The following is a 54,689-nucleotide window of genomic DNA, read 5'->3' on the forward strand; positions in this document are numbered from 1 at the left end:
CTTATTACGACATAAATGGGCACGACGCCCGTACCGGACGCATCTGGCCGCCAATAAATAAAGTCCTGCAGCTGCTGCGTATTTCCCACACGCGGTGACAGGGTGATATTACCCACCGGTTTCACATCCGTGCCAGTGTGCACCGGTGTGTTCGGAACCGGCCCCCGATTGCCCGTATCCGAAGGTTTTGCGGATTCCGGAACAGGATTTATCAGGATAGTTCGCGGCGGTGTGCCCAGCATTGCCGGAAGTCTGATGATATCCAGCCCGCTCACCGCATCGCGCACCGCATTTAGCACTGGCACCGCGGCGGGTACATTATCCCCGGTTTTCAGCAGCTCCAGTACCATTTCACCGTTGCGTTCAATCAGCGCGCCCCGTACCGGCAGNGGCACCGCGGCGGGTACATTATCCCCGGTTTTCAGCAGCTCCAGTACCATTTCACCGTTGCGTTCAATCAGCGCGCCCCGTACCGGCAGATTGATACTCGCTGAGCCTGGATTGATTTTTCTCTGACCGGCCAGTAGCCTGGCATTTAGCGCAAACATTGCTTCCGTGTCCCGTCCCGGAACACGGTCGCTGCCTTTTCCTGCCTGGGATGAGAACAGTAAAACTGAAGCGGCAGCTGCCATCGGCCCCAGGCTACTGGCGGTCAGCAATGCTACAGCGCGGCTGACTGCTGAGGTCAGCATGCCGCCAATCTCTCCGGCAAGCGTCATCACGCCCTCTCCGGCCACCGAAAGAAGCATACTCCACTGCCCGCTGCTCAGCAGCATCGCCCCCGGAGCACTCAGCATCAGCGCAGCGGTATCAGCCTGCTCCTGCGTGTAGGCAGGCGCCGGAAGCTGCCCCGTCAGCAAAGTCACGGCCACTTTCTGCTCGGCCTTTGTGCAAAAACATATTGCCACGCCATACTCGTCGCCCCTGTCCATCACCCATGTCCAACCGAGTGCGTTAAGGTTCTTCAGATAGCAGGCTTTTGTTTGTGATTTGAACTGGAACTTGCCGTCGCCGAGGTCGGTGACGAGGGGTTCAGCTGGGTGATTTTCGGGACCCGTGGTGATGACTTTTCCAGAGGCATCGTAAGGTACACCATCTTTGTAATAGGCAGGAATTATTGACATTTTTCATCCTTTTTGTGGTATCCGGTGGCCTACACTCAGAGCATCAGGTGTACTGACCAGATAGTTCCTTTGATTTATACTGAATATAAAAGGGTCTTCCTCGATCATGGTGGCTTAGGATAAAGCGTTTTTTATAGTTCTTAATATGCCAGGATGCTATAAGGTGTTGCCTTGATAGCCGAATTTTGATTTAAAACAATACTCCCAACCTCAACCTGATTGAAAAGGTAAAATATTATGCCAGCATGTTCTGGACTTTCTTCTTGTCTTTCCAGCCCCCAATACCCGAGAGAATGTAAAGACACATATACTAGCGTTAAGCAGCAAAGAATCGGCGATTATGATGTTTCTCATTCCAGCCAGAAAGATATCCGTCCTGCTAACAGAAGCAAGGAAAATACCAGCAAAAGAGTTAGTATTTGCGCGTTCTCTTTTAAGAGAGCTGGGTATAACAAAAAATCCTTATCAAGATCCCACTGTGAAATCAAATAATTGTGGCATGCCTTATTTCCCAGTAATGTAGTAAAATATCCATATATCATAATTCCATATTTAGCCTGCCGTAATGAAATATTTCAGCCACCTCGAAGCGTTCTCTGTTTCGATATCCGCGCGCCTTTATCCTGAGCAGCCCTATTTTACTGTTCAGGAACTCCGCATTACCATTCGATACCCGGTTTTTCATTGCATTCAGGATGCCGTAAAGGCGCTTTGTCACCAGGTGGGCAACTTTAACCTCTCAGTCCGGCGTCCGAGCGGTTTTGATGGATGCGGGCTGCACTGATACAGGCCATATTCATGTCCATCGACAGCGTTTTTATATCATCCAGTTGATGATCTCTCAGAGCACGCATCAAGGTGACGCCATTTACGACGTTGGTGATCATGTACGGGGCAGGGTTTACCACAGGTTGGACAGGTAAGTGGAGTGTGCTCAGCAATGCCGACAATCAGCGTCACTGAGCCAGATTTTTCAATCAAGAGAAAAAGATTTTACCTGTCACGCGGCTGACAGATTAAGGATATGGGCATAGAGGGACTTATCGTCCATGGCAGGCTCCTCAGAAAATCAAGACTGCCATCATAATGCCCTTAGCCTGCACAACAGGGGAATACCCATCTAAAAACAGTAAATTGGGATGCCATCTTTCGTCCTCCGGTCAGTCAAATGAGATTTTATTACGCTGGGCGTCAGGCCCGGCATACAGAAAGAAGAATCCTGATGGGCCGATCCCGGCGATTCAGGGGGGGGATTATGAGCGGCTGACTCAGCGAAAAGGCTATGCCAAATGGGGACGTAACGGCACGCCTTAACGTGAGGCCGGCTACGGTGGGGCAATGCCGCTCATTTCACAGGCCAGCGCGCCGGTCCGCTTCAACGCATAGGTGTAGCGCTCATCAAATGGGTAACAGCAGGAGAGACGCAGCGCACTGTTGCAGCGATCGCTAAGTGTATAGAGCGCGCCGGGGGTCAGGCATATTTTCTCCTGTAGAAGCCGGTGAAACAGCTGCACGCTATCGACGTTATCCGGCAGCTCAACCCAGAAGACAAAGCCGCCGCTGGGCAGCGTTGCCCGCGTTCCCTGGGGAAAGTGCCGGGCGATGATGCTCCGAGCCTCATCAAGCTGTGCGGCATAGCGGCGGCGCAGCGTGCGCAGATGGTGGTCGTAGCCACCTGATTCCAGAAAATGGCCCAGCGTTTCTGAAAGCAGGCGCGATTCCGTCAGGGAAGAGACCGATTTCAGCCGGGCCAGCTTTCCGGTAAAGCGTCCTGCGGCAATCCATCCAACGTGGAAATCGGGTGCAACCGTTTTAGTGAAGCTGGTGCAGTAGAGAACCCACCCCTCCCGATCGAAGGCTTTTACCGCGGGTGATAGCGGCCAGCAGAATTGCAGTTCGCCGTAAAGGCCGTCCTCAATCAGCGGCACCTGATAGCGGTTGACCATCTCCGCCAGACGCTTTTTCTCCTCCAGTTTCATGCTGCATCCCAGCGGGTTTTGCACGGTTGGCATGGCGACGATAGCCTGAATGCGCCGCTCCTGGAGTAGCAGCTCCAGTGCATCCAGCGACAGGCCGAACTGGGGGTCAGTGGGGATCTCGATGACCCTCAGACCCAGGCTGGCCAGCAGGGGAAAGAGATAAAAATAGGTGGGGGTTTCAATGCCCACGCAGTCGCCGGGCTGAGTGACCGTTCGTAATGCCAGCTGGAGGGCTTCCATGCAGCCATGCGTCAGCGTGATATCTTCCAGGGTAAGGCGGATACCCAGATCCATCGATCGGCGTGCCACTTCGCGCCTCAGGCGCTCGCTTCCGGGCGGCAGCGCGTAGCGCCCAATCAGCGACGGTTCGCGACGTAGCAGCGAGGCCATGATGCGGCTGATTTTTGCCGTAGGAAAAAAATCGCTGTTTTGCGGGCAGGCGAGCGAGATGTTGGTGTAGTCCGGATGGTTCTGCGCGGCAAAAACGGCATCAATCAGATCCAGTTTCTCACTGCTGGGAGAGCGCACCTGTGCCTGGCGGTCACCCGAGGATTTTACTGAGGGTAGTACGCTACGGACGTAATAGCCTGACTGAGGACGCGCTTCGATAAGTCCGCGATCCTCCAGAATCCGGTAGGCAGCCAATACGGTATTGACGCTGAGCTGGTGATTGCTGGCACAGCGGCGAATAGCGGGCAGACGGCTGCCAGGGGGATAGGTGCCAACGTGGATCGCTTCCGCCAGCGTCTGCGCCAGCTGCTGATACAGCGTACTTTCCTGCATATCAATAATGGACACAGTTAACGCTCCCTTAAGGGGGTACAGATGGGATAATTTGCAGATTGTACTCATTACAATAGTGTAATTGTGAGTCTGTTACCATTAGCGTGCCGCTTTTACTATGGTCATCTCATTCATCTGTCGGATAGCCACTATGCTCGATCCCTCCTTTTTCAGCTATGTTACCGTGATGTCGATTACCCCAGGCCCTAATAACCTTCTGCTCGCCACCTCCGGCGTCAATTTTGGCATACGACGTACCCTGCCGATGATGCTGGGCATTATGGTCGGATGCGCAATCCAGACGGTGATCACCGGGCTGCTGCTGGAGGGACTCCTTCAGTGGATGGGAACTGTCAGAATGCCACTGACGCTGATGGGGTGTGCCTACCTGTTCTGGCTGTCATGGAAGATATTTCGCGCAGGTGTTCCTGAACTGCACGAAAAGGCCCGTCCGATGACGCTACTGGGCGGCGCGCTTTTTCAGGCGGTCAACCCCAAAGCCTGGCTGATGGCGACGAACGTCGCCCTGATGTATACCGCCAACAGCGGCATACTGGCGGTGATGATTGGGTTTATGGCGCTGAATCTACCCTGTATTCTGGTGTGGGCCGCGCTGGGCGACAGGCTGGGGAAACACTTACAGGTGGCGTGGAAGCTGCGGTTATTCAATACCATTATGGGGCTGTCGCTGGTGATCACCACGCTGTGGATGCTGACAGAAGTTATTCATCCCTGAGCATCAGCAGGGGCGGCACATTCGCCGCCCCTGTTATTAATCGGGCGCGCCGTCCTTATCTTCGTGCGAAGGCCACTTCCAGTTGTGCACCTCCGGGATATCCTCGCCATACTCCCTTACCCAGGCATGGTGTGCCGCGAGTTTTTCCTGTAGCGCATCCAGTACGCTCCCCGCTTCTTCCTGCAATCCTGGCACGCGCAGAATGGCGTTTTGCGCCAGATGATAGCGATCCAGCTCGTTTAACACCGTCATATCGAAAGGCGTGGTGGTGGTGCCTTCCTCGTTAAAGCCGTGAACATGAATATTACGATGATTATTTCGTTGCCAGGTCAGGCGGTGGATCAGCGCCGGATAACCGTGGAAGGCGAAAATCACCGGCTTATCTGCGGTGAAGATAGTCTCCCACTCCTGCTCATCCAGCCCGTGCGGATGCTGCTCTTTCGTCTGCATCGCCAGCAGATCCACGACATTCACCACTCTGACGCGCAGGCCGGGAAGGTACTGGCGCAGCAAATCTACGGCGGCAAGCGTTTCGAGGGTGGGAACGTCACCTGCGCAGGCCATCACGACGTCGGCAGGCTCGTCCACCGTTTCATTACCGGCCCAGGGCCAGATACCCATGCCTTTTTCACAGTGTCTGATGGCCTGATCCATGGTCAGCCACTGCGGCTCAGGCTGCTTTCCGGCAACGATCACGTTGATCCTGTCCCAGGTGCGCAGACAGTGATCCCCCACCCACAGCAGCGTATTGGCATCCGGCGGCAGATAGATGCGGGCGATATCGGCCTTCTTATTGGCAACATGGTCCATAAAGCCCGGATCCTGATGGCTATAGCCATTGTGGTCCTGACGCCAGACATGGGATGAGAGCAGATAGTTGAGCGAGGAGATCGGTTTGCGCCAGGGCAGCTTACGGGAAACTTTTAGCCATTTCGCATGCTGATTAAACATTGAGTCGATAATGTGAATAAAGGCTTCGTAGCAGTTAAACAGGCCGTGCCTGCCCGTCAGCAAATAGCCTTCAAGCCAGCCCTGACACTGGTGTTCACTGAGGATTTCCATGACTCGTCCATCCTGCGCCAGCTGTTCGTCCCAGGGAAGGATCGCCTCCATCCAGCTGCGATTGGTCACATCAAACACCTTACCCAGCCGGTTAGAGGCCGTCTCATCCGGGCCAAACAGGCGGAAATTGTCCGGGTTGCGGGTAAAAATCTCGCTCAGGTAGCTGGCCAGCACCGCCGTTGACTGCGCCAGCGTCTCGCCCGGCCTGTTAACCTCCACCGCATACTGACGGATATCAGGCACCTCCAACAGGTTGCGCAGTCGTCCACCGTTGGCATAAGGGGTGGAACCCATACGTTTATCTCCGGTTGGTGCCAGCGCCTGTAACTCCGGCATCAACCGGCCCGCGTCGTCGAACAGCTCATCAGGATGATAGCCTGCCATCCACTGCTGGAGGATCTCCCGGTGCGCCTCATTTTCCCGACATTCTGCCACCGGCACCTGGTGCGCACGCCAGAACCCCTCTACTTTTTTGCCGTCCACGGTTTTTGGCCCGGTCCAGCCTTTTGGGCTGCGCAAAATAATCATCGGCCAGCGGGGGACGCGCTTCTGTGCTTCACCGCGGCGTGCCGCCTGCTGAATATGCTGAATGCGGTCGAAGGCTTTATCCAACACGTCGGCCATCTGACGATGCATCAGCTGGGGATCATCGCCGACCACAAACAGAGGTTCATATCCGTAACCGTTGAAAAGCTGTTCCAAATCGCCGTCGTCGGTGCGGCCCAGAATTGTGGGGTTGGCGATTTTATACCCGTTGAGATGCAGAATGGGTAATACAGCCCCGTCACGTACGGGATTAAGAAATTTCGTGCCGTGCCAGCTGGCGGCGAGCGGCCCGGTTTCCGCCTCGCCGTCGCCGATAACGCAGGGGACAATCAGATTGGGATTGTCGAAGGCGGCACCAAAAGCATGAACCAGTGAATAACCCAGTTCGCCCCCTTCATGAATCGATCCCGGCGTTTCAGGCGCAGCATGGCTGGGAATACCGCCGGGGAACGAAAACTGCCGGAATAGCTTACGCATACCTTCAGCATCCTGGCTGATATCAGGGTAAATTTCGCTGTAGCTCCCCTCCAGCCAGGTGTTCGCTACCATGCCGGGGCCACCGTGTCCCGGGCCGCAGATGTAGAGCAGATCGGTATCCCGCTGGCGGATAATTCGGTTCAGGTGAGCGTAAATGAAATTCAGGCCGGGGGTGGTTCCCCAGTGGCCCAGCAGGCGAGACTTAATATGACCTGCCTCCAGGGGCTGCCGCAACAGCGGGTTGTCCAGCAGATAGATCTGCCCGACCGACAGGTAGTTAGCGGCGCGCCAGTAGCGATCCAAAAGCGTTAAATCAGGGTCTGAGACTGGCGGGTGTAAAGGCGTATCCATTAATGTCCTCCTCATTAGCGCATCAGATCAAAGCATAGACGCCTGAGTCGGGCATGCAGAGAAAGGGCGCGGGGACGGGAGCGTAACGACATAAACAGGTCGGGTGTGGCAGATAAGAGGGGGATTATGCTGCCCGGCGGGCACATGTTGCCACCGGGCGTTTCGGGGAATTACTTACCCATTGCCGTCGAGCCGGCCTGCTGCGCTTCATCGTTGGCCGCCACGGGTGGCGTATAGGCCAGTTGAAGAAGCCGGCTGGTTTCTGCCAGCACCTTCTCCGTTGCAGCGACGTTACCGTTCAGGCTCTGCCCGAGGGACGGGATCATCGTTTTCAGCGTCGACTGCCATGCCGGGGTAGCCATCTTTTCTGCGAAGACCTTTTTCATCAGCTCCAGCATAATATGCGCCGCCGTTGAAGCGCCCGGCGATGCACCCAGCAGGGCAGAAATCGTGCCATCCTGCGAAGTCACCACCTCGGTACCCAGTTTAAGTACGCCGCCTTTACCCGCCTCTTTTTTGATGATTTGCACGCGCTGCCCCGCTTTTACGCGACGCCAGTCCTCTTTTTTCGCCTGCGGTAAATAGGCCTTTAGCGCCCGATGGCGATCGTCATCGGTCAGCATCACCTGGCCTACCAGGTATTTTACCAGGTTGAAGTTATTCAGCCCAACCTGCGCCATCGGTAAAACGTTCGATGAGGTCATTGAACCAAACATATCCCACAGCGAACCCTGCTTCAGATACCGCGTAGAAAATGAGGCGAAGGGGCCAAATAGCAGAACCTGCTTACCGTCCAGCGTCCGGGTATCCAGATGCGGCACGGACATCGGCGGCGCACCCACCTCGGCTTTACCATAAACTTTGGCCAGGTGGCGGTTCACCACCTCCTGATTATCGGTGACGAGGAATTCACCGCCCACCGGAAAGCCCGCATAATCTTTCGCTTCCGGAATGCCGGAGGCCTGTAGCAGCGTCAGCGCCGCCCCGCCCGCCCCGATAAAGATGTACCTGGCGCGAAGGGTTTGTTTACGCCCGCTGTTTTTCAGATCGGACAGGGTAACACGCCACATTCCGTCCCGGTCGCGCTTGATATCACGCACCTCATGATGATTTTGCAGGCTGAATCCGGCGCTTTTCTTTAGCGAGGCAATCAGCTGGCGCGTGATTTCACCGAAGTTAACGTCGGTCCCCATCTCGCTGCGGGTCGCGGCAACGCGCTGATGCGCATCACGCCCTTCCATAATTAACGGGATCCATCTCTTGATCTGCTCAGGGTTTTCCGAGTATTCCATATCGCGAAACAGCGTATTTTTCTGCAGCGCGGCATAGCGTTTTTTCAGAAAGTTAACGTGTTCCTCCCCCCAAACGAAGCTCATATGAGGCACGCTGGTGATAAAGCTGCGGGGATGACTCAGCACGCCCTGCTGAACCTGATAAGCCCAGAACTGTCGGGAGATCTGAAATGCCTCGTTGATCTCAACCGCCTTCCCGATAGCCACCGTACCGTCACTGTTCATCGGGGTGTAGTTCATCTCAGCCAGCGCAGCATGTCCCGTGCCCGCATTATTCCAGCCATTTGAACTCTCTTCCGCGACGTCATCCAGGCGCTCGACCATGCCGATGCGCCAGTTTGGCTCAAGCTGCTGGAGGTAGGTGCCCAGCGTCGCGCTCATAATGCCGCCGCCAATCATTAATACATCGACGTCGCCCCTATTTTTCTCATCAGAGGTCGCATTTGACTTGCCTGGGGCAGTGTGACAAATGGACTGGCGTTGTGCTGATTTCCGCATGATGCGACATCTCCATATGCTGAATTTTCAACATGTTATGCAGGTAATACAGGGCTGTTTCCCGGTTCAGTCTGGTCATCTGGCTGGATCCGGGGGGACGTCTTATAAAACCCACATGAATAAAATGGATTATTTAACAAGCAGTTAATGCTCTGGAAATATACCATTGTTACGAGGGAATTAAAAAATTGTTTAAAGATTAAAAGTGATAATGAAAATTCAAACAAAATTAGTAACATTTATGGGCGTTGAGATTGTGGGCCTTGTGGACCGCCAGCAGGCGCCCAGGGGAGTGCGGATAACGCATCGGGAAACCAGGGTAACCCTGGGGATCAGAAGAGGGATGTGCGGCTAAAGCATGAAAAAAGGCTGAACAGGGAGACAAAATTGGGGGTCAGAAAATCAGGCACCCTGCTCCGTGGCCGGAGCAGGGGACGTTTATCAGGCGTTTTTCGCCGCTGCCGCTGCTTTCACAATGGCCGCAAAGGCATCTGCCTTCAGCGATGCGCCGCCAACCAGCGCGCCGTCAATATCCGGCTGGGCAAACAGCTCGGCCGCATTTTTATCATTTACGGAGCCGCCGTACTGGAGGATGACCTGGGCCGCTACAGCATGGTTTTCTTTCGCGATATGATCGCGGATAAATTTGTGTACTGCCTGAGCCTGCGCAGGCGTAGCAGATTTGCCCGTACCGATGGCCCAGACTGGCTCGTAGGCAATGACCACGCCGTTGAACGCTTCAGCACCCTGGGTTTTTAACACCGCGTCAATCTGACGTGCGCACACTTCTTCGGTTTTGCCTGCTTCATTTTCGGCTTCGGTTTCGCCGATACATAATACCGGGATCAGACCTGCCGCTTTCAGTAAGGCGAACTTCTTCGCGATAAGCTCATCGCTCTCTTTATGGTAGGTACGACGCTCAGAGTGACCGATGATAATGTACTGTGCACCGACGTCTTTCAGCATGTCCGCGGAGACTTCACCCGTGAAAGCACCGGAAAGGTTAACGTCCACGTTCTGCGCGCCGAGCACAATCTGGCTGCCAGAAAGGGCGTGTTTAGCCTGATCCAGATACATCACCGGCGGGGCGATAGCGACACCGCAACCGTCAACGCTGCTCAGCTCGTTTCGCAGGCCTGCAATCAGCTCTTTAACCACTGTTTTGCTGCCGTTCAGTTTCCAGTTACCCATAACTAATGGATGTCGCATCATATCCTCCGCGTCGCGAAATACGTTAAATTACCCTGCCGGAGCAGCGTTGTCTGCCAGACAGTATAGAGATGAAAACTATGAAAGGCTTTGCTTTTCGTCATCTTTGCCCGCGTCAGTTGGGGGTCATGGCCAGTTTTATTGGCTCGATAGCAAAGGTCAGCCCCTTATCACCGTTATCCGCAATGACATAGCGTAATGCCCCTTCGCTCTGTTCAAAGTAGCGCGATCCTTTACCCCTGTTTAGCAGGTCATCCAGACGTTTCAGGCTCAGCGCTTCGGTCAGCGTGGGCTCAAAAAAGCGCGCCAGGGCGGCCATATAAGCGCGGGCTTTATCACGTGCCGCCTTCTCATCAGGGCCAGGCACCGGCAGCCAGGTAATTTGCAGGGTTTTGACCTTACCCGTGCCCTGTTCAATGGCGGTAGAACTATAGAGATTTTCATTGATCTTGCTGGCGGCACGGGTCAAATTACTTTTGTCCCCGCGATTGTCGATTGCCCGATACTCCGGGATCGTTAATGCTGGATTAATCGCATTATACTTTTCCCGAAACTGGCCGATAGTAAAATCAAATGTTGGCGCCCCCGCCATAAGATAGGGAGCAGTCGGCATATGCTCGGTACGATCCTGTGGCACAGGATCAGCCCAAAGCGGAGGCGCCGCCAGCGTAACGAGAAGTGTAATGCTCGTGATGAGCGCTTTATTCATGTTGTCCATCCTGAACCTTTCATTCAGACAAGATTAGAACGGACAATGGTCGGCAAAGTCAAAGCCTGACGCTGTTCCAGGGGATTAAAAATGACCTTACAAGCGTGGTGTTTCTCCTGGCGGGGAAGGCTGGGAAGGCGGGACTTCTGGATCTGGCTGGCGCTCTGGCTGGCGATGATGGTGCTACTGTTTACCCTGACGGCCCGGAACTGGTTAAGTTCGCAAACCGCTGCCTTTTGTCTGGTATGCCTGCTGTGGCCGACCAGCGCGGTGGTGGTTAAGCGTCTGCATGACCGCAATAAGCCGGGATACTGGGGACTGTTGCTGATCCTGGCCTGGATGCTGCTGGCCGGAAACTGGGAATCACTGCCCGCCAGCGGGCAGTGGGTGCTGAGCCGCTTTATTCCGACGCTGATCCTGGTGACCATGACGCTGGAGCTGGGGGGCTTTCGCGGCAGCGCTGGCGCAAACCGCTTCGGAAAAGCGGCGCTGCCGGTTAACTACAGAGGACGCCGTACGGCCAATTACCAGTAGTGTTCGCTGGTAATATGGCCAGGCTTGCGCTTCAGATGCTTGCGCATATCCCGGCTATCTTTCAGCAGCTGCTGAGTGTCACGTACCATTTGCGGGTTACCGCACAGCATAATATGGCTGCTTTCAGCATCCATCTGAATGCCGACGGCGGCCTCAAGCTCGCCGTTATTAATCAGCGCCGGTACGCGACCCGTAAGCGAACCCGCTACCGCTTCGCGGCTGACCACGGTCTGTATCTGTAGCTGGCCGCTGTAGCGTTGCTGAAGCTGCTGCATCAGCGGGAGATAGCTCAGGTCCTGCGCATAGCGCACGGCATGAACCAGGACGATATTTTTAAATCGTTCCAGGCCCTGGCCTTCCTGCAATATTGACAGATAGGGGCCAAGGGCGGTTCCCGTCGCCAGCATCCACAGCGTCTCGCAGGGCGGGATCTCATCCACCACAAAGAAACCCGCTGACTCTTTGGTGATCATCACCTCCTGACCCGGCTCAAGCGCGTGCAGACGAGGACTGAGTTTGCCCTCAGGCACCGTTACCAGATAAAACTCCAGGTTTTTATCGCTGGGTGCATTCACAAAGGAATAGGCGCGCTGTACGCGTTCGCCGTCAATTTCCAGCGCCAGTTTGGCAAACTGACCGGCGATAAAGGGGTCGATGGGGGCGGTCACGGTGATACTGAATAAGCTATCTGTCCAGTCAGTCACCTTTTCGATACTGGCGTTTACCCATTCGGCCATAAAACAGCTCCTTAGTCGGTGTGGGGCACATTAGCCCTTTAGCCAATATCTTCGCTACTGAGCGGCCATTTTTCCAGTGGCAACGGCTGGCAAAGCTCATATCGACAAATCGAGAGGTGGCGCAAAGGGCAATAACGTACAGTTTATTTTACACTTCCGCGCGGATTCACTGACAGCCGCCGTCCAGCCATTTGCGCCACTCCGCTCGCTTTATTATGAAATCCTGATATTTTCCACGCCAATACCTTCTTAATCCTGATGAATACCCTTTTTACACTGGGTTATTCCGATAATCGTCCTGACTAAAATGAAAAAAATTGAAAACAGACAGCTGCTGATCATGCTGATTGCGCTGGTTGCCGTCGGTCAGATGGCACAAACAATTTATGTCCCCGCGATGGTCAACATTGCGGAGGCGTTTAATGTGCGTGACGGCGCGGTGCAGCGCGTCATGGCGGGCTATCTGATGACCTATGGCGGATCGCAGCTGCTGTACGGGCCGCTTTCTGACAAAATTGGTCGCCGTCCGGTGATTCTGGCAGGTCTGTGCATTTTTATTATGGGTACGCTGGTGGCGCTGACGGCAGCAAACCTGACAATGCTGATAGCAGGCAGCGCCATTCAGGGAATGGGGACCGGCGTGGCGGGCGTGATGGCCAGAACGATGCCGCGCGATCTCTACGCCGGCAGTGCGCTACGTTATGCTAACAGCCTGCTGAATATGGGCATTCTGGTCAGTCCGCTGGTCGCGCCCGTGATTGGAGCAGTACTGACTCACTGGCTGGGCTGGCATGCCTGTTTTGCGTTTCTGCTGCTGCTTTGTATCGCTGTGGGCTTCGCGATGCTGCGCTGGCTACCGGAAACGCGCCCGCTGCCGGTTGAAACGCGCAGGCTCTTTTCACGCTATCGTCCCTTGCTGGCTGACGGCACCTTTATCCGCTATCTGATCATGCTTATGGGCGCGCTGGGTGGGATAGCCGTGTTCGAGGCCAGCTGTGGCGTACTGATGGGCGGGGTGCTGGGGCTGAATACGCTGATGGTCAGCCTGCTGTTCATTGTGCCTTTGCCCGCGGCATTTTTTGGCGCATGGTTTGCAGGCCGTGACAACCGCCCCTTTACCCAGCTGATGTGGTGGGCGGTTAACAGCTGTCTGCTTGCCGGTGCGATGATGTGGATCCCCGCCTGGTTCGGCATTATGACTATCTGGACGCTGGTGGTGCCCGCCGCGCTGTTTTTCTTTGGTGCGGGTATGCTCTTTCCGCTGGCGACAACCGGAGCCATGGAGCCCTGGCCCTATATGGCCGGGACGGCAGGTGCGCTACTGGGAGGATTGCAGAATCTGGGATCGGGACTGACCGCGTGGCTGTCAGCCCTGCTGCCGCAGAACGGCCAGTTTAGCCTGGGCATGCTAATGTTCGCCATGGCGCTGCTGATCCTGCTGTGCTGGCTCCCGCTCTCCAGGAGGCCAGAAGGTCAGGCCGTAGCGCAATGATGGTTCAGGGGCGGGCAGATGTCCGCCCCTGGCAAGCGGCGAGGGGGCTAAAGGATGTACGGATGCAGGCTCTCATCTTTTCGATCCAGATAGTGAATCGACTGGATGCGCCGGATGGTACGGGATTTGCCGCGCACCAGCAGCGTTTCGCTGGTTGCCATATTCCCCTGACGGGTAATGCCTTTCAGCAGGTCACCGCTGGTGATACCGGTTGCGGAGAAGATCACGTTATCATTACGCGCCATCTCAGCCAGCTGTAGCACCCTGCCAGCCTCAATGCCCATATCGCGACAGCGCGCCAGTTCCTGCTCACCTATCCGACGGTTTTCCGGCGTGTCACCCTTGACGGTGTGGCGGGGCAGTAGCCGCGCCTGCATGTCCCCATCCATCGCGCGGATCACCGCAGCGGAAACGACGCCTTCCGGTGCGCCGCCGATACCGTACAGCACGTCAACTTCGCTATCGGGCAGGCAGGTAAGAATGGACGCGGCAACATCGCCGTCGGGAATGGAGAATACGCGAACCCCAAGCTCTTGCAGAGAGGCAATCACCGCGTCGTGGCGTGGCTTAGCCAGAATCGTCACGGTCAGCGCGCTGAGCGGTTTACCCAGCGCCTGCGCTACACGATTAAGGTTCTCTGCCAGCGGCGCGTTAAGGTCTATTACGCCTTTTGCACCCGGCCCGACGATCAGCTTTTCCATATACATATCGGGCGCGTTAAGGAAGGTGCCTTTATCCCCGACGGCCAGCACTGCCAGCGCATTGGCCTGGCCCATTGCCGTCATGCGGGTGCCTTCGATAGGATCGACGGCGATATCGACGGCATCGCCGTGACCGGTGCCCACCTTCTCGCCGATATAAAGCATCGGGGCTTCATCAATCTCCCCCTCGCCAATCACGATTTCACCCGCAATCTTCACCTTATTGAGCATGATACGCATCGCATGAACTGCTGCGCCATCGGCCGCATTTTTGTCACCGCGTCCCAGCCATTTATAGCCTGCCAGCGCGGCTGCTTCGGTTACGCGTGAAAATTCTATGGCGAGTTCTCGTTTCATGATTTGCCCCGGGAAGAAAAAGAGGCGAAAAGTTTATCACAGGCGGGGGAAAGGCGGGAAATACCCGCGATTGCAGTCATCGCGGGCAGCAGAGGCGGGCTGGGGGTTATGAATCGTCCTGGTCTTCCCACGCCTGGGCGCGGGCAACGGCTTTTTTCCAGCCTGCGTAGCGATAGTTACGCTCGGAGGTTTCAATACCGGGGCGGAACTCGCGCTCAATAACCGACTTGGCGCGAACCTCGTCCAGATCCTTCCAGAAGCCGACCGCCAGCCCAGCCAGATAGGCCGATCCCAGCGCGGTGACTTCCCGCACTTCAGGCCGCTCAACGCGTGCGCCAAGGATATCGGACTGGAACTGCATCAGGAAGTTGTTCGCCACGGCACCGCCGTCCACCCGCAGGGACTGCAGGCGAGTATTGGCATCCTGCTGCATCGCTTCCAGTACGTCACGCGTCTGGTAAGCGATAGATTCCAGCGTGGCGCGAATAATGTGGTTGGCATTCGCCCCACGGGTCAGGCCGAAAATCGCGCCGCGGGCATAGGGGTCCCAGTAGGGCGCGCCTAAACCGGTAAAGGCCGGCACCATATAGACGCCGTTGCTGTCTTTTACCTTAGTGGCAAAGTATTCCGAGTCGGTTGCGTCGCCAATGAGTTTCATCTCATCGCGCAGCCACTGAATGGAGGCACCGCCGATAAACACGGCCCCTTCGAGCGCGTAGTTCACCTCGCCACGTGGACCGCAGGCGATGGTCGTCAGCAGGCCATGGGTGGAGGTAACCGCTTCGGTACCGGTATTCATCAGCATAAAGCAGCCGGTGCCATAGGTGTTTTTAGCCATTCCCGGCTGTACGCAAAGCTGACCGTAGAGCGCGGCCTGCTGGTCACCGGCGATACCGGCGATAGGAATACGTGTCCCGCCTTTACCACCGATATTGGTCTGGCCATAAACCTCCGAGGATGATTTCACCTCAGGCAGCATTTCACGGGGGATATCCAGGATGTCCAGCATGCGCTGGTCCCATTCCAGCTTATGAATATCGAACATCATGGTACGTGAAGCGTTAGTGTAGTCGGTGATATGCACCCGTCCCTGCGTCATTTTCCATACCAGCCAGGCATCGACGTTACCAAACAGCAACTCGCCGCGCTTCGCCCGCTCACGCGAACCCTCTACGTGATCGAGGATCCACTTAACCTTGGTTCCCGAGAAGTAGGGGTTAATCACCAGACCGGTGGTGTGCTGGATGTACTCTTCCAGCCCCTCTCTTTTTAGCTTTGCACAATAGTCCGCGGTGCGGGGATCCTGCCAGACAATAGCATTGTAAATTGGCTTGCCGGTCTCTTTATCCCAGACAATAGCCGTTTCACGCTGGTTAGTGATGCCGATAGCGGCAATTTCATCGGAGCGAATATCGGCATGAGCCAGCACTTCAACCAGCGTTGAGCTTTGTGACGCCCAGATATCCATCGGGTCGTGTTCAACCCAGCCCGGTTTGGGGTATATCTGCTGAAACTCGCGCTGGGATACCGCCACAATATTGGCATCGTGATCGAGAATAACGGCGCGGGAGCTGGTGGTCCCCTGGTCGAGGGCGACAATATATTTTTTATCAGTGGTCATAATTCATTCCTGATGTGTAAAGGGTTAACAACTTACGCTTTACGCTGCTCAGCACGCGCTATCGGCTTATCTTGTTTTTTTTCCACCGCCTTCCCAGGCAGGTTACAGGCGATCAACGAGCGATAGCCAAATGCACCGATAATGGCACCCACAATCGGACCGAAAATCGGCACAAGGAAGTAGGGAATATCGCGGCCGCCGGTAAAGGCAACGTTACCCCAGCCGGCCAGCCAGGCAAAGAGCTTAGGTCCGAAATCACGAGCCGGGTTCAGGGCGAAGCCGGTCAGTGGGCCCATCGCACCGCCTATCACCGCAATCAGCAGACCAATCAGTAAAGGCGCCATCGGGCCGCGAGGCAGGCCGTTGCCATCGTCGGTCAGCGCCATAATCAGCGCCATCATCACGGCGGTAATCACGGCTTCAACAAGGAAAGCCTGGCCAACGCTGATATGCGGGTTTGGATAGGTGGAAAAGATGCCTGCGAGGTCGAGGCTGGCAACCGTGCCGCGCACCATATGGTGCGTTTGCTCAAAGTCCAGGAACAGGTTGTAATAAAGGCCGTAGACCAGCGCCGCTGAGCAAAAGGCGCCAGCGATTTGCGCAAGAATGTAGGGTGCAACCTTACGACGGTCAAAGTTGGCAAACAGACAGAGGGCGATAGTGACCGCCGGATTAAGGTGCGCACCGGAGATCGCGGCGCTCAGGTAGACCGCCATGGCAACGGCGATACCCCAGATGATACTGATTTCCCACTGGCCGAAACTGGCACCGGCAAGCTTCATGGCGGCGACACAGCCTGCACCAAAGAAAATAATGGTGGCCACACCAAGAAATTCTGCGATGCACTGTCCTTTGAGCGTGCTTGTTGAATGACTCATAATGGTATTTCCTGAAGGCGAGGTTAAATGTTGTACAGCTCTATTTTGCTCATTCCCTGAGGCACCCAAATCTAATGTAGGGCTGATGTAAATTTATCGTTAACGCGCATAAACGAGAAATAGCGAAATCAAAACTTGTGCTCCAGGTCAAAAAAATGAGCGTTTTCGCGTGTTCCTGCTTTCCCTGCGCACTATTGCAATAGCGATATTCTGTTTTTTTTTCGCAATTTGTTAACGAGCGTCTTACTTTAAACGTCGCTTATGTTGTTAACGCCAGGTATAGACTGAAAATTGTTACATACTTCGCCCTGCGCGGGTTCGCTGCTGGACTTGACGGACCTGTCTACTTACAATCAGAACAACGTTGTTATCCGCGGGAATTCTGGCTTAACCATATGAGCTGCGGCTGGCAACTTCAACGCCCTGCGATTAGGAGAGGTCATTTACAATGTCATTTGAAGTGTTCGAGAAACTGGAAGCGAAAGTACAGCAGGCGATTGATACTATCACCCTGCTGCAAATGGAAATTGAAGAGTTAAAAGATCAGAATAACAACCTGAATCAGCAGGTTCAGCAGGCAGCTGGCAACAGCGACTCGCTGGTACGGGAAAATCAGCACCTTAAGGAAGAGCAGCTGGTCTGGCAGGAGCGTCTGCGCGCCCTGCTTGGCAAAATGGAAGAAGTCTGAGGTTACGGCCTGAAAAAGAGAAGGGTGCCACAGGCACCCTTTTTGCTGTCCGGGGTATGTCAGAACCCGAAAGGGTCACTCGATATCGAGCGGGTCTTCGGAGAGGATGATACCGGTGTTGTCGGCATAAAGATGATCGCCCGAGAAGAAGGTGACACCACCGAAATTGACGCGGATGTCGCTTTCACCGATACCTTCGCCAGCCGCACCTACCGGGATGGCGGCAATAGCCTGAATGCCGATATCCAGCTCTTCAAGGTCATCTACCTGACGAACTGAACCGTAGACCACGATGCCTTCCCATTCATTCTGTAGGGCCAGGCGCGCCAGCGCGGCGTCTACCAGGGCACGGCGCACCGAGCCGCCACCGTCTACCAGCAATACGCGACCCCGGCCATTTTCCTCGAGCAAATCATAGAGTAGCCCGTTGTCTTCGAAACATTTTACCGTGATGATTTGCCCGCCAAACGAGGAGCGACCCCCGAAGTTGGAGAAAAGCGGTTCAACGACGTTCACATCTTCATGATAGATGTCGCAGAGTTCAGAAGTATCATATTTCATAAGGGTTTCGTCTGTTTGCCACAGGGAGCGTAAGTATATCGCTTTCTCACCGCCATTGGCAAAATCATCAGTGGATAAAAATTGCGCCAGGTCAGGCACATCGCAGTTAATTCAGGGCCAGGCCCAGCGAGAAAAGCACGTTAATCAACAGGGACATTTTCACCGTTTTTTCAAGCTGAGGCCTCATGGCGAGGGCCGACGTCTGGGTCATAATTGCCCGCGCCTGCCTGAACAGTAGCGGTGCGGCGAGCAGAAAGAGCCATGCGGCCGCACCGGGCGCGCAAATAATATTGAACAGCGCGAAGCACAGCAGGGCACCAGCCAGCAGAACGGCATGATAGCGGCGAGCGTTAATGGCGCCCAGCCGTACCGCAAGGGTAAATTTTCCCTGCTGACGGTCAGTGTCGATATCGCGCATATTATTGACGTTAAGCACCGCGACCGCCAGCAGGCCACAGGCCGTAGCGGGCAGAAACAGTACGCTGTGAAAGCTGTGTGCCTGTAGGTAATAGCTGCCGATAACACCCAGCCAGCCGAAAAAAATCAGCACGGAGGCATCGCCAAGCCCCAGATAGCCATAGGGTTTTTTACCCACCGTATAGGCAATAGCCGCGACGATGGCGAGCGCGCCCAGCACGATAAACCCCAGAATATCGCTCACCGACTGGCAGGATGTCACGACCAGCGCGACCCCTGCAATAATGGTCATACCCACCGTTATCGCCAGCGCCCTGCGCATCTGCCGTGGGGTTATCACACCTTTTTGCATACCGCGCAGCGGCCCAATGCGCTCTGGCGTGTCGCTGCCCTTCACGGCATCGCCATAGTCGTTCGCCAGATTAGAGAGTATCTGTAGCAGCGCGGTGGTGAGGAGGGCAAGGCAGGCAATCAACAGATTAAACTGCCCGTGCCACCATGCCAGGGCTGAACCGGTGATGATCGAGGCGCACGCCAGCGGTAACGTTCGTAAACGCAGGCTCTCCAGCCATGCATGCGCGTGATTGTAGCCAGGAGCCGGATGAATATTTTCCGTCATAGGAGGAAACCTCTGCTGGGCAGAACGGTACGAGTCGTTAGTGTGGTCAGTTTACCGTCAGCCAGCCGCGCGGGACTTAATCCTTATCAAGGATATCGCCTGTCTTGCCCTTATTTCTGCGCTTTTCCCTGGTGTATCGGCCAGTATCAGCCATAAAAAAAGGAGGCCGGAGCCTCCCTCTGTTTGCTATCAACCCTTCTCAGAGAATAAAGCGGCTGAGATCTTCATCGGCCACCAGCTCATCCAGGTGCTTGCCAACGTAGTCGGCATCAATGGTAAAGGATTGTCCGTTCAGGTCGCTTGCCTCAAAGGAGATATCCTCCATCAGACGTTCCAGCACGGTATGCAGACGGCGTGCGCCGATGTTTTCGGCGGTTTCGTTAACCTGCCAGGCCGCGGCAGCAATACGGCTGATCCCGTCGTCGGTGAAGTGAATATCCACACCTTCGGTATTCATCAGTGCCTTATATTGCACCGTCACGGAGGCGCTCGGCTCGGTGAGGATCCGCTCAAAATCGTGGGTGGTCAGCGCCTGTAGCTCAACGCGAATCGGCAGACGACCCTGAAGTTCAGGGATCAGATCCGACGGGCTGGCTACCTGGAAAGCACCCGACGCGATAAAGAGGATATGATCGGTTTTCACCATGCCGTGCTTCGTCGAGACGGTACAGCCTTCGACCAGCGGCAGCAGATCGCGCTGAACTCCTTCGCGTGAGACGTCCGGGCCGGAGCTTTCTCCGCGCTTACAGACCTTGTCGATCTCATCAATAAATACGATGCCATGCTGCTCAACGGCGTCAATCGCTTCCTGCTTCAGCTCTTCCGGATTGACCAGCTTCGCGGCTTCTTCTTCCACCAGCAGCTTCATGGCGTCTTTGATTTTCAGCTTACGCGGCTTCTGCTTCTGACCGCCGATATTCTGGAACATCGACTGTAGCTGGCTGGTCATCTCCTCCATGCCTGGAGGGGCCATAATTTCCACGCCCGCCGAAGAGGCCGCCAGATCAATTTCTATTTCTTTGTCGTCAAGCTCGCCTTCGCGCAGTTTTTTACGGAAAGACTGGCGTGCGGCAGAGGGTTCAGCGGCCGATTCAGACTGCCCCCAGTTATTCTTCGCCGGAGGGATCAGCACGTCGAGGATGCGCTCTTCCGCCATCTCCTCCGCGCGATAGCGATTTTTCTCAATCGACTGAGATCGCACCATCTTGATCGCAGAATCGGTCAGATCGCGGATAATCGAGTCAACCTCTTTACCCACATAGCCCACTTCGGTGAATTTGGTCGCTTCGACCTTGATGAAAGGCGCATTAGCCAGCTTAGCAAGACGACGGGCAATTTCCGTTTTCCCGACGCCAGTCGGGCCAATCATCAGGATATTTTTGGGCGTGACTTCATGACGCAGCTCTTCGTTAAGCTGCATACGGCGCCAGCGATTACGCAGGGCGATGGCGACAGCGCGTTTAGCGTCGTCCTGGCCAATGATAAATCTGTTCAGTTCGCTGACGATTTCGCGTGGGGTCATTTCAGACATAGTTGGGGGGTCCTTACGCTTTAGACGCTAATTCTTCGATGGTGTGATTGTGGTTGGTATAGATGCAGATATCCCCTGCAATACCCAGCGCTTTTTCAACGATATCGCGCGCACCGATGTCGGTGTTTTCTAACAGGGCGCGAGCCGCCGCCTGCGCATAAGGACCGCCGGAACCAATCGCAATCAAATCGTTTTCGGGCTGAATGACGTCGCCGTTACCCGTAATAATCAGCGAGGCATTCTCGTCAGCCACGGCCAGAAGCGCTTCCAGCTTGCGCAGCATTCTGTCGGTACGCCAGTCTTTGGCCAGTTCCACGGCCGCCTTCACCAGATGACCCTGATGCAGTTCAAGTTTGCGTTCAAAGAGTTCAAACAGGGTAAAGGCGTCTGCGGTACCGCCAGCAAAACCGGCAATGACTTTATCATTATAAAGACGGCGCACTTTTTTGACGTTGCCTTTCATAACAGTGTTGCCGAGAGTAGCCTGGCCATCACCGCCAATCACTACCTGGCCGTTGCGTCGTACACTTACAATTGTTGTCACGGGCAGACCCCTTGTTGCAGTAAAAGATCACCCCGCAGCTCAACTGCGGGGCATTGATGCAATCAGATATGGGGTGGCTTTAAGCGCTTTCAACCCCCCAGAGCGAGAGGGATACAATTTGTATGGCCTGAACTGCGGAGGCTTTTCAGCGTACTGTCAGCACCTGAACGGCTGTTATAAGGGCCAATAACCACGCGATTCCAACCGCCGCCGGTGGTAATGCGACTCTCGAAACCTTCAAAAGCGAGCTGCGCGCGGATAGACTCGGCCTGATCGCTGCCTTTAAACGATCCGCACTGTACCATCCAGCGCTGAGTTTTCGCTTTCTCAACCTCTTTCGGCTTAGTTTCTGCCTTTGGCTGCTGCGCCGTCTGAACCGGGGCCTGATGGGTCGGCTCGTGGCTTACTGGCGCGGCGGGCTGGGTATGATGCGGGGCAGACTGCGGTAACATATGCGTCTGCTGCTGCTGAACCTGCTGCTGAGTGTGAGGCTGCTGCTGGGCGCGGATCTGTTGCTGCTGTTGGATCTGCGACTGCTGCGTTCTTATCTGCTGCTGTGCGCGAGCCTGCTGTTGCTGAATTTGCTGCTCCTGCTGCATTCGCGACTGCTGCTGCAACTGCGTCTGCTGCCGCTGTAGCGTTTGCTGGCGCTGTGCAGGCGTCTGTTCATTCCATGGTACTTCATTCAGCTGCGTGGGCTGCTGGCGCATATCGGCCTGCATCTGCTCCAGTAGCTGACGCTGCTCATCGGTTAGCTGAGTCTGAGAGTGGACTTCGCCCCCTGCGGTAGGCTCGGTAGGCGTGGGAACGCTCATCTGGCGATTCTCCAGCTCCTTGATATAGCGCCAGCGCTCCTCGGGCTTGGGCGGCAGGCCATTACCCACGGCTTTACGGTCGGGAATAATGGGCGTTTCATCTTTTTTATGATGGGCGATAAACCAGAGCCCGCCAGCAAAAGTCACCAGTACCGCGACGGCAAGTCCGACCATTATCTTCGATACGCCTGAACCACCACTACGCTTTTTACTACTACGGCTGTTACGGCTGTTGGTCTTCTTGCGACGCGTCCCTGTCGAACGCCCGCGGCCTACATAATCTTTTTGTGCCACTATCGTTCCACTAATTTTCAATAAAAGGTGTGGTCGGGCGAAGTCGTTGCAGGTGCGCCCGGCTATCAGCCCGTCATGTTACTTAAGGGCCGCAAGTTTGACCAGCGTCGATACTGTTTTGAGCCTGCCGATCGCTGATTAAAGGCGGATAAAGTGTTTTTTCCAGATTATTCTTTCTCCCTTAACGAGGGAGCGGTACTACCCCGTATTTTTAACTCAAAATCCAGCAGCCTGGAGCCGCTGTTAACGGGCTTACCCTTTAGCTGGGCAAGAAGCAGATTCATGGCTTCACGGCCAATGTTAAAGCGCGGCTGTGCGACCGTTGTGAGCTGTGGGTCGCTGTAGCGGGACAGTTCGATATCATCAAAACCAATTAGCGAGATCTCCTGAGGCACGCGCAGCCCCATGATTTTTGCCTCGGACATGGCACCCAGCGCCATAATGTCGCTGTGGCAAAATATCGCGTCAGGGCGCCTGGGCAGTGCCATCAAATATTTCATTGCCCGGCTGCCTGCATCGAAGGTGAAATCACCCGGAACAATATAGTGGGGATCAACAGCAATGTCGTTACGCTTTAGCGCCTGAATATAGCCCTGTAACCGATACTGGCACAGCGGCATATCCTGAGGCCCGGTAATACAGGCAATGCGGCTGTGCCCCAGCTTCAGCAGATGGCTGACCGCTTCAAAGGCGGCCGTCAGGTTATCAATGTGTACGGTAGGCAGTTCCCGCGCGGGCGCAAACTCGTTGGCCATCACCATCGGCGGCAGGTTAGGCTGTTCCTCCACGCTGATATCAAAGGGAAGCTGGGAACCCAGCAGCACCATCCCGTCAATCTGACGGGTTAGCATCAGGTTAAGAAAGGATTTCTCCTGTTGGCTTTGATGCGCACAGTCGCCGATCAGCACCAGATAGCCCTGGGCGGCTGCCACCACTTCCACGCCGCGAATGATTTCGCTGAAAAAGGGGTCACAGATATCCGGCACGATAACCAGAATGGTGTGGGATTCACTGCGCTTACTGCTGCGGGCCATAGTATGAGGGGAGTAGCCCGTGGCGACCACCGCCTCTTCAACCTTCAGGCGCGTGGCGGCAGAGACTTTTTCAGGGTTCATCAGGGCGCGCGAAACCGTCGCCGTGGATACGCCAGCTTTTTCAGCGACATCCTTCATCGTCGCCCCCGCTGCCTCTTTCGTGTGTTCCAACGCTATTCTCCTTGCCCGAGTCGGCCTGTCGCGGGTCGCACCGACCTGTAAGGTATATTAATGAGTCCCTCTGACCCTTGCCACATTTCTAACAGATGTTAGCGGGCGTCGTTACTTAATTTGCATAAAAAATGTGACTTGTATGGCTTTTTTCGAGCCTGCTCGCAAAGCAGACGAAAAGCAGCCTGTATTTCAACCTTCCGTTGGATCAATATCCAGCGTCCATTTGACTTTACGCGCCTGGGGTAGCGTGCCGATCAGGGGGAGCGTGCTCTTTATCAACCGCTGCAGGAGCCCCCGGGAAGGGTGTTGCAGCAGAAGCTGCCAGCGATAGCGCCCGCCACGTTTGGGTTGCAGCGCCGGTACCGGACCCATCACCCAGAACGCCTCATCTTTTAACGGACTGGCTTCCAGAAGATTACGTAGCTGCTGTAAAAATAGCGCGGACTGCTGGTTATCATGATCGTCTGACCGAAACAGCGCATGGCTGGTAAACGGCGGCAGGAAGACGGTTTTGCGTTCAGTCAGGGCGCGAAGCGCAAAGGCATCGTAGCCCTCATGCAGAAGCGTTTGCAGTAAAGGGTGCTCGGGGTGGTGAGTCTGTAAAACGACCTCTCCCTGCTTGCCCGCTCGCCCGGCGCGTCCGGCCACCTGGGTGTAAAGCTGCGCGAAACGCTCGGCAGAGCGAAAATCTGCTGAGAACAGTGCCCCATCCACGTCCAGCAGCGAAACCAGCGTGACGTCGGGGAAGTGGTGGCCTTTCGCCAGCATCTGTGTGCCGACCAGAATACGGGCGCCGCCGCGATGAACGTCGGCGAGGTGCTGTTCCAGTGCGCCTTTTCGGCTGGTGGTGTCGCGATCGATACGGGACAACGGCACGCCGGGAAAACGAGCGGTGAGGTTATGCTCAAGCTGCTCTGTACCCAGCCCCACGGGAACCAACTGCGTTGAACCGCACTGTGGACACTGATTAGGCACGGGGCGCTGGCTGTCACAGTGGTGGCAGCGGAGCTGATGATGATGCTGATGTAGCGTGTAGTAGCGGTCGCAGCGCTGACATTCAGCAATCCAGCCGCATTCATGGCAGAGCATGGCAGGTGAGAATCCCCGCCGGTTCAGGAACAGCAGCACCTGGTTATCGGCACTGAGATGCTGACCTATTTTCTTAATCAGCATCGGCGACAGGCCACCCTCCAGCCTGACCCCTTTCAGGTCCAACAGCTGCTGCGTCGCCTGTCTGGCATTTCCCGCGCGCTTGCTGAGATTGAGCTGACGATATTTGCCCATTTGCACATTATGTAGCGTTTCCAGCGCCGGCGTGGCGGAACCCATCACCACGGGAATATCTTCCTGTCGGGCGCGAAAGACAGCCATATCGCGCGCCTGGTAGCGCCAGCCTTCCTGCTGCTTGTAGGAGCTGTCGTGCTCTTCATCAATGATGATAACGCCGAGGCGGGCAAACGGGGTGAACAGGGCTGATCGGGTGCCGATCACGATTGCCGTCTCACCGCTGCGGGCGCGCAGCCATACCGCCAGCCGCTCACTGTCATTCAAGCCGGAGTGGAGAACGTCCACCGGCGCGTTAAAGCGCTCGCGGAAGCGAGCGATCGTTTGCGGCGTCAGGCCAATTTCGGGTACCAACACCAGCGCCTGGGCACCGCTTGCCAGGATGTTTTCCAGTACGCTCAGGTAGACTTCAGTTTTACCCGAGCCGGTGATCCCGGCCAGCAGCCAGGCAACGAAATGGTCATCTTCGCCACGTATAGCGCCCACTGCCGTAGCCTGTTCGGTATTAAGGCGTAACCGCTCACCAATCACCGCGTAACTGCTGCGCCAGTCTTCCCGCTTGCGGGTTAGCGATTGCAAATCGCAGAGACCTTTTGCCCGCAGCGCCTGTAGCGTGGCATCGGTAATGTCATGCTGACTGATTTCATGGCGGTAAAGACTTCGCTGTCGCAGGGCGGAAAGGGCCTGCTGCTGCTTCGGTGCGCGTTTCAACGCTTCCGGAGGCGTTGCGCGGCCGGTTTCGCTAATGACCCACTGGAAAAGCGGAGCCTCGGCGGCCATTTTCCCCTGACGCAGCAAAACGGGCATCGCATGAAACAGCACTTCACCGAGCGGATAATGATAGTAATCCGCCGCCCACAGGAGGATATGCCACAGCGAAGGCGGGTAAAGTGAAACGTCGTCCAGCACCTCGTTGACCGCTTTAAGCTGATCCAGAGGAAAATCGCTGGTCTCGCTCAGCCCCACCACCACGCCCACGGCTTTCCGCTTGCCGAAGGGGACGCTGACGCGACCGCCAACCACTGCCGCAGGCAGGTGTGAAGGCAACAGGTAATCAAAGTTGCGGGCAAGGGGAACGGGAAGCGCGACCTGAACAACGGGCATGAATTCATCCGGATGAAATTATCAGCGGGATAGTGTACACTGTGTGTTCCGAAATGTGCGGATCCGATTGCAGCGGGTGGTTAATTTCTGTATAGTCCGCCGCCGTGATACGGCATTTTGGTATCATAACACCTGAATTTTTAATCTTCGTGTGGTGCCGGTGCAGGGTAATCCTGGCACGGGAGAGCGACACGGCCTTAACTGAGGTTTCCCATGAAAAAAGGTATTCACCCAAATTACGCTGAAGTTACTGCTAAATGCTCTTGCGGTAACGAAATCAAAACCCGCTCAACCGTGGGTCACGACCTGAACCTGGACGTGTGTGGTAAATGCCACCCGTTCTACACCGGTAAGCAGCGTGACGTTGCCAGCGGTGGTCGTGTTGACCGCTTCAACAAGCGTTTCAGCATCCCTGGTAGCAAATAAGCTATCTGAACGAAACGGTTTCCGTTTCGGATGCGACAAAAAGCCTGGCAACGCCAGGCTTTTTAAACGCTCATTAACACCCTGTCAGGCGGTTTGCTGACAGGGTGTTTTTTTTGGTTAAGACTTAGTTTTTAGTAGGGGTAACCGGGACATTAAACGAGATTTTTGAAGCAGAAATGTTGCCACCAATTTGATTAATACTGGTGAGCTTAGGTGCCTGGATGACCAGATTATTTGCAGCAAGCGTACCTTTCCCGGCGAAAGGGATCAATGAACACTTGTTATTAACCAGCGAGCCATTGGTGCTCAACGTCAGCGTGTCAGCCCTAAGGGTACCATAATTAGTAATACCGTTCTGGCCGATAATGCCCATTTGTGCGGAAGCCTGCATCACGCCTGTATTTTCAAAAGAGTTTGAAAGAACGTTAATTTGCGTCCCCTTAATAGCGGTCGAATTATTAACTTTATCACTCGCAATATACATAAGGTTACCCGCATCAAGCGTTCCCTTTTTCAGCTTCACATTTTTGGTAGAAGAGATCTGAATGTTATTACCGCTGCTTAATGTGCCGCTGTTTGTAATATTTCCTGAGGAGGTGAAGAGGTTCGATATAAGTCCATTAAGTGTATTATTTGATGAAGAACCCGCTTTCATATCAATGGTCCCTGACTGTGAACTTATGGAACCCTTATTAGTAATATCGGTCATAGTGGCGACTATCATATCCCCATTACTGATTATCTTACCGCGTATATCATTAGTGAAATCGCCTAAGCTATTAAATACGGCGGTGGAGGCTGATTCGAGTGTGCCAGAGTTAGTAATTTTACCATTGCTGGCAATTTGGAGCGCCTGTGCATTCAAGGTGCCCTTATTGTTTACACCTGCTCCGGTATTGTTGGAGCCCAAAAAGATCGTGCCTGCTGTAATCCCACCCAGCGCGCTCACATCTATGCCCGTAGAGGCAGATTTAGCAATGACTTCCACATCTCCTTTGTTGGGATGATAGATGTAATTTCCTGTCAAAGCGTATACGGAGTCTGATTTTATTTGACCATTAATTTTCAATGAGTCAGCGAGTAATGTCGTATAATCTGCCGTCATGGATTTGTTAATGGTGATATTACCCCTAGTGACTTTAAAACCGGATAATACACCCTCCTTGTCAATCACCGGGATGCCTGTAGTCAGCGTGGTGCGGTTAGTGTTGATAAAGCTACAGCCTGAGCAGGTAATGCCGTTAGGGTTGGAAATAATCACATCTGCTTTGAGACCACCCACTTCAATAAACCCGTTCAGGGCACTCGATTTCTTCGAAGTGACTTCGTTAAGTATCACTTTGGCTGATGAGGTAAGGTTACCATTTTTAGCAATGTTACCTTTTTCCCGAACCAGATCGACCATACTGTTATTCAGAATCATGCCTTTATTGCTCACATTGAAATCTTTCCACATATTGTGAGAAAGCCCATTGCTATCAGCATTATTGATGTCTACAACGGTAGCTCCGCTGGAGTGTACGTAGCTGGCAGGGTCTGCACATACTGATTGCGCAAAGAGAGCAAGAGAGGTAGCCAGAAAAATCGTTTTAAATTTATAGTTTTTCATTTTATTAGTCCGTTAATGAATGGTGCTGAGATAATGATAGGTCGTGTTACAAATAGCGTATTTCATCGTGCTTTATAGTGCCCTGATTTTAATACCTCCATTGAAGTGAAAAGCCGAGAGTGAGTGAATCCGTATGAAAGCCATCTGGACGTGCAAGAGGCATACCGGCAAAAAGATCGAAACCGGTATTCCACTTCCATCCACGCAGGCCAACGACGCTGCCGGCAAGCATCTTTCCTGAGTAGTTGGCACGCTCTCCTCCGCCAATACCCTGCCCAATGTCTAAACCTGCATAAGGCTGGAAAGCCCTGCCTGGTATTATCCAGCTGAGATCGTTGCGCCAGTACCAGCCCTGATTTTGCTGTAGGTTTAACTCGCCATCAAAACCGCGTACGGTCCATCGATTGCCGATAGCGAAGCGATCTAATGTTGAAAGTCTGTCTGGTGTGAGCTGAAGATTAAAATGGGGAGAATAGTTAAAGTAATGCCCCTGGAGGATTAAGTTGGTCGATGACTGAAGGTCTATTCCTACGATTCTTCCCTGCTTGTCGATCAGATCAATCTGCCTGTCCGGGGTGTTGCTACTGCCGAACCAGGGCATCTTATGCTGGTAGCTCAGGCGGGTGTTGATCGTAGTATTATTAAATTTGTACTGATTCTCTAAAATCGCTTTCCAGCCAGAATTTTTTTTATTCATGCTTTCCAGTTCTATTTCATTAAAAGCGTAGCGTGCCCCCATATTGAAGATTTGCACTCCAAAGGTATATTTTTGACTAACCGTTTGGGAGATAAGGTAGTTAAGCTGCGCGCTGAGATAATGGTTCTTGTTATTTAACATCCAGCTAGCCCAGTTTCCCTGAACGTGCTGCTGATAGCTGCTCTGGCTGGCATATAAGTCCAGCCACCAAAAACCCCATGGAACCGAATAGCCGACCGAGCGGTTAGTGTTCCCCTGGGCCTTATGACTGAAATCAATATCGCGCCCATAAGAGAAATAGAGCGTATCGCTTAACGACGTAATATTGTTCAGATAGAGCGTCGTACCTCCCTGGTAGCGGCCGCTGGTCGCGCTACCAGCGTCGTTCATCCACGCGCCAAGCTGCCAGTATTTATCCTGTTGCCGCTGAATATAGAGATCGCTTTCACCTTTATTCTCGCCGGGGAGCAGTATGATTTTTACAGATGAACCCGGCACGCGCTGTAGGTTCGCGCTTCCCTGTTCCAGCTCTCTCAGACTGAGGATGTTTCCCGTGCTAAAAGGCAGGGTGCTTTTGAGATTAATAAAGTTTGCCCCTCCCTTTTGCAGCTTTATATCACCCACTTTTCCTGCGAGGATCTCGAAGTTAAGTTTGCCCTCATTAATATCCTGCTCCGGAAGGTTAATACGGGTAGTGATATACCCGATACGAATGATTTCATTTTGCAGCGTTCGGGCTAATAATCGAACGCTCTCAATGCCGAGACATTTCCCCTCGGCCTGCTGTGTTATCCATGAAACTTCGTCGATTTTGAGTCTGTTGTCGTCCTGTATTAGGTTTATTTCATTGATATTAAAACAGTTTTCTTCAAGAGGGAAAGGAATTTTCTTCCTGATTAGGTTCTGTTTTGACGAAAGGACCGATTTTGTTTCAGGTACAACGGCCTCTCTCCTGGCTTTATCCTGTTCTATTGGGTTGATCGTTTTATCACTGATTTGTTTTTCAATGCCTGCTTGCTGATAAATTCCAGTATCTGCTGATGCAGTGGCCACTGAAATTATAAACAAGAGGGGTGAAAGATGAATATAACGTAAAGGAAAAAGCATGAGGTCCATTATTTTTATCTAATAATCCATTATTAAATATAATCTTATTTTTTTCGTTATGGTAAGGCAATAGTAAAAGTTTTGGTTTTATCAGGCAGAGTGGTCTGCGCAACACGAGAGGAAGGTTTTTACGTTATCAGGGCGTGTTCTATATTTATACAAAGTGTTGCATATGTAAATGACCTCAGGTTTTTCCTATAAATGTATTCATCACATTGGTTCATTTTTTATCAGTGAAGCTGAACTTAATATCAGCGTAATAATAAATAATATTGAATGCAAATAAGATTTAATTTACATCTTAAGATGATATTTGGCTATTATAAAAAACATGATGAAATAAGGGTAAATTATGGAAAAAAAGACAAGAATAGATCTATTTCAGGCAGGAATATTAATGTGGATGCGACTCATTTTACGGTGGCGGCTTTACAATTATAACCTAATGCAGAGGCAGAGGCAGAGGCAGAGGCAGAGGCAGAGTCAACTTAGGGTACAGGTGCCGAATTATCCGTGATCCTTCTGAGTCGGATGTGAACTTGCAGGTGTGGCTGAACGCGACTCTGACCGACAAGTTCGCCCAAGCCCCAGATACCCTAAGGACAGAGGAAAAAAGAACGTGTTTTAAGGAGATATCCGGCGGACAGGTAAGCGGGCTGGGTTATCAGAAGAGCAGGCAAATCCCTCTTACAAAGGATCTGCCCGCGTCGCAGGGGAGCGTAAATGCTGGGTTAGTATTCCCAGGTGTCTGGATCAACGCCCATTTCCCGCATGATCGCTTTCGCGTCTTCCGGGATCTCATCACTGCGTTCCTTACGAAGATCAACATCATCCGGTAAAGGCTGGCCGGTGAAAGCATGTAAGAAAGCTTCACACAGCAACTCGCTGTTAGTGGCATGACGCAAGTTGTTGACCTGGCGGCGGGTACGTTCATCGGTCAGAATTTTCAGAACTTTTAACGGTATTGAGACCGTTATTTTTTTTACCTGCTCGCTCTTTTTACCGTGTTCAGCGTAAGGGCTGATATATTCGCCGTTCCATTCAGCCATGGGGTACCTTAGTCATCATTAAAATTTTTTGAAAGTGCCGAAATTCGGCTAATTATGCCCGAAGTTGGTGCCCACCACACTGCTACAAAGCAATTTTTATGCAGGCTATAACGACATAATCTTAACGGGTATTGGCGTTTTGCTCAATCTATACGCAAAGACATTTAGATGTCCAGATGTATTGACGTCTAAATATGCGCTGTTATGCTAAGCACTCTACTTATTCTCCTTTCAGGAATTTATGCACCATGACGCGTAAACAGGCAACCATCGCAGTGCGTAGCGGTTTGAATGATGATGAGCAATATGGCTGCGTTGTCCCCCCCATCCATCTTTCCAGCACCTATAACTTTACGGATTTCAATCAGCCAAGAGCCCACGACTATTCGCGTCGCGGTAATCCCACGCGGGACGTGGTTCAGCGTGCGCTGGCCGAACTGGAGGGTGGAGCCGGGGCGGTGATGACTAACACCGGCATGTCTGCCATTTTTCTGGTTTGTACCGTTTTCCTGAAACCCGGCGACCTGCTGATTGCCCCCCACGACTGTTACGGCGGCAGCTACAGGCTTTTTGACAGCCTGAGTAAGCGTGGTGCCTGGCGCGTGAAGTTTGTCGATCAGAACGACGAGGTGGCGCTAGAGGCTGCTCTGGCAGAGAAACCTACGCTGGTACTGATAGAAAGCCCCAGCAACCCGCTGCTGCGCGTGGTCGATATCGCCGCTATCGCAAAAGCGGCGCGTGAGGCGGGTGCCGTCAGCGTGGTTGATAACACCTTCCTCAGCCCCGCACTGCAAAACCCGCTGGCGCTGGGCGCCGATCTGGTCCTTCACTCGTGTACCAAATATTTAAACGGCCACTCCGATGTTGTCGCGGGCGTGGTGATTGCCAAAGATCCGGCCCTGGTGACTGAACTGGCCTGGTGGGCCAACAATATTGGCGTCACCGGCGCGGCTTTTGACAGCTATCTGCTGCTGCGTGGGTTACGCACGCTGGCACCGCGCATGGCGGCGGCGCAGCGTAATGCGCAGGCCATCATTGACTATCTGAAACAACAACCGCTGGTTAAAAAGTTGTATCATCCATCACTGCCGGAAAACGCAGGCCATCAGATTGCGGTAAAACAGCAAAAAGGCTTTGGCGCTATGTTAAGTTTTGAGCTGGATGGCGACGAGAATACCCTGCGTACTTTCCTTAAAGCGCTAGAACTCTTTACCCTGGCAGAGTCGCTGGGCGGCGTGGAAAGCCTTATTTCCCACACCGCTACCATGACCCATGCAGGAATGTCCGCTGAGGCTCGTGCGGCAGCAGGTATTTCTGAGACGCTACTCCGCGTGTCAGTCGGTATTGAAGACCACGAAGATTTAATCGCCGATTTGGATAATGCCTTCCAGATAGCGGCCAAGAGGTAAGCATGAGTCAGTCAGCAGTGGCAGCCGGCACGCGCCAGTTGCACAAATTTGGTGGCAGCAGTCTTGCCGACGCCAGGTGTTATCAGCGAGTGGCCGGGATAATGGCTGAATACGGCTCTGCCGGGGATGTAATGGTGGTATCTGCCGCGGGCAGTACAACCAATCAGCTAATCAGCTGGCTTAAGCTGAGCCATACCGACCGACTTTCTGCTCATCAGGTACAGCAGGCCCTGCGTCGCTATCAGAGTGAGCTGATAAACGGGTTGCTCCCTCCCGAGCAGGCCGAGCCGCTGTTGAACGATTTTATTCACGATCTTGAAAAACTTGCCGGGCTGCTTGACGGAAAAATTACCGAGGCGATTTATGCCGAAGTCGTCGGGCACGGTGAAATCTGGTCTGCCCGTTTGATGGCTGCCGTTCTCAACCAGCGCGATATTGACGCCGGCTGGCTGGATGCCCGTGATTTTCTTCGCGCCGAACGCGCGGCTCAGCCGCAGGTTGATGAGGGAAAATCATGGCCGCTATTGCAGCAGCTTCTGGCGCAGCACCCGCATCAAAGGCTGGTGATTACCGGGTTTATCAGCCGCAACGATGCAGGCGAAACCGTACTGCTTGGCCGTAACGGCAGCGACTATTCTGCGACCCAAATCGGCGCACTGGCTGGGGTTTCACGCGTGACCATCTGGAGCGACGTAGCCGGGGTGTACAGTGCTGACCCGCGTAAGGTGAAGGATGCCTGCCTGCTGCCGCTGCTGCGGCTTGATGAAGCCAGTGAACTGGCGCGCCTGGCGGCACCCGTTCTGCATACCCGCACGCTGCAACCCGTTTCCGCCAGCGATATTGACCTTCAATTGCGCTGTAGCTATCAGCCAGAGCAGGGGTCCACGCGGATTGAGCGGGTGCTGGCCTCAGGTACGGGCGCACGTATTGTGACCAGCCATGATGACGTGTGTCTGATTGAGTTCCAGATCCCGCCACAGCATGATTTTGCCTCGCAGTATAAAGAGATCGATCACCTGCTGAAACGCGCGCAGCTTCGTCCCCTGGCAACGGGTATTCATCCCGATCGCAATCTTATACAGCTTTGCTACACGTCTGAAGTGGTGAGCAGCGCCCTGGCACTTTTACAGGATGCCGCGATACCGGGACGCCTGCAGCTGCGTGAGGGGATGGCGCTGGTTGCGCTGGTCGGGGCTGGCGTTTGTCGTAATCCGCTGCACAGCCACCGCTTCTGGCAGGAGCTGAAGGACCAGCCCGTTGAGTTTATCTGGCAGTCGGAAGAGGGGATCAGCCTGGTTGCGGTCTTGCGCGTCGGCCCCACCGAAAATCTGATCCGCGGTCTGCATCAGTCGCTTTTCCGCGCTGAAAAGCAGGTGGGTCTGATGCTGTTTGGCAAGGGTAATATCGGCTCCCGCTGGCTGGAGCTGTTTGGCCGTGAGCAGGAGACGCTGTCGGCCCGCACGGGCTTCGAGTTTGTGCTGGCCGGTGTGGTAGATAGCCGCCGTAGCCTGCTGAATTATGACGGACTGGATGCCCGCCGCGCGCTGGCCTTTTTCGAAGATGAAGCGGTCGAGCAGGATGAGGAGTCGCTGTTTTTGTGGATGCGCGCTCATCCGTATGACGATCTGGTTGTGCTGGATGTCACCGCCAGCGAGCCGCTTGCCGAACAGTATCTGGACTTTGCCAGCCACGGCTTTCACGTTATCAGCGCCAATAAGGTCGCCGGAGCCTCAAGCAGCGACCGCTATCGTCAGATACGCGATGCGTTTGCTAAAACTGGCCGCCACTGGCTGTACAACGCCACGGTCGGCGCGGGCCTGCCCGTGAATCATACCGTGCGCGACCTGCGTGAGAGCGGCGACAGCATTCTCTCCATCAGCGGTATTTTCTCCGGCACGCTCTCATGGCTGTTTCTGCAGTATGACGGTACGGTGCCCTTTACCGATCTGGTCGATCAGGCCTGGCAGCAGGGGCTGACCGAACCCGACCCCCGGGTTGATCTGTCAGGCCAGGACGTCAGGCGCAAGCTGGTTATTCTGGCGCGTGAAGCGGGATATGACATCGAACCCGATCAGGTGCGCGTCGAATCACTGGTGCCAAAAAGCTGTGAGGATGAATCCATTGACCATTTCTTTGAGAATGGCGAGGCGCTGAACGACCAGATGAAGCAGCGACTTGAAGCTGCCCAGGAACTGGGGCTGGTGCTACGCTATGTGGCGCGCTTTGACGCGAACGGTAAAGCCCGCGTGGGCGTGGAAGCCGTCAGGGACGATCATCCTCTTGCCTCGCTGCTGCCCTGCGATAACGTCTTCGCCATTGAAAGCCGCTGGTATCGCGATAATCCGCTGGTGATCCGTGGTCCGGGTGCAGGACGCGACGTGACCGCCGGTGCGATTCAGTCCGATATCAACAGGCTGGCGCAGCTGCTGTAAACGTCCAGAGCCAGACATTTTGTCTGGCTCTGGCCTGTTTACGACCTGGATCTGGGCTGTTTTACGGCCTGGATCTGGGCTGTTGACGGTCTGGCTCTGGCCTGTTTTACGACCTGGCTCGGGCCTGTTCAGCCGTTTTATTCCTGTTTGCTCAGCGCCGTTTTTCCTGTCCCTTCAGCCGTCTCCTTACGCGCTCCTGCCTTTTTTCCGCAACGTGAATTTTCCTCAATTTTGGTGAGAATTTGTCACGGCCAAAATCCCTTTATCTGTTGACGAAATAGCCAGTTTGATTCAACTTGAATGTCTGGACGTCTAAACGTATGGATGTTCAACCGGGCGATTCATTCATCAGCAGCGATCGAAGAGGTAAGCCATGAGCTTTTTCCACGCCAATCAGCGCGAGGCGCTGAACCAGAGTCTGGCCGAGATAAACGGGAAAATTAACGTCTCTTTTGAGTTTTTCCCGCCGCGCACCAGTGAAATGGAAGAGACGTTGTGGAGCTCAATCGATCGCCTGAGCAGCCTGAAACCTAAGTTTGTGTCCGTGACCTACGGCGCAAACTCCGGTGAACGTGACCGTACCCATAGCATTATCAAAGGGATTAAGGACCGCACCGGGCTGGAGGCCGCGCCGCATCTCACCTGCGTTGATGCAAGCCGTGCCGACCTGCGCGCCATCGCCGAGGATTACTGGAATAACGGCATTCGTCATATCGTCGCTCTGCGCGGCGACCTTCCGCCCGGCGGCGGCAAGCCGGAAATGTACGGCGCCGATCTGGTCGGGCTCCTCAGGGAGGTGGGGGATTTCGATATTTCTGTTGCGGCCTATCCGGAGGTACACCCAGAAGCGAAAAGCGCGCAGGCGGATCTGATTAACCTGAAGCGCAAAATAGAGGCCGGTGCGAATAGTGCCATCACGCAGTTTTTCTTTGATGTGGAAAGCTATCTGCGCTTTCGCGATCGCTGCGCCGCAGCCGGTATAGACGTGGAGATTGTGCCGGGCATCCTGCCGGTCTCGAACTTTAAGCAGCTACAGCGTTTTGCGGCCATGACCAACGTGCGCGTGCCGGGCTGGATGACCCGCATGTTTGAAGGGCTGGATGACGATCCCGAAACGCGCAAAATGGTCGGTGCCAACGTGGCTATGGATATGGTTAAAATCCTCAGCCACGAAGGGGTGAAAGACTTCCATTTCTACACGCTGAATCGTGCGGAAATGAGCTACGCCATCTGCCATACGCTCGGGGTTCGCCCGGCGCTGGCAGCGGTCTGAAGCTTTAACCGGTATTGCGCATTCCCGCCGCAACGCCGGCAATGGTCACCATCAGCGCCTGCTCGACGCGCGCATCCGGTTCCTGACCGAGTTCTTCCTGCTGACGTGAACGATGAAGTAGCTCGGCCTGTAGCACATTAAGCGGATCGGTATAGACGTTACGCAGCGCAATCGACTCGGCAATCCACGGCTGGTCGGCCATCAGGTGCGCGTCGTTGGCAATGGTGAGAATGGTTTTAATATCGGCATCAAGCTGTTCGCGCAGCTGTTTACCCAATGGCCAGAGCGATGCGGTGACCAGACGCTGATCGTAATACTCCGCCAGCCACAGGTCAGCCTTAGAAAATACCATCTCCAGCATTCCCAGCCGGGTCGAGAAGAACGGCCAGTCGCGGCACATCGCTTCCAGCTGATCCTGATTACCGGCCTCCATCGCTTTCTGTAACGCAGCACCTGCGCCCAGCCAGGCGGGCAGCATCAGGCGGTTCTGCGTCCAGGCAAAAATCCACGGGATTGCGCGGAGTGATTCGACGCCGCCGGTAGGACGGCGCTTCGCCGGACGGGAGCCCAGCGGCAGCTTGCCCAGTTCCTGCTCAGGGGTAGCCTGGCGGAAGTAGGGGACGAAGTCCTCATTTTGACGTACATAGCCCCGATACATGGAACAGGAGTCGGCGGAGAGCTGGTCCATAATATCGCGCCATTTGGGCTCCGGCTCCGGCGGCGGCATCAGGTTAGCCTCCAGAATGGCACCGGTATAGAGAGAAAGGCTGCTAATGGTGACTTCCGGCAGGCCGTATTTAAAGCGAATCATTTCGCCCTGTTCCGTTACGCGCAGGCCGCCTTTCAGGCTGCCAGGGGGCTGGGAGAGCAGCGCAGCGTGAGCCGGAGCGCCGCCGCGGCCAATGGTGCCGCCGCGTCCGTGGAACAGCGTCAGGGCAATACCGGCTTTTTCACAGGTTTTGATCAGCGCATCCTGCGCCTGATACTGCGCCCAGCTTGCCGCCATGACACCGGCATCTTTCGCCGAGTCAGAGTAACCGATCATCACCATCTGCCTGCCCTGAATAAAGCCGCGATACCAGTCGATGCTGAGTAGCTGGCTCATCACGTCGTTGGCATTATTCAGGTCATCGAGCGTTTCAAACAGCGGTGCTACCGGCATTGCAAACGGGATGCCCGCTTCTTTCAGCAGCAGATGGACGGCCAGCACGTCAGACGGCGTTTTCGCCATCGAAATCACGTAGGCGGCAATAGAGCCTTTCGGCGCTTCGGCGGCGACGCGGCAGGTATCCAGCACTTCGCGGGTCTCGTCGCCAGGCGCCCAGTTACGCGGCAGCAGCGGGCGTTTGGAGTTGAGCTCGCGGATCAAAAAGGCCTGCTTGTCAGCCTCAGACCAGCTTTCATAATCCCCCAGGCCCAGATAACGGGTGATTTCCGCAATCGCTTCGGTGTGGCGGGTGCTTTCCTGACGGATATCGATACGCACCAGCGGCACGCCGAAACATTTCACGCGGCGTAGCGTATCCAGCAGCTGTCCATTGGCGATAATACCCATACCGCATGCCTGGAGCGATTGATAGCAGGTATAAAGCGGGTCCCATAGCTGCTCGTTGGCGATCAGCAGGTCGGCAGGACGCGGCGGCTCTTCACCCTTCAGACGCCGTTCCAGCCACTCCTGGGTGCTCATCAGCTGGCCGCGCAGCTTTTTCATGATTTCGCGATAGGGTTCAAGCGCCTCAGGATTGCCGCACAGGGTACGGACCTCCGGCGAGCACTCGGACATCGACAGCTCAGAAACCAGCACTGCGATATCGCGCAGGAACAGGTCGGTGGCTTTCCAGCGGCTGAGTAGCAACACGTGGCGGGTAATATCTGCGGTGACGTTAGGGTTACCGTCGCGGTCGCCGCCCATCCATGAGGTAAACTGCACCGGAACGAAGTCCACCGGTAGCCTGACGCCGAAGGAGGCTTCCACCTGTTCGTTCAGCTCGCGCAGGAAGTGGGGAACGCCCTCCCACAGGCTGTTCTCGACCACCGCGAAGCCCCATTTCGCCTCATCCACCGGGGAGGGACGATATTTTCGGATCTCATCGGTATGCCAGGCCTGCGCAACCAGCTGGCGCAGACGACGCATAATCTGTGCGCGGTCATAATCGGATAAATCGTTATGATCCAGCTGTTTCAGACAGCTGTTGACCTCCACCAGCTTATGAATCAGGGTGCGGCGGGTAATTTCCGTTGGATGTGCGGTAAGCACCAGCTCCAGCGACAGGGATTCTATGGCTTCACGAATGGCGGCATCGGTCAGGTCGGGCTGCTGTTTGAGGCGATCGAAGACCTTTGCCAGCATCTCCGGGTGATTAGCCCCTTCGCCCTGCGGGGAGATGGTGTGATATTGCTCGGCAACGTTGGTTAAATTCAAAAACTGGCTGAAGGCGCGGGCGACGGGCAGCAATTCATCATTAGAGAGGTTTTGCAGCGTGGAAAGCAGCTCCTGGCGGTGGGCATCATTGCCCGCACGTGATGACTTTGAGAGCTTACGGATAGTTTCCACCCGTTCAAGGATGTTTTCGCCCAGCGCATCCTTAATGGTATCGCCGAGCAGTTTGCCGAGCATACTGACATTACTTCGCATTGCGGAATATTGTTCGTTCATATCACCCCTGACGCCCTTCTGGTTTTTGTCATTATCTTTCACCGTTGCCGGCATAACGTTGATGTTTATCTAGCCACGTTCGCTGCCATTCGTCAATTGACTTAAAAATGTCCTGTGATGGCTAAATAACAGGAATTTATGGGTTTTATTGCGGATGGCAGAAATGCTGCACTACCTGAGCAATCAGCTCCCGGGTTGGCTTGATAAAGGCGGTATCAATATATTCATCCGGCTGATGTGCCTGATTGATAGAGCCGGGCCCCAGAACCAGCGTCGGGCATATTTCCTGAATAAACGGCGCTTCTGTACAGTAGTTGACCACTTCCGTTTCCGTCCCCAGCAGTTTTTCCACCACCTGAACCAGCTGATGCTCGCGTGGGCATTCGTATCCCGGAATAGGAGGGTGCAGTTCACTTACCGTTACCCGACCAGGCCAGCGCTCGCTCACGGGTGCCAGGGCTTCATTGAGCAGTCCGTCAAGCTCCTTCAGCGACAGGCCAGGCAGCGGGCGGATATCCATATGCAGTTCGCAGCAGGCGCAGATACGGTTTGCCGCATCGCCGCCGTTGATATGGCCAAAGTTCATGGTCGGATAGGGGATAGCGAAACCGTCATGATGGTAGCGCGCCTTGAGCGTCTTACGCAGGCCCATCAGGTGGGTAATGGACTCATGCATCAGTTCAATCGCATTGACGCCGCGTGCGGGATCGCTCGAGTGGCCTGACTGTCCCTGAATGCGAATCGCCTGGGAGAGATGGCCCTTGTGGGCGCGCACCGGCTTCAGCGAGGTTGGCTCGCCGATAATTGCGCAGTCAGGGCGGATCGCGGTGGTTTCCGAGAAGTATTTCGCGCCAGCCATGGTGGTTTCTTCATCCGCCGTCGCCAGGATATAGAGCGGTTTTTCCAGCGTGTTGAGATCAATGTCGCGCAGCGCATCTAAAATGAAAGCAAAGAAGCCTTTCATATCGGCCGTTCCCAGACCGTACAGCTTATTGTCGTGTTCGGTCAGGGTGAAGGGATCGCGGGTCCAGCGGCCATCGTCAAAGGGAACGGTGTCGGTATGGCCCGCTAACAGCAGGCCGCCCGCGCCGCTGCCGGTTTTTGCCAGCATATTGAATTTGTGACGCGTACCGGGAACGGGCTGGACCTCCACGCTGAAGCCCAGATCCCGGAACCAGCCCGCGAGCAAACTGATTAAAGTTTCATTACTCTGATCGATGGCGATATCGGTTGCGCTGATGGAGGGGGTGGCAATCAACTCGCGGTAAAGCTCGATAAAAGGCGGTAATTTTGTCTTCACTGTTGACAGTCCTTGCGTTAGGATAGTATCAATATTCATGCAGTATTAGTGAATAAAAATACATTAATGGCGTGCGGATGGAAACCGATTAATCTTCCCTGTCCTGCGCCGATCGCCTGGGAATACAGTGGAAGGCCGCTGCAGCCCGGAATTTTCTGACCAGGATAAGGTGTCAGTCTGATGTTGAATACGTTGATTGTGGGTGCCAGTGGCTATGCTGGCGTTGAGCTGGTGACGTATCTGAACCGTCACCCCCAGGTGAACATAACCGCTTTAGCGGTTTCAGCGCAAAGCCCCGACGCAGGAAAATTGCTTTCTGAGCTTCATCCACAGCTGAAAGGCATCGTCGATTTGCCGCTACAGCCGATGAGCCGGGCAGAGGAGTTTGCTGATAAGGTCGACGTGGTTTTTCTTGCCACCGCCCATGAAGTCAGCCACGACCTTGCGCCAGCCTTTCTGGCGGCGGGCTGCGTGGTGTTCGATCTCTCGGGTGCCTTCCGCGTCAACGATCAGAGCTTTTACAGCCGTTATTACGGTTTTGCCCATCAGCAGCAGACGTGGCTGGATAAAGCCGTCTATGGGCTGGCAGAGTGGCAGCATAACAGCATTAAAGAGGCCCAGCTGATCGCCGTACCGGGCTGCTACCCGACGGCGGCACAGCTGGCGTTGAAGCCGCTGGTGGAAGCCGGTCTGCTCAACGACGCCCAGTGGCCAGTGATCAATGCCACCAGCGGCGTCAGCGGTGCCGGGCGTAAAGCGTCCGTCAGTACCAGCTTCTGCGAAGTCAGCCTGCAGCCCTATGGCCTGTTCAATCATCGTCATCACCCTGAAATCACCGCCCATCTTGGGATCCCGGTGATCTTCACCCCGCATCTGGGCAATTTCCCACGCGGCATTCTGGCGACCATTACCTGCCGTCTGAAAGCGGGCATCAGCGCTGAGGATGTGGCTGAGGCGTTTCATAACGCCTACCACGATAAGCCGCTGGTACGGCTGTACGATAAAGGCGTACCGTCTATTAAAGGGGTCGCCGGGCTGCCGTTCTGTGATATCGGTTTTGCCGTGCAGGGTGAGCATCTGATCGTGGTAGCGGCAGAGGATAACCTGCTCAAAGGCGCCTCTTCCCAGGCGGTGCAGTGCCTGAACATTCGTTTCGGTTTCCCGGAAACAGAGTCACTTATTTAATCAGCGAGTAGCGAAATGACGAATCCTCTTATTATCAAACTCGGTGGCGTACTGCTGGACAGTGAAGAAGCGCTGGAAAAACTCTTCTCTGCGCTGGTGAGCTGGCGTGAATCGCATCAGCGTCCATTGCTTATCGTCCACGGTGGCGGCTGTCTGGTGGATGAGCTGATGAAAAAGCTCTCTCTGCCGGTGCAAAAGAAAAACGGGCTGCGCGTCACGCCTGCCGATCAGATCGACATCATTACCGGTGCGCTGGCCGGCACCGCAAATAAAACCCTGCTGGCCTGGTCGAAGAAACACGGTATTGACGCCGTTGGCCTCTGCCTGGCCGACGGCGGTATCGTGGAGGTTGAACAGTTCGACCCGCAGCTGGGCCACGTGGGGCAGGCGGCGCCCGGTTCGCCTAAGCTCATTACAACGCTGCTGACCGCGGGTTATCTGCCGGTTATCAGCTCCATCGGCATCACCCAGCAGGGTGAGTTAATGAACGTTAATGCTGACCAGGCGGCAACGGCTCTGGCCTCGACCCTGGGAGCGGACCTGATCCTGCTGTCTGACGTGAGCGGTATTCTTGACGGCAAAGGCCAGCGTATTGAAGAGATGACGGCGGCGAAGGCCGAAGCGCTGATCGCCCAGGGGATCATCACCGACGGCATGGTCGTCAAAGTAAATGCCGCGCTGGATGCCGCCCGCACGCTGGGGCGTCCGGTGGATATTGCCAGCTGGCGTCATGCAGAACAGCTGCAAAACCTCTTTAACGGCGTGTCAATTGGCACCCGGATCCTCGCTTAACAGAATGTTCAAGGAAAAGACAATGCAAGATAAGAGCATAAAAAAAATCGTTCTGGCTTACTCCGGTGGTCTGGATACCTCTGCCATTATTCCATGGCTGAAAGAGAACTATGGCGGCTGTGAAGTCGTGGCCTTTGTTGCGGATATCGGCCAGGAGCGTGGCGATCTGGAAGGCGTTGAGCAGAAGGCTATCCAGTCGGGTGCCTCTGAGTGCCACGTGGTTGACCTGCGCGAAGCCTTTATCAGCGACTACGTTTACCCCGTGTTGCAGACCGGCGCCCTGTATGAAGGTACCTATCTGCTGGGCACCTCAATGGCCAGACCTATCATCGCCAAAGCCCAGGTTGAGCTGGCGCTGAAAGTGGGTGCGGATGCGCTGTGTCACGGCGCAACCGGTAAAGGCAACGACCAGGTGCGCTTTGAAACCACCTACACCGCGCTGGCTCCCCAGCTTGCCGTCGTTGCGCCATGGCGCGAGTGGAACCTGCGTTCCCGTGAAGCGCTGCTGGACTATCTGAAGGAGCGCAACATTCCGACTACGGCCTCGCTGGAAAAAATCTACAGCCGTGACGAGAACGCCTGGCACATCTCTACCGAAGGTGGCGTACTGGAAAGCCCGTGGAACGCGCCGAATAAAGATTGCTGGATATGGACAGTCGACCCGCTGGAAGCGCCGGACCAGCCCGAGCAGGTCACCGTTTCCGTTGAGAAAGGGCGCGTGGTTGCGGTTAACGGCGAGGCACTCAGCCCGTACAAGTGTCTGGAAAAGCTGAACGTGCTGGGTGCTAAGCATGGTGTAGGCCGTATTGATATCGTAGAAAACCGTCTGGTCGGCATTAAGTCGCGCGGCTGCTATGAAACGCCCGGTGGCACCATTATGGTTAATGCGCTTCGCGCCGTTGAGCAACTGGTATTAGATCGCGATAGCTTTAAGTGGCGCGAGCAGCTGGGGCTTGAGATGTCCTACGTGGTTTACGATGGCCGCTGGTTTGCGCCGCTGCGTAAGTCTATCCAGGCCTCCGCTGAGGCACTGGCGGAAGAGGTAAATGGCGAAGTGGTCCTGCAGCTGTACAAGGGGCAGGTGACGGCGATTCAGAAGAAATCCGCCAATAGCCTCTACTCTGAAGAGTTTGCTACCTTCGGCGAAGATGAGGTCTACGACCATCGTCACGCGGGTGGGTTTATCCGGCTGTTCTCACTTTCTTCACGTATTCGCGCGCTGAACGAAAAAAAATAGGTATTCGGATTGCCGGTACGCACAGGCATTGGGGACGGATAAAGTCCGTTCCCCTTACCGGCATCAGTGACAACGACTTAACGAATTAAAGGGAGCACTGACATGGCACTTTGGGGTGGACGGTTTACACAGGCAGCGGATCAACGCTTTAAGCTGTTTAACGACTCGCTGCGCTTTGACTATCGTCTGGCAGAACAGGACATTGTGGGATCCATTGCCTGGTCCAAAGCGCTGGTAACGGTCAATGTTCTGACGTCGGAAGAGCAGCAGCAGCTGGAGAGTGCACTGACCGTGCTGCTGGAAGAGGTGCGGGCTAACCCGCAGCAGATCCTGGAAAGTGATGCGGAAGATATTCACAGCTACGTGGAAAGCCGCCTGATTGACAAAGTGGGGGCGCTGGGTAAAAAACTGCATACGGGCCGCAGCCGCAACGATCAGGTTGCCACCGATCTCAAGCTGTGGTGCAAAGCTCAGGTGAATGAGCTGCTGATGGTGACCCGACAGCTCCAGCAGGCCCTGCTCACCACCGCTGAGGCTAATCAGGACGCGGTAATGCCCGGCTACACGCATCTTCAGCGTGCGCAGCCCGTCACCTTTGCCCACTGGTGTCTGGCCTACGTCGAGATGCTGGCGCGTGACGAGAGCCGCCTGCAGGACACCCTGAAGCGTCTGGACGTCAGCCCGCTGGGCTGTGGCGCGCTGGCGGGCACGGCCTACGAAATCGACCGTGAACAGCTGGCCGGTTGGTTAGGCTTTGCCTCCGCCACGCGTAACAGCCTGGATACGGTATCTGACCGCGATCACGTGCTGGAACTGCTCTCTGATGCTTCCATCGGCATGGTTCACCTATCGCGCTTTGCTGAAGATCTCATCTTCTTCAATACCGGTGAGTCCGGCTTTGTTGAGCTGTCAGACAAAGTGACGTCCGGCTCTTCCCTGATGCCGCAGAAGAAAAACCCGGATGCACTCGAGCTGATACGGGGTAAGTGTGGCCGCGTGCAGGGTGCGCTGACGGCGATGACCATGACGCTGAAAGGGTTGCCGCTGGCCTATAACAAGGATATGCAGGAAGATAAAGAGGGGCTGTTCGACGCGCTGGATACCTGGTCAGACTGCCTGCATATGGCCGCGCTGGTGCTGGATGGCATTCAGGTGAAGCGTCCACGCTGTCAGGAAGCGGCCGAACAGGGCTATGCCAACGCCACCGAACTGGCGGACTACCTGGTGGCAAAAGGTGTCCCCTTCCGCGAGGCGCACCATATTGTCGGCGAGGTAGTGGTGGTCGCCATCACGCAGGGCGTGGCGCTGGAGGCACTGCCGCTTTCTGATCTTCAGGCATTCAGCAGCGTCATTGCAGAGGATGTTTACCCAATTTTGTCGCTGCAATCCTGTCTTGATAAACGTAATGCGAAGGGGGGCGTTTCACCTCATCAGGTTTCGCTCGCCATCACTGATGCGAAAAATCGGCTGCGATAGCGGCCTGGCGTCTTATTTTCTGTAGCCGGTGACGGCATACTGGCGTAATGCAATGATTCCGCCTTCCCATAATCCGGGAATTTAAAAAGGGATAAGATAGACGTGCATTAACGTTAAGTGAAATGTCTGACGTGTCTGGGAGCGCCACCATCGCCGATATCGAAGGGGCTACCTGCTCAATTATGGGAGCCGCGGTAAAGATACCGCGGCTTCTGCCGGTACGATTTAAGGCTTATTGGCTTAGATCAGAATCAATGACCCAGCATATACTTTTCTAAATCGTCGCTGCCACCAATGTGGCGTCCACCGATAAAGACCTGTGGCACCGTGGCCCGACCGGTCATCGCGCGCAGGCTGACCGTGGTGGCATCCTGGCCCAGCACGATTTCTTCATACTGAATACCGCGGTCCAGCAGCATCTGCTTCGCTTTTGCGCAGAATGAGCAGCCTGGCTTGGTGAACAGCGATACCGATTCCTGCACTTTGAATTCCGGTGCCAGATAACGCAGCATGGTGTCCGCATCTGACACTTCGAACGGGTCGCCCGGCTTGTTCGGCTCAATAAACATTTTTTCAACGACGCCATTGCGCACCAGCATTGAGTAACGCCATGAGCGAGGACCGAAACCCAGGTCGGCTTTCTCAACCAACTGGTCCATACCGCGGGTAAACTCACCGTTACCGTCTGGAATAAAAGTGATGTTTTCTGCGTGCTGATCGGCTTTCCAGGCATTCATCACGAAGGTGTCGTTGACTGAAACGCACAGAATATTGTCGACGCCGTGCTTTTTGAACACGTCTGACAGCTCGTTATAGCGTGGCAAGTGGCTTGACGAGCACGTCGGGGTAAAGGCACCCGGCAGTGAAAACACGATGACAGTTTTATCTTTAAACAGCTCGTCAGTCGTGATGTCGACCCATTGGTCGCCCTGGCGTGTGTGGAAAGTGACCTGTGGGACTGACTTACCTTCCTGACTTGCGAACATAACTACCTCATCAATGGGGGTAAAATTGATTCAAATCTCGAACGGGCGACATTATTACTTTTAAGGCTTGATAGGGATAATCGTTGATTGCTATTCTATCTATCGCCACGGACTATCGTGGCCCGGAGGATAAGATGAATATTCGCGATCTTGAATACCTTGTAGCGCTGGCGGAACACCGCCATTTTCGTCGTGCTGCGGATGCATGCCACGTGAGTCAGCCCACCCTCAGCGGTCAAATCCGCAAGCTTGAGGATGAGCTGGGTGTGATGCTTCTGGAGCGAACCAGCCGTAAAGTCCTGTTCACTCAGTCTGGATTGCTGCTGGTGGACCAGGCACGTACCGTACTGCGGGAAGTTAAGGTGCTAAAGGAGATGGCCAGCCAGCAGGGCGATGCCATGTCCGGGCCGCTGCACATTGGACTGATCCCAACTGTAGGCCCTTATCTGCTGCCGCAGATCATCCCTACGCTGCACAAAACGTTCCCTAAACTTGAAATGTATCTGCATGAAGCGCAGACGCAGCAGCTGCTGGCGCAGCTCGACAGCGGTAAACTGGATTGTGCCATTCTGGCGCTGGTGAAAGAGTCTGAAGCCTTTATCGAAGTGCCCCTGTTCGATGAACCCATGAAGCTGGCTATTTACCAGGACCACCCGTGGCATGACCGCGATCGCGTGCCAATGTCCGATCTGGCGGGTGAAAAGCTGCTGATGCTGGAAGACGGTCACTGCCTGCGTGACCAGGCAATGGGCTTTTGTTTCCAGGCCGGGGCGGATGAAGATACGCATTTTCGCGCGACCAGCCTCGAAACGCTGCGCAACATGGTCGCGGCAGGAAGCGGCATAACGCTACTGCCCGCACTGGCCGTGCCGAAAGAACGCGTGCGCGATGGCGTCTGCTATCTGCCCTGTTACAAACCGGAGCCGCAGCGCACCATTGCGCTGGTGTATCGGCCGGGTTCACCGCTGCGCAGCCGCTATGAGCAGCTGGCAGAGGAGATCCGTACGCATATGCAGGGCTACCTGGGCAGTGCGTTAAAACAGGCGGTTTAGGCCGTTTAACGCCGCCACGCGATATGCCTCAGCCATGGTGGGGTAGTTAAAGGTGGTATTCACGAAGTACTCTATCGTGTTGCCACCGTTCTTCTGCTCCATAATGGCCTGGCCGATATGAATAATCTCGGCCGCGCGTTCACCAAAGCAGTGGATCCCAAGGATCTCTTTAGTTTCGCGGTGGAAGAGAATCTTCAAACTCCCGACGTTCATCCCCACAATTTGCGCGCGAGCCAGATGCTTAAACTGCGCACGACCCACCTCGTAAGGCACCTTCAGCGCCGTGAGCTGCTGCTCGGTTTTCCCCACGGAGCTGATTTCAGGAATGGTATAAATTCCCGTTGGGATATCCTCAATCAGATGCGCGTTGGCCTCACCCTTAATCAGCGCCTGTGCGGCAATACGTCCCTGATCGTAGGCTGCTGAGGCGAGGCTTGGATACCCAATGACATCGCCCACCGCGTAAATATGCGGCTGTGCGGTCTGATACATGCTGTTGACCTTTAGCAGGCCCCGCCCATCCGCTTCCAGGCCTACATTTTCCAGGGAGAGTGAATCGGTGTTACCCGTACGGCCATTAGCGTACAGCAGGCAATCGGCCTTCACTTTCTTGCCCGACTTCAGGTGCATAATCACGCCATCGCTGGTCCCCTCAATCTTCTCAAACTCCTCGTTGTGGCGAATCACCACGCCATTGTTCCAGAAGTGATAAGAGAGCGAGTCAGAAATCTCCTGATCGAGAAAGGCCAGCAGATGATCGCGGGTATTGATCAGATCGACCTTCACGTTCAACCCACGGAAGATTGAAGCGTATTCACACCCTATGACTCCGGCACCATAAATAATGACGTGGCCCGGCTCATGGTGCAGATTGAGGATAGAGTCGCTGTCGTAAATGCGCGGATGGGTAAAGTCGACGTCGACCGGGTGATAAGGTCGCGAGCCACAGGCAATAACAAATTTCTCTGCGGTAAGGCGTTCGACCGTACCGTCGTGAGTCTGAATTTCAATCGTATTGGCATCAAGAAAGCGTGCATCACCCTGGTACAGTTCACAGCGGTTTCGCTCATAAAATCCCTGACGCATACGCGTTTGCTGACTTATCACGTTTTCTGTGTGATTCAGGATATCGGCAAAAGAAGAGCGAAGCAGGCGGGTATGATCGCTGTAAAGCGGGTTTTGATTGAACTCAATGATGCGGCTAACGGCGTGGCGCAGGGCCTTAGAGGGGATCGTTCCCCAGTGCGTGCAGCCGCCGCCAATATTGTGATAACGCTCAATGACTGCGATCTTTGCGCCCTGTTTGACCAGGCCCATCGCGGCACCCTCGCCGCCGGGACCTGAACCAATAACGATGGCATCATAATCATAAGACTGTTGCATACTGATACGTCCTATATTTTTATACAATTTTTCAACGATATTCTAACATCCTGACGGCCACTTCCCAATTCTAACCGCTAATTTTGCCATCATTTGACAAAGCGTTGAGTTAACAGGCGATAACAAAGTTGATGCAACTGTACGCTGAAATTTTTGTTATAGTGCCAGCCTGGCAGGTAAAACAGGCATAGATATGGGCGTCAGAGCACAGCAAAAAGAACGAACACGTCGTTCGCTGATTGAGGCGGCATTTAGCCAGCTCAGCGCCGAGCGAAGCTTTGCCAGCCTCAGCCTGCGGGAGGTTGCCCGGGAAGCGGGTATTGCTCCTACCTCATTCTATCGTCACTTTCGTGACGTTGATGAGCTTGGCTTAACCATGGTCGACGAGAGTGGACTGATGCTGCGCCAGCTAATGCGTCAGGCGCGTCAGCGCATCGCCAAGGGCGGCAGCGTGATCCGCACGTCCGTCTCTACCTTTATGGAATTCATCGGTAATAATCCCAATGCTTTCCGTCTGCTTTTACGGGAACGGTCAGGCACATCGTCGGCCTTCCGCGCGGCTGTTGCGCGTGAGATCCAGCATTTTATTGCCGAACTGGCGGACTACCTCGAACTCGAGAACCGTATGCCGCGCAGTTTCACCGAAGCGCAGGCCGAGGCAATGGTGATTATAGTCTTTAACGCCGGAGCCGAGGCGTTGGATATTGATATTGAACAACGCCGTCAGCTTGAAGAGAGGCTGGTGCTTCAGCTGCGAATGATTTCGAAGGGCGCTTATTACTGGTATCGACGTGAACAGGAGAAGCTGGCGGTGACGCTTGAATCTCATGGTTAAGGAGAGTGATATGAGTTTACCTACAGGTCGGGACAGAGGCACGCTGTTGCTGGCATTTCTCAGCGGTCTTGCGATCAACGGAACGTTTTCGGTGTTATTCAGTTCCCTGGTGCCGTTCTCAATTTTCCCGCTTATTACGCTGGGGCTGTCCGCCTGGTGCCTGCACCATCGCTATTTGAACCGATCCATGCCGGACGGAATGCCACCGCTTGCCGCCGGTTTTTTTCTGTTAGGCATTCTGCTTTACAGCGCTATCGTTCGTGCAGAATATCCTGCTATTGGTTCAAACTTCATTCCAACCGTTCTGATGGTTGCGCTGGTATTCTGGCTGGTGTTAAGACTCAAACGAAATCGTTAGAGAGATAATATCTTTCTGTTTGTCGGATATTTATCTGCTGTTTATCCGGTACGGGGCTTTACAGGTTATTATAATCTAAAGTCAATGTCGCTGAAATAAAGGTCTGACAGCTTAATTTTGCATGGAGAGCAAAATAATGATGGATGAGGATGAAGTTCCCTTTACCCGGCTTACCCCAGGGTTACGTATTATCTGTATCCTGACGATATTCCTGCTTGTCGCCTCCGCCCTTGGAGAAACGATAATGTTTTTATACAGCTGGTTTTTTGATGAGGCATACAGTCAGTTAGTCCAGGGTTATATCTCATATTATACCGTTCTTGAGGAGTATACTATCCCCACCCGGGGCTATGTTTACCTGGGAACCTTCCTTTTAGACTGCCTGAATCAGCTACCCTACTACGCGGCCATGTTCTGTGCTGCTTTCCTTTTTCTCAACTTTTATAAGGGTAAAGTCTGGTGGTATGGTAATGTCGTTCTGCTGCGCAGTGTGGCGATTTTACTCATTGTGGACGGTGTCTCACCCTATATACTTTCTCCGCTACAGATTCTGCTTTTTACCTTTTCGCAACGCCCCATGATTAGCATATATGTTGGTTTCACGTCAGACGCTGTACGGGTTTTCATTATAGGATTTACATTGCTGGTTTTTTGCTGGGTGTTAGCAGAAGCGAGATATTTATTTGAGGAAAATGAATATATTTTAAAGAAGGGCAGTCAACGTAAAACGTAATATAAGACTGACGACACTATCACTCTTTCCGGCTTTCCATCTTTTTTTTGTGAAGGCCTTACGAAAGAATGATTTTTTGAACCAGGCGTAAAGATTATTAATGCCACTCTCTCAATGAGATTACGCCTGGCTTTCGCTTATCGTTCTACAGATGCGTTATTTTTTTCGCGCGGTTAGCAGTACGCCACACTCCATATGGTGGGTATAGGGGAACTGATCGAACAGCGCCAGACGCGTCACCTCATGCGTTTCCGACAGCACGGCCAGATTTTCGCAAAGCGTCTGTGGATTGCAGGAAATATAGAGGATGTGTGGATAAGCCTGCACCATTTTCACCGTATCCTCATCTAAGCCGCTGCGAGGGGGATCGACAAAAATCGTCTCGCATTCGTAGCCCGTCAGATCTATTCCCTCCAGCCGACGGAATTCACGCGTACCCTTCATGGCCTGGGTAAATTCCTCAGCCGACATGCGTATAATCTGCACGTTTTCAATCTGGTTCACGGCAATGTTGTACTGTGCTGAAGCGACGGAGGGTTTTGCAATTTCTGTTGCCAGCACGCGCCTGAAGTTACGCGCCAGCGCCAGCGAAAAGTTGCCGTTACCACAATACAGCTCCAGCAAATCACCCCGGGCATTCTTTGTGACTTCCAGCGCCCATTCCAGCATCTGAATATTCATCGCGGCATTCGGCTGGGTAAAGCTATTTTCAACCTGCCGGTAGACAATATCCTTTCCGGCAACCGGCAGACACTCATCGACGAAATCACGATCCAGACAGATTTTTGTTCGGGTGGCACGGCCTATCAGCTGCAGATCGAAGCCTTCTGACCGCAGGCTGTCACGCAGTTCAGCGGCGGCCTGCTGCCATTCGTCGGTTAGCTTACGATGATAAAGCATCGACACGACAATCTGGTTGCTCATCGTCGACAGATAATCAAGCTGGAACAGCTTATAGCGCAGTACTTTGTTATCACGCAGCGCTTCAATCAGCCTGGGCATCAGATCGTTGATTATCTGGCTGGCGGCGGGAAAGCTATCTACGCGAATGCGCTGGCGCGTCTGCTGGTCGAAAATGATGTGATAAAGGTCATCCCCCTCGTGCCAGATACGAAATTCCGCGCGCATCCTGTAATGGCTGACCGGCGAACGAAAAACTTCGACATCCATAGCGGTGAAAGGCGTCATCAACGTCTTCAGACGGCTGACCTTCTCTTCAAGTTGGGCATCATAGTGTTCTGTCGGCAGCTTTTCGGGCGTCATGGTATTTCCTGAGTTAATGGAGCTTTATTGCCCGGCGATTGTAGGGATTCGCCACTCAATGTCCAGCATTGCGCGCCATGCTGCTAATTCAGGCTTGTGAGTCATGGATCTCGACTAGTTTTGAACATAAGATGCGCATTCTGGCCCATAGCCAACCGATCCTCGCGCGTAAGGGATGGATTTTACGCGGCAACCTTCATGATTTTTTGGATCTCTTTTCATTAATGACAAAGAAAATGCCAATACCGTTGGCCGTTGTTGCCACGGCGATTTCTCTCTGGGCGCAGGATAGCGTGGCAGAGGGGGCTGGGGGCACGCTGGTGACCACCGCGAGCCGCTTTGCCCAGCCCATATCTTCGGTTTTAGCCCCGACCTCTGTCGTCACGCGCGAAGAGATTGATCGCTGGCAGGCGAAGAGTGTGGCTGACGTGATGCGTCGTTTACCCGGGGTGGATATTGCGCAAAGCGGGGGGTTAGGCCAGCAAAGTTCGCTGTTTATTCGCGGCACAGAATCCCGACATGTGCTGGTGCTGATTGACGGTATTCGCCTGAATCAGGCGGGCATCAGCGGTTCTTCCGACCTCAGCCAAATTCCCCTTTCGCTGGTACAGCGTATCGAATACGTCCGCGGCGCACGATCGGCCGTGTACGGTTCCGATGCTATCGGCGGCGTGGTGAATATCATCACCCTGCGCGACAGGCCTGGGACTTCGCTGACCGCAGGTATCGGTTCTAACGGCTATCAGTCTTACGACGCGTCTACCCAGCAGATGCTGGACAGCGCCACCCGCATCACCCTGGCCGGCAACTATACCTATACCAAAGGCTACGACGTTGTCGCGGGCTATCCTGATATCTACGGCGATCCGGCACAGAAAGATCGCGACGGCTTCATGAGTAAAACGCTGTATGGCTCAGTGGAGCATCAGTTTGATGATGAAATCAGCGGGTTTATTCGGGGCTATGGCTTTGATAACCGTACGGCCTATGACGGGAGCCTGAGCTATAGCGTACCGGGTGCGCGGGTCGATACGCGCCAGCTTTATAACCAGACCTGGGACACCGGCCTGCGCTTCAACCGTGACGGCTACGCCACCCAGCTTATCGCCAGCTACGGCCACACGAAAGACTATAACTACGATCCGCGTCGTGGCCGTTACGCTGAACCCGCGACGCTGGATGACGTTGAGCAGTACAATCTGCAATGGGGCAATACGCTGGCCCTGGGTAATGGCACCGTCAGCGCAGGCGTGGACTGGCAACAGCAAATTTCACAGCCGAATACCAATTACGTGAGTAAAGGAGAGCAGCAGCGTAATACCGGTATTTACGCCACGACTCAGCAGAAGCTGGGAAGCGTGACGCTGGAGGGGGCAGTGCGTGGTGATGATAACAACACGTTTGGCTGGCATAACACCTGGCAGAGCAGCGCCTCATGGGAATTTATTGAGGGCTATAGCGTTTTCGCTTCATACGGAACAGCCTTCAAAGCGCCTAATCTGAGTCAGGTTTACAGCGCTATTTACGGCAATCGCGATCTTAATCCGGAAGAAAGTAAGCAGTGGGAAGGGGGCTTTGAAGGCCTTGCCGGCCCGGTGAACTGGCGGTTGTCGGGCTACCGTAATGATATCGACAGTCTTATCGACAGCGATCCAGCTACTTTCCGCTATTACAATATTAATAAGGCGAAGATCAAAGGCATTGAGGCAACGGCCTCTTTCGATACCGGCCCGGTCAGTCACTCCATCTCTTACGACTACGTGGACCCCCGTAACGGTACGACGAATGAAATCCTTGCTCGCCGTGCTAAGCAGCAGGTGAAGTATCAGCTGGACTATACGCTGTATGACGTGGGCTGGTCGGTAAGCTATCAGTATCTGGGAGAGCGTTATGACAAAGACTATAACGCTTCAACCACTCCCCGTACCGTTAAGCTGGGTGGCGCCAGCCTGTGGGATCTTGCTGCGTCGTATCCTGTCACCTCTCAGCTAACCGTTCGTGGTAGAATAGCCAACCTGTTTGATAAAGATTACGAGACAGTCTATGGCTATCAAACCCCAGGAAGAGAGTATTACCTCAGCGGTAGCTACACCTTCTGATCCGCGTCCCAGCGTGCTGGTTTTTGACTCCGGCGTTGGGGGGCTTTCAGTCTACGATGAGATCCGACAGCTGCTGCCGGATCTGCACTATATATATGTCTTCGATAACGTCGCTTTTCCCTACGGTGAAAAATCAGAGGCGTTTATTGTGGAGCGGGTGGTTGAAATCGTTAGCGCAGTCACCAAACGTTATCCCCTCGCGCTGGCCGTTATCGCCTGTAACTCAGCCAGTACCGTCACGCTGCCCGCCCTGCGCGAGCGCTTTGCGTTCCCCGTCGTCGGCGTTGTTCCTGCTATCAAACCTGCTGCTCGCCTCACCCGTAACGGGGTTGTTGGCCTGTTGGCTACGCGCGGCACCGTTAAGCGTCCTTATACACACGAACTGGTTGAGCGCTTCGCCAGTGAGTGTAAAACGGAGATGCTGGGCTCGGCCGAACTGGTTGAACTGGCGGAAGCTAAACTTCACGGTCACCCTGTAGCGCTGGATGACGTGCGGCGCATCCTGCAACCCTGGCTGAGAATGAAAGAGCCGCCGGATACGGTCGTACTGGGCTGCACACACTTTCCTTTACTTAATGAAGAGCTGCAACAGGTTCTTCCCGAGGGCACCCGGTTAGTGAATTCCGGTGCTGCCATTGCCCGCAGAACGGCCTGGCTATTAGAAAACGAATCGCCAGCGGCGAAGTCTGCCGATGACAATATTGCTTTTTGTCTGGAAATTACCGACCGTGCTGTACAGTTATTGCCCGTTTTAAAGCGATATGGCTTTGAAAAGCTCGAAAAACTCTCTCTCAATGAGGATTATGGGTAAAAAACAGCCGGTTAGAATCTTTTTTGCATTTAGGGCTTGTCACCCGTCAGGAACTCCCTATAATGCGCCTCCACTGACACGGAACAACGGCTTAACGGTCACCGGGTCAGGAAGAGAAAAGTGANGTCACCCGTCAGGAACTCCCTATAATGCGCCTCCACTGACACGGAACAACGGCTTAACGGTCACCGGGTCAGGAAGAGAAAAGTGAGAAATTCCTTGACTCTTCAGCGGGAAAGCGTAATATCTGCACCCCGCGCCACACGAGATTATGTGGCACTGCTCTTTAACAATTTATCAGACAATCTGTGTGGGCACTCGCAGGATTGATATCAGCGCCGCAAGGCGCAAAAAATATCAAGTCTTAAGA

The 54,689-nt window shown here is 54.3% G+C and carries 43 protein-coding genes and 1 pseudogene; 18 read left to right on the top strand and 26 right to left on the bottom strand.

The features are described 5' to 3' along the window. The 3 genes and pseudogenes from A1830_RS24085 to A1830_RS17830 all read right to left on the bottom strand — a co-directional run. On the bottom strand, nt 1–1,124 hold a 1,124-nt coding region (locus A1830_RS24085), incomplete at its 3' end, for an S-type pyocin domain-containing protein (RefSeq protein ID WP_369815725.1). A gap of 538 nt (nt 1,125–1,662) precedes the next feature. Beyond that, nucleotides 1,663–2,175: pseudogene (locus tag A1830_RS24090) on the bottom strand (transposase). A 274-nt stretch (nt 2,176–2,449) separates the two neighbouring features. After that, nucleotides 2,450–3,886 carry an aminotransferase-like domain-containing protein gene (locus A1830_RS17830; RefSeq protein ID WP_067709459.1) on the bottom strand — a complete coding sequence of 479 codons (1,437 nt, stop codon included), beginning with the start codon at nt 3,884–3,886 and terminating at the stop codon, nt 2,450–2,452. Between the two features lie 151 nt (nt 3,887–4,037). Between A1830_RS17830 and A1830_RS17835 the strand changes: the two genes are divergently transcribed. Then, the gene (locus A1830_RS17835; protein ID WP_067709373.1) at nt 4,038–4,622 is read left to right on the top strand and encodes a LysE family translocator; all 585 of its coding nucleotides are present in this window, start codon (nt 4,038–4,040) and stop codon (nt 4,620–4,622) included. A 36-nt stretch (nt 4,623–4,658) separates the two neighbouring features. On the opposite strand, the gene A1830_RS17840 is transcribed toward A1830_RS17835, so the two are convergent. The 4 genes from A1830_RS17840 to A1830_RS17855 form a co-directional block, all read right to left on the bottom strand. After that, nucleotides 4,659–7,058, bottom strand: coding sequence for a phosphoketolase family protein (locus A1830_RS17840; RefSeq protein ID WP_067709375.1), 2,400 nt, complete (start codon nt 7,056–7,058; stop codon nt 4,659–4,661). 170 nt (nt 7,059–7,228) lie between these two features. Beyond that, complete coding sequence (gene mqo / locus A1830_RS17845; protein WP_082804207.1) at nt 7,229–8,848, bottom strand: malate dehydrogenase (quinone); 1,620 nt, start codon at nt 8,846–8,848, stop codon at nt 7,229–7,231. A 441-nt stretch (nt 8,849–9,289) separates the two neighbouring features. Continuing rightward, complete coding sequence (tpiA, locus tag A1830_RS17850; RefSeq protein ID WP_067709380.1) at nt 9,290–10,057, bottom strand: triose-phosphate isomerase; 768 nt, start codon at nt 10,055–10,057, stop codon at nt 9,290–9,292. Between the two features lie 115 nt (nt 10,058–10,172). Further along, nucleotides 10,173–10,775, bottom strand: coding sequence for a DUF1454 family protein (locus tag A1830_RS17855; protein ID WP_067709382.1), 603 nt, complete (start codon nt 10,773–10,775; stop codon nt 10,173–10,175). Between the two features lie 81 nt (nt 10,776–10,856). On the opposite strand from A1830_RS17855, the gene A1830_RS17860 reads away from it, so the two are divergent. After that, nucleotides 10,857–11,300, top strand: coding sequence for a DUF805 domain-containing protein (locus A1830_RS17860; protein WP_067709384.1), 444 nt, complete (start codon nt 10,857–10,859; stop codon nt 11,298–11,300). On the opposite strand, the gene fpr is transcribed toward A1830_RS17860, so the two are convergent. Then, nucleotides 11,291–12,037 carry a ferredoxin--NADP(+) reductase gene (gene fpr, locus A1830_RS17865; protein ID WP_067709386.1) on the bottom strand — a complete coding sequence of 249 codons (747 nt, stop codon included), beginning with the start codon at nt 12,035–12,037 and terminating at the stop codon, nt 11,291–11,293. The two genes, A1830_RS17860 and fpr, sit on opposite strands and share 10 nt — an antisense overlap. A 307-nt stretch (nt 12,038–12,344) precedes the next feature. Here fpr and emrD point away from each other — a divergent pair, with 307 nt between their 5' ends. Beyond that, on the top strand, nt 12,345–13,529 hold the full coding sequence (gene emrD / locus A1830_RS17870) for a multidrug efflux MFS transporter EmrD (RefSeq protein WP_067709388.1): 1,185 nt from the start codon (nt 12,345–12,347) through the stop codon (nt 13,527–13,529). Nucleotides 13,530–13,576: 47 nt separating this feature from the next. On the opposite strand, the gene glpX is transcribed toward emrD, so the two are convergent. From glpX to A1830_RS17885, 3 genes are all read right to left on the bottom strand, one after another. Then, nucleotides 13,577–14,587 carry a class II fructose-bisphosphatase gene (gene glpX, locus A1830_RS17875; protein WP_067709391.1) on the bottom strand — a complete coding sequence of 337 codons (1,011 nt, stop codon included), beginning with the start codon at nt 14,585–14,587 and terminating at the stop codon, nt 13,577–13,579. A 106-nt stretch (nt 14,588–14,693) separates the two neighbouring features. Then, nucleotides 14,694–16,208 carry a glycerol kinase GlpK gene (gene glpK, locus A1830_RS17880; protein WP_067709393.1) on the bottom strand — a complete coding sequence of 505 codons (1,515 nt, stop codon included), beginning with the start codon at nt 16,206–16,208 and terminating at the stop codon, nt 14,694–14,696. Nucleotides 16,209–16,240: 32 nt separating this feature from the next. Then, nucleotides 16,241–17,086 carry an MIP/aquaporin family protein gene (locus A1830_RS17885; RefSeq protein WP_067709396.1) on the bottom strand — a complete coding sequence of 282 codons (846 nt, stop codon included), beginning with the start codon at nt 17,084–17,086 and terminating at the stop codon, nt 16,241–16,243. Between the two features lie 448 nt (nt 17,087–17,534). On the opposite strand from A1830_RS17885, the gene zapB reads away from it, so the two are divergent. After that, the gene (gene zapB / locus A1830_RS17890) at nt 17,535–17,774 is read left to right on the top strand and encodes a cell division protein ZapB (RefSeq protein WP_067709398.1); all 240 of its coding nucleotides are present in this window, start codon (nt 17,535–17,537) and stop codon (nt 17,772–17,774) included. 75 nt (nt 17,775–17,849) lie between these two features. Here the strand turns inward: zapB and rraA are convergent, their stop codons facing one another. The 7 genes from rraA to priA form a co-directional block, all read right to left on the bottom strand. Further along, nucleotides 17,850–18,335: a ribonuclease E activity regulator RraA gene (gene rraA, locus A1830_RS17895; protein ID WP_067709461.1), complete on the bottom strand. Its 486-nt coding sequence runs from the start codon at nt 18,333–18,335 to the stop codon at nt 17,850–17,852. Nucleotides 18,336–18,441: 106 nt separating this feature from the next. Beyond that, entirely contained in the window at nt 18,442–19,371 is a 930-nt protein-coding gene (locus tag A1830_RS17900; protein WP_067709400.1) for a 1,4-dihydroxy-2-naphthoate polyprenyltransferase, read from the bottom strand. 199 nt (nt 19,372–19,570) lie between these two features. Further along, complete coding sequence (gene hslU, locus A1830_RS17905; RefSeq protein WP_067709402.1) at nt 19,571–20,902, bottom strand: HslU--HslV peptidase ATPase subunit; 1,332 nt, start codon at nt 20,900–20,902, stop codon at nt 19,571–19,573. 13 nt (nt 20,903–20,915) lie between these two features. Next, nucleotides 20,916–21,446 (bottom strand): ATP-dependent protease subunit HslV, encoded by a 531-nt coding sequence (gene hslV / locus A1830_RS17910; RefSeq protein ID WP_067709404.1) that lies wholly within the window; start codon nt 21,444–21,446, stop codon nt 20,916–20,918. 89 nt (nt 21,447–21,535) lie between these two features. Beyond that, a complete protein-coding gene (ftsN, locus tag A1830_RS17915; protein WP_067709406.1) occupies nt 21,536–22,555 on the bottom strand; it encodes a cell division protein FtsN in 1,020 nt (339 codons plus the stop codon). A 167-nt stretch (nt 22,556–22,722) separates the two neighbouring features. After that, nucleotides 22,723–23,760 carry a DNA-binding transcriptional regulator CytR gene (gene cytR / locus A1830_RS17920; RefSeq protein WP_067709408.1) on the bottom strand — a complete coding sequence of 346 codons (1,038 nt, stop codon included), beginning with the start codon at nt 23,758–23,760 and terminating at the stop codon, nt 22,723–22,725. Between the two features lie 192 nt (nt 23,761–23,952). After that, on the bottom strand, nt 23,953–26,151 hold the full coding sequence (priA, locus tag A1830_RS17925; RefSeq protein WP_067709410.1) for a primosomal protein N': 2,199 nt from the start codon (nt 26,149–26,151) through the stop codon (nt 23,953–23,955). Nucleotides 26,152–26,364: 213 nt separating this feature from the next. On the opposite strand from priA, the gene rpmE reads away from it, so the two are divergent. Then, entirely contained in the window at nt 26,365–26,577 is a 213-nt protein-coding gene (gene rpmE / locus A1830_RS17930; protein WP_024966154.1) for a 50S ribosomal protein L31, read from the top strand. Between the two features lie 124 nt (nt 26,578–26,701). On the opposite strand, the gene A1830_RS17935 is transcribed toward rpmE, so the two are convergent. From A1830_RS17935 to metJ, 3 genes are all read right to left on the bottom strand, one after another. Beyond that, nucleotides 26,702–28,186: a two-partner secretion domain-containing protein gene (locus tag A1830_RS17935; RefSeq protein ID WP_067709412.1), complete on the bottom strand. Its 1,485-nt coding sequence runs from the start codon at nt 28,184–28,186 to the stop codon at nt 26,702–26,704. Between the two features lie 88 nt (nt 28,187–28,274). Continuing rightward, nucleotides 28,275–29,999, bottom strand: a complete 1,725-nt coding sequence (locus A1830_RS17940; protein ID WP_082804208.1) for a ShlB/FhaC/HecB family hemolysin secretion/activation protein — start codon at nt 29,997–29,999, stop codon at nt 28,275–28,277. A 722-nt stretch (nt 30,000–30,721) separates the two neighbouring features. Continuing rightward, nucleotides 30,722–31,039, bottom strand: a complete 318-nt coding sequence (gene metJ / locus A1830_RS17945; RefSeq protein ID WP_067709414.1) for a met regulon transcriptional regulator MetJ — start codon at nt 31,037–31,039, stop codon at nt 30,722–30,724. Between the two features lie 248 nt (nt 31,040–31,287). Here metJ and metB point away from each other — a divergent pair, with 248 nt between their 5' ends. From metB to metF, 3 genes are all read left to right on the top strand, one after another. Further along, on the top strand, nt 31,288–32,448 hold the full coding sequence (gene metB / locus A1830_RS17950; protein WP_067709416.1) for a cystathionine gamma-synthase: 1,161 nt from the start codon (nt 31,288–31,290) through the stop codon (nt 32,446–32,448). A gap of 2 nt (nt 32,449–32,450) precedes the next feature. Further along, nucleotides 32,451–34,880: a bifunctional aspartate kinase/homoserine dehydrogenase II gene (locus A1830_RS17955; RefSeq protein ID WP_067709419.1), complete on the top strand. Its 2,430-nt coding sequence runs from the start codon at nt 32,451–32,453 to the stop codon at nt 34,878–34,880. 373 nt (nt 34,881–35,253) lie between these two features. Next, on the top strand, nt 35,254–36,153 hold the full coding sequence (gene metF, locus A1830_RS17960; protein ID WP_067709421.1) for a methylenetetrahydrofolate reductase: 900 nt from the start codon (nt 35,254–35,256) through the stop codon (nt 36,151–36,153). Between the two features lie 4 nt (nt 36,154–36,157). Here the strand turns inward: metF and ppc are convergent, their stop codons facing one another. Together ppc and argE are read right to left on the bottom strand one after the other, a co-directional pair. Then, a complete protein-coding gene (ppc, locus tag A1830_RS17965) occupies nt 36,158–38,809 on the bottom strand; it encodes a phosphoenolpyruvate carboxylase (protein WP_067709465.1) in 2,652 nt (883 codons plus the stop codon). 145 nt (nt 38,810–38,954) lie between these two features. Then, the gene (argE, locus tag A1830_RS17970; RefSeq protein WP_067709424.1) at nt 38,955–40,109 is read right to left on the bottom strand and encodes an acetylornithine deacetylase; all 1,155 of its coding nucleotides are present in this window, start codon (nt 40,107–40,109) and stop codon (nt 38,955–38,957) included. Between the two features lie 180 nt (nt 40,110–40,289). Between argE and argC the strand changes: the two genes are divergently transcribed. The 4 genes from argC to argH all read left to right on the top strand — a co-directional run bounded on the left by argC (nt 40,290) and on the right by argH (nt 44,799). After that, nucleotides 40,290–41,294 carry an N-acetyl-gamma-glutamyl-phosphate reductase gene (gene argC / locus A1830_RS17975; RefSeq protein ID WP_067709426.1) on the top strand — a complete coding sequence of 335 codons (1,005 nt, stop codon included), beginning with the start codon at nt 40,290–40,292 and terminating at the stop codon, nt 41,292–41,294. A 15-nt stretch (nt 41,295–41,309) separates the two neighbouring features. Next, entirely contained in the window at nt 41,310–42,086 is a 777-nt protein-coding gene (gene argB / locus A1830_RS17980; RefSeq protein ID WP_067709428.1) for an acetylglutamate kinase, read from the top strand. A gap of 22 nt (nt 42,087–42,108) precedes the next feature. Beyond that, a complete protein-coding gene (locus A1830_RS17985) occupies nt 42,109–43,323 on the top strand; it encodes an argininosuccinate synthase (RefSeq protein WP_067709430.1) in 1,215 nt (404 codons plus the stop codon). A gap of 102 nt (nt 43,324–43,425) precedes the next feature. Beyond that, a complete protein-coding gene (argH, locus tag A1830_RS17990; protein ID WP_067709431.1) occupies nt 43,426–44,799 on the top strand; it encodes an argininosuccinate lyase in 1,374 nt (457 codons plus the stop codon). A gap of 251 nt (nt 44,800–45,050) precedes the next feature. Here argH and A1830_RS17995 read toward each other — a convergent pair whose 3' ends face one another. Beyond that, nucleotides 45,051–45,785: a glutathione peroxidase gene (locus A1830_RS17995; RefSeq protein ID WP_067709433.1), complete on the bottom strand. Its 735-nt coding sequence runs from the start codon at nt 45,783–45,785 to the stop codon at nt 45,051–45,053. A gap of 134 nt (nt 45,786–45,919) precedes the next feature. Between A1830_RS17995 and oxyR the strand changes: the two genes are divergently transcribed. Further along, nucleotides 45,920–46,837 carry a DNA-binding transcriptional regulator OxyR gene (oxyR, locus tag A1830_RS18000; protein ID WP_067709435.1) on the top strand — a complete coding sequence of 306 codons (918 nt, stop codon included), beginning with the start codon at nt 45,920–45,922 and terminating at the stop codon, nt 46,835–46,837. Here the strand turns inward: oxyR and sthA are convergent. After that, a complete protein-coding gene (gene sthA / locus A1830_RS18005; RefSeq protein ID WP_067709468.1) occupies nt 46,820–48,220 on the bottom strand; it encodes a Si-specific NAD(P)(+) transhydrogenase in 1,401 nt (466 codons plus the stop codon). The two genes, oxyR and sthA, sit on opposite strands and share 18 nt — an antisense overlap. A gap of 193 nt (nt 48,221–48,413) precedes the next feature. Here sthA and fabR point away from each other — a divergent pair, with 193 nt between their 5' ends. The 3 genes from fabR (at nt 48,414) to A1830_RS18020 (ending at nt 50,146) form a co-directional block, all read left to right on the top strand. Further along, complete coding sequence (gene fabR / locus A1830_RS18010) at nt 48,414–49,055, top strand: HTH-type transcriptional repressor FabR (RefSeq protein WP_067709437.1); 642 nt, start codon at nt 48,414–48,416, stop codon at nt 49,053–49,055. A 10-nt stretch (nt 49,056–49,065) separates the two neighbouring features. Next, the gene (locus tag A1830_RS18015) at nt 49,066–49,413 is read left to right on the top strand and encodes a YijD family membrane protein (protein WP_067709439.1); all 348 of its coding nucleotides are present in this window, start codon (nt 49,066–49,068) and stop codon (nt 49,411–49,413) included. 136 nt (nt 49,414–49,549) lie between these two features. Continuing rightward, nucleotides 49,550–50,146 (top strand): hypothetical protein, encoded by a 597-nt coding sequence (locus tag A1830_RS18020; protein ID WP_082804209.1) that lies wholly within the window; start codon nt 49,550–49,552, stop codon nt 50,144–50,146. A gap of 156 nt (nt 50,147–50,302) precedes the next feature. Here the strand turns inward: A1830_RS18020 and trmA are convergent, their stop codons facing one another. Next, a complete protein-coding gene (gene trmA / locus A1830_RS18025) occupies nt 50,303–51,409 on the bottom strand; it encodes a tRNA (uridine(54)-C5)-methyltransferase TrmA (protein WP_067709441.1) in 1,107 nt (368 codons plus the stop codon). Between the two features lie 224 nt (nt 51,410–51,633). On the opposite strand from trmA, the gene btuB reads away from it, so the two are divergent. Further along, nucleotides 51,634–53,508: a TonB-dependent vitamin B12 receptor BtuB gene (btuB, locus tag A1830_RS18030; protein WP_067709472.1), complete on the top strand. Its 1,875-nt coding sequence runs from the start codon at nt 51,634–51,636 to the stop codon at nt 53,506–53,508. Beyond that, on the top strand, nt 53,453–54,319 hold the full coding sequence (murI, locus tag A1830_RS18035) for a glutamate racemase (RefSeq protein WP_067709443.1): 867 nt from the start codon (nt 53,453–53,455) through the stop codon (nt 54,317–54,319). The genes btuB and murI overlap by 56 nt, the downstream gene beginning before the upstream one ends. Nucleotides 54,320–54,689: the final 370 nt, after the last annotated feature.

The organism is Erwinia sp. ErVv1, from assembly GCF_900068895.1.
Taxonomy (GTDB): Bacteria; Pseudomonadota; Gammaproteobacteria; order Enterobacterales; family Enterobacteriaceae; genus Erwinia.

Bases quoted from the DNA above. Each gene is read 5' to 3' on its own strand.
- A1830_RS17830 (WP_067709459.1), bottom strand. From the start codon at position 3,886: ATGCAGGAAAGTACGCTGTATCAGCAGCTGGCGCAGACGCTGGCGGAA.
- A1830_RS17835 (WP_067709373.1), top strand. From the start codon at position 4,038: ATGCTCGATCCCTCCTTTTTCAGCTATGTTACCGTGATGTCGATTACC.
- A1830_RS17840 (WP_067709375.1), bottom strand. From the start codon at position 7,058: ATGGATACGCCTTTACACCCGCCAGTCTCAGACCCTGATTTAACGCTT.
- mqo (WP_082804207.1), bottom strand. From the start codon at position 8,848: ATGCGGAAATCAGCACAACGCCAGTCCATTTGTCACACTGCCCCAGGC.
- tpiA (WP_067709380.1), bottom strand. From the start codon at position 10,057: ATGCGACATCCATTAGTTATGGGTAACTGGAAACTGAACGGCAGCAAA.
- A1830_RS17855 (WP_067709382.1), bottom strand. From the start codon at position 10,775: ATGGACAACATGAATAAAGCGCTCATCACGAGCATTACACTTCTCGTT.
- A1830_RS17860 (WP_067709384.1), top strand. From the start codon at position 10,857: ATGACCTTACAAGCGTGGTGTTTCTCCTGGCGGGGAAGGCTGGGAAGG.
- fpr (WP_067709386.1), bottom strand. From the start codon at position 12,037: ATGGCCGAATGGGTAAACGCCAGTATCGAAAAGGTGACTGACTGGACA.
- emrD (WP_067709388.1), top strand. From the start codon at position 12,345: ATGAAAAAAATTGAAAACAGACAGCTGCTGATCATGCTGATTGCGCTG.
- glpX (WP_067709391.1), bottom strand. From the start codon at position 14,587: ATGAAACGAGAACTCGCCATAGAATTTTCACGCGTAACCGAAGCAGCC.
- glpK (WP_067709393.1), bottom strand. From the start codon at position 16,208: ATGACCACTGATAAAAAATATATTGTCGCCCTCGACCAGGGGACCACC.
- A1830_RS17885 (WP_067709396.1), bottom strand. From the start codon at position 17,086: ATGAGTCATTCAACAAGCACGCTCAAAGGACAGTGCATCGCAGAATTT.
- zapB (WP_067709398.1), top strand. From the start codon at position 17,535: ATGTCATTTGAAGTGTTCGAGAAACTGGAAGCGAAAGTACAGCAGGCG.
- rraA (WP_067709461.1), bottom strand. From the start codon at position 18,335: ATGAAATATGATACTTCTGAACTCTGCGACATCTATCATGAAGATGTG.
- A1830_RS17900 (WP_067709400.1), bottom strand. From the start codon at position 19,371: ATGACGGAAAATATTCATCCGGCTCCTGGCTACAATCACGCGCATGCA.
- hslU (WP_067709402.1), bottom strand. From the start codon at position 20,902: ATGTCTGAAATGACCCCACGCGAAATCGTCAGCGAACTGAACAGATTT.
- priA (WP_067709410.1), bottom strand. From the start codon at position 26,151: ATGCCCGTTGTTCAGGTCGCGCTTCCCGTTCCCCTTGCCCGCAACTTT.
- rpmE (WP_024966154.1), top strand. From the start codon at position 26,365: ATGAAAAAAGGTATTCACCCAAATTACGCTGAAGTTACTGCTAAATGC.
- A1830_RS17935 (WP_067709412.1), bottom strand. From the start codon at position 28,186: ATGAAAAACTATAAATTTAAAACGATTTTTCTGGCTACCTCTCTTGCT.
- A1830_RS17940 (WP_082804208.1), bottom strand. From the start codon at position 29,999: ATGGACCTCATGCTTTTTCCTTTACGTTATATTCATCTTTCACCCCTC.
- metJ (WP_067709414.1), bottom strand. From the start codon at position 31,039: ATGGCTGAATGGAACGGCGAATATATCAGCCCTTACGCTGAACACGGT.
- metB (WP_067709416.1), top strand. From the start codon at position 31,288: ATGACGCGTAAACAGGCAACCATCGCAGTGCGTAGCGGTTTGAATGAT.
- A1830_RS17955 (WP_067709419.1), top strand. From the start codon at position 32,451: ATGAGTCAGTCAGCAGTGGCAGCCGGCACGCGCCAGTTGCACAAATTT.
- metF (WP_067709421.1), top strand. From the start codon at position 35,254: ATGAGCTTTTTCCACGCCAATCAGCGCGAGGCGCTGAACCAGAGTCTG.
- ppc (WP_067709465.1), bottom strand. From the start codon at position 38,809: ATGAACGAACAATATTCCGCAATGCGAAGTAATGTCAGTATGCTCGGC.
- argC (WP_067709426.1), top strand. From the start codon at position 40,290: ATGTTGAATACGTTGATTGTGGGTGCCAGTGGCTATGCTGGCGTTGAG.
- argB (WP_067709428.1), top strand. From the start codon at position 41,310: ATGACGAATCCTCTTATTATCAAACTCGGTGGCGTACTGCTGGACAGT.
- A1830_RS17985 (WP_067709430.1), top strand. From the start codon at position 42,109: ATGCAAGATAAGAGCATAAAAAAAATCGTTCTGGCTTACTCCGGTGGT.
- argH (WP_067709431.1), top strand. From the start codon at position 43,426: ATGGCACTTTGGGGTGGACGGTTTACACAGGCAGCGGATCAACGCTTT.
- A1830_RS17995 (WP_067709433.1), bottom strand. From the start codon at position 45,785: ATGTTCGCAAGTCAGGAAGGTAAGTCAGTCCCACAGGTCACTTTCCAC.
- oxyR (WP_067709435.1), top strand. From the start codon at position 45,920: ATGAATATTCGCGATCTTGAATACCTTGTAGCGCTGGCGGAACACCGC.
- sthA (WP_067709468.1), bottom strand. From the start codon at position 48,220: ATGCAACAGTCTTATGATTATGATGCCATCGTTATTGGTTCAGGTCCC.
- fabR (WP_067709437.1), top strand. From the start codon at position 48,414: ATGGGCGTCAGAGCACAGCAAAAAGAACGAACACGTCGTTCGCTGATT.
- A1830_RS18015 (WP_067709439.1), top strand. From the start codon at position 49,066: ATGAGTTTACCTACAGGTCGGGACAGAGGCACGCTGTTGCTGGCATTT.
- A1830_RS18020 (WP_082804209.1), top strand. From the start codon at position 49,550: ATGATGGATGAGGATGAAGTTCCCTTTACCCGGCTTACCCCAGGGTTA.
- trmA (WP_067709441.1), bottom strand. From the start codon at position 51,409: ATGACGCCCGAAAAGCTGCCGACAGAACACTATGATGCCCAACTTGAA.
- btuB (WP_067709472.1), top strand. From the start codon at position 51,634: ATGACAAAGAAAATGCCAATACCGTTGGCCGTTGTTGCCACGGCGATT.
- murI (WP_067709443.1), top strand. From the start codon at position 53,453: ATGGCTATCAAACCCCAGGAAGAGAGTATTACCTCAGCGGTAGCTACA.